The following is a 52,226-nucleotide window of genomic DNA, read 5'->3' as shown; positions in this document are numbered from 1 at the left end:
CCATCGCCGCGGCCGAGCGGGTGGTGCCCATGGCTTTGGCGAGATCGGGCACGCGGGGATCGCCCAGGGTGCAGAGGACGGGGTTGTTCGCGGGCAGCCGGCTGCGGGTGACGCCGTCGGCGACCATGCGCACGTCGCACAGGATCGGCGCGCCGGCCTTGAGGGCGGCCTCGCCGGCGGTGGCGAAATCGGCGGAGACCTCCACGTCGCGGGGCAGGTCGGTCATGCCGCAGGCATGGATCATCCGCACCACCACCCGCTCGGCCGCGCCCTCGAAGCGGGCGAGGTCGGCCTCGGCGCGGATCATCGCGAAGGAGCGGGCGTAGATCGCACCGCCATCGCGCAGGTAGTCGAGCCGCGCACTCATGTCCCATCGTCCTGAAACGCCTGCCGCAGCGCGGCCGAGGCGGTTGCCCCCGGGGCGGATACACCCCCTGTTTGCGCTCTCCTTACGCGGTCCAGCGCCGCCTCGAAAGTCAGACGTATGGCCGGCTCCGCATCGGGCCTTCCGCCGAGGACGATGTCGTAGGCGCCCTCCCGTCCGACGAGGGTGAGGTCGGCGGGGCCGGGATGGGCGCAGCCCTTGGCGCAGCCGGAGACATGGGCGGTGAGGCCGCCAGTCGCGAAATCTGCGAAAGCGCCGGCGAGCCGGGCGGCGTGGTCCGGCACCGGCGTCGTGCCGGAGGCGCAGGCCGGGGCGCCGGGGCAGGCGGCGACCGCGCGGCGGGGATCGTCGGCGCGGGTCACGAAGCCGGCTTCCGCGAGCGCGGCGAGGAGGCCGGCGGCCTGCGCCGCGGAGGTGACGAGGCAGACCCCGCGGCTCGGGCTCAGCCGTAGCTCGGTGGTCCCGGCGAGATCGGCGAGCCGCTCAAAGCCCGCCGCGTCGCAGCGGCCGAAGGGCGCCTCGACCACCACGGCGCTGCGGCTGCGGGACAGGAAGGCGCGGCCGGGCTGCGGCGGCGGCTCGGCCGCATCGTCCGGGGCCGGTCCCGCGCCGCCCGCCGCGGCGATCACCCGCGCGCGGGCGTCGTCGTCGAGGTCGCGCATCCGGCGGGCGCCGCTTTCCGCGAAGACGCAGAGGGCGAGGCCGAGCAGGCCGGGCATCTGGATCGCCGCCTGCTCCCGCGTCCAGGCAAGCCCCTCCGGAGCCGCGCAGCCCAGGGCCGCGAAGCCGGGCCGGGTCGCCCGAAGCGTAAAGTCAGCCTCCAGCCCGGCCAGCCCGAAGCGCCCGCCCCCCTCGATCGCCACCAAAGTTTTAGCCGGCAAACGACTTATGGTGAGGCCGATGGCTTCGACGGCGCGGGCGAGGGCCGGCACATCGATGCGCTCGCTGGCGTCGTGGCCGGCGAGCGGGCTCGTCAGGGTCAGCCGCTGCGGGCCGCCATCGTCGCGAACATCCCCGAGGCCCGCCCCGTCCAGCAGGCAGGCGAGGGCGGGGCCGCTCTCCGGCGTGACGCCGCGGATCTGCAGGTTGCCGCGGGCGGTGATGTCGATGTTCCCGTTGCCGTGGCGGCGCGCGCCTTCGGCCACGGCCCGGGCCTGGGCCGGGGTGAGGCGGCCGAGCGGCGGATGCACCCGGGCGAGCAGGCCGTCCCCGGTCGGCATGGGCCGGGCGAGGGAGGGGCACCAGCCCCGTCTGGCGCCCTCGGGCAGGATGCGGCGCCCGCTCATTCGGCCGCCGGCAGCAGGGCGTCGACGGGCAGGGCGTTGCGCCGGCTTTGCCAGAGGCCGCGGGCGCGCAACGCGTCGAAACGCTCCAGGATGGCCCGGGCCGCGGCGGGGTTGGCGGCGTGCAGGGCCTCGAAGACCTGCGCGTCGGCGATCCAGGCGCCGTAGAGCCGGTCGAGATCGGCATGGCTCACGGCGGGCGTCGCGGCGGCCAGCACGAAGACCGCATCCATGCCCTGCGCGAGTTCCTGCGCGCCGCGATAGCCGTGGCGCAGCTGCGCCGCGATCCAGCGAGGCGAGGCGAGCCGGCCGTTGATCAGGCGGGCGACGTCCTCCCGGGCGGTGCGGGCGCGAGGCGTCTCGGGGTTCGACACGTCCAGGCTGTAGAGGGCCGGCTTGGCGCCGGTGGTTGCGGCGGCGGCGGAAAAACCGCCCATGGCGTCGGCGGCGGCATCGCCGTCGAGGAGATCGCGCTCGGCCACGTCGAAGGCGTGGAGATAGGCGTCGGCCTGGGCGACCCGGGCGGCGAAGCCCGCATCCTCCCCCTCTGCGCGGCCGCCATAGGCATGGCTCGTCGCCGCGAGATAGGCGCGGCCGAGATCGTCGCGGCTCTCCCAGGCGCCGTCGAGGGCGAGCCCCGCCGTGCCGGCGCCGTAGCGGCCGGGCGCCGCGCCGTAGATGCGCGAGACCGACTCCCCCCGGCGCCGGGCGGCGGCCAGCGGGTTCTCGGCATCCTCCTCCCCCTCGCGGGCGGCGACCGCCCGAGCGGCGTGGTCGAGCAGGGCCAGGGTCTCGGGGAAGGTGTCGCGGAAGGCGCCGGAGATACGGCAGGTCACATCGATGCGCGGCCGGTCGAGCAGGGCCAGCGGCAGCACCTCGAAGCCCGTGACACGGGTCGAGGCATGGTCCCAGACCGGGCGCACGCCCATCAGCGCCAGGGCATGGGCCACGTCCTCGCCGCCGGTGCGCAGGGTCGGGGAGGCCCAGAGATCCATGACGATGCGGGCCGGGTACTCGCCCTCGTCCTGCAGGTAGCGCCGCACCACGGCCTCCGCCGCCTTGGCGCCGAGCAGGGTCGCGGCGCGGGTCGGCAGGCTGCGTGGGTCGAGGGTGGTGAGGTTGCGCCCCGTGGGCATCACGTCGGCCCGCCCGCGCGAGGGCGAGCCGGCGGGGCCGGGGGGCACGAAGCGACCGTCGAGCGCTGCGAGGAGGTTCTTTCGCTCCGCCTCGGCGCAGGCTTGACGCAGGGCGTCCGCGCCATCTCCGGCGCGGCCGAAGACGTGGAGCCCGTCGCGGAAGGGCGTCTCGCCGAGGTCGCAGAGATGCGCGTCGAGGGCCGTCAGCGCATCGGCCATCGGCGTACCGGCGGGGATGCCGGCGCTGTCCATCAGCCCGGCGGAGGCGGCCTCGTCGAGGATCGCCTCGGCGATGAGCGCCGCCCGGCGCGGGTCCAGCACGCTCGCGGCGGAATATTCCTCCACCAGCTCGCGCAGGGCCGCCGCCTGCGGCGTCAGGCCGGCGGCCTCGACCTCCGGGGTCAGGTGGCCGAGGGCCACCCCGCCGAGCCGGCGCTTCAGGGGCGCGGCCTCGCCGGGATCGTCGACGACGAAGGGATAAACGACCGGCAGCGAGCCGACGGCGCGGGAAGGCCAGCATTCCGGCGAGAGCGCCACGGCCTTGCCCGGCAGCCACTCGGTGGTGCCGTGGGTGCCGAGCTGGATCAGCGCGTCGAACTTCTCCCGCAGGCCGAGATGGAAGGCGAGATAGGCGTGCGTCGGCGGCGCGTCCGGATCGTGGTAGCCCGCCTTGCGGTCCGCCGCCCGCCCGCGATCGGGCTGGAGGAAGAGGCTGAGGTGTCCCTCTCCCGCGCGGGGGGACGCGGGATCCGCCCGCAGCATCCGGAACCGGAAGGCGCCGTCGCGGCAGAGGGGATCCTCCTGAGGGGGTCCCCATTGCGCGATGAGCGTGTCCCGCGAGGCCTCCGGCAGGCCGGCGAACCAGGCCTCGTAGGCGGCGAGCGAAACGGTGAAGGTCGGCGGAGCCTCGGTCAGCGCCGCCATCAGCGCGGGCGCCTCCGGCAGCGGCCCGGCGGCGTAGCCCGCTGCGGCGAGGTCCTGCGCGATGGCGCGGGCGCTCTCGGGCGTGTCGAGGCCGACGGCGTAGCCGGCCCGGCCTGCGCGGGCCGGATAGTCCGACAGCACGAGGGCGAGCCGTCGCGCGCTGCGCGGCAGACGGGCGAGGCGGATCCAGGCCGCCGCGCGGTCGGCGAGGGCGTCGATCCCGGCGGGATCGGGCACGGCCCGGCGTTCGGAAAAGCCCTCGACCGCGGGCGCTTCCTCCTTGAACGAGATCGGGAAGCCCGAGAGCCTTCCGTCGAATTCCGGCAGGGCGACCTGCATGGCGAGGTCGGCGGCGTTCATGCCGCGGGCGGAAGCCTGCCAGGCCGTGCGCGCGGCGCCGATCGTGTAGGCCTGCAGCACCGGACAATCGGCGGCATCGAGCACGAAACCCGCATCCTCCCGCGCCGAGAAGGCGGTCGCCGCCACGATCACGTCCGGCCGCCCGGCGGCGATCGCGGCGCGCACCGCGGTAACGGCCTCCGGATCCTTCAAGCTCGAGACGGCGAGCGCCACCGTGCCGATGCCCCGTTGGCGCAGGGCGGCGACCAGGGCAACAGCGGGGGCGGTGTCGCCGGCGAGCACCGCCGAGCGGTAGACGAGAAGGAGCGCGCGGGGCCCGGGCCCCGCGGCGGAAAGCGCGGTTTCCAGCTCCATCGCGCCGCAGGCGGGGCACCAGGCGAAGCCCCGCGGCAGCGCTTTGGGCGGCGCGGCCTCGATCGCCTGCCCGGCCTCGGCGGCCATGCGGCGCAGGAGCTGGCGCAGATTGTCGTGGCCGCCCGCGCGGAAATAGGTGTCGAAGGCGGCGAGGGTCTCGGGCGGCAGGGTGCAGAAGGCTGCGAGCCGCTCGTCCGGCCGCTCGTCGCCGGGCAGCACGGCGAGCTTCACTCCGTGGGCCCGGCAGGCCTGGGCGGCGCGCTCGATGCCGTAGCGCCAGTAGTCGAGGCCGCCGAGGCAGCGGATCAGCACCACTTTCGCCCGTGCGATCACCCCGTCGACATAGAGGTCCACCGACATCGGGTGGCGCAGTTGCGCGAGCTTGGCGAGCCGCAGGGCCGGCAGGCCAATCTCCGCGGCATGGGCGGCGGCGAGGCCGGACAGGTCGGTGTCGGTGAAGGACAGGACGACGAGATCGCCGGGCGTCTGCCCGAGATCGATGGCCGCCTCGCCCTCGTCGAGGGAGACCGTATCGACGCGGATCAGGTGCATGGCGCTCGCTCAGGCACCCTGGCCGGATGCGCCGCCCGCGCGTTCGAAGAGCTCCGCTGGACGTTCCTGCCCGGCGAAGAAGGCCTCGACGCTCATGGGTTGGGGGGCGCGGTTCAGCATGTCGGATCCGCTGCCATCATAGCGCGCGGCGGGCCGGCGAGGCGAGGGGCCGAACTAGCCCGCCAGGGCTGCCGCGACTGCCGCCCGGTCGAAGCCCTTGAGGCCGATCACCACGAGGCGCCCGTCCCGAGGCTCGCTGTTCTTCCAGGGACGGTCGTAATGGTGGGCGATGCGGCGGCCGACGCCCTGCACCACGAGGCGCATCGGCTTGCCGGTCACCTCCACGAAGCCCTTGATGCGCAGCACGCCCTCGGTCTCGGCGGCCTTGGCGACGCGGGCGGCGAGGTCGTCCGGGGTCGCGGTCGCGGAGACGGGGAGCGCCACCGATTCGAAATCGTCGTGGTCGTGGTCCTCGCCGTGATGGGAGGGGCGGGCCTCGAGATCATCCTCGGCCGCCGCGGCGAGGCCGAGCAGCACGCGGGGATCGATGCGGCCGTGCTCGGTCTCGACGAGCTTCACGGCGCGGGGCAGGTGTCCCTCGATCTCGGCGCGCACCTTGCCGCGAGCCTCCGCGTCGATCAGGTCGGCCTTGTTGACGACCACGAGGTCGGCGCAGAGGAGCTGGTCCTCGAAGACCTCCTCCAGCGGGTTGTCGTGGTCGACCGCCGTGTCGGCGGCGCGCTGATTGGCGAGCGCATCCGGATCTTCGGCGAACTGGCCGGAGGCCACCGCCGGCCCGTCCACCACGGCGACGACGCCGTCGACGGTGACGCGGGAGCGGATCGCCGGCCACTGGAAGGCCTGGACCAGGGGCTTGGGCAGGGCGAGGCCGGAGGTCTCGATCAGGATGTGCTGCGGGGGCTCCGGCCGGTCGAGGAGCTTGGTCAGGGCGGGCACGAAATCGTCGGCCACGGTGCAGCAGATGCAGCCGTTCGGCAGTTCGACCACCGAATTCTCGTCGCAGCCCTCGATGCCGCAGGAGGCGAGGAAGGAGCCGTCGAAGCCGATATCGCCGAACTCGTTGACGATGATGGCGAGCTTCGCGCCCTTCGCGTTCTCCACCACATGACGCACCAGGGTCGTCTTGCCGGCCCCGAGGAAGCCGGTGACGATGGTGCAGGGGATCTTCTCGACGATGCTCATGGCGCGCTCTCAGATGTCGTCCGTGCGGGCCGCGGGCAGCGGCGGGATGCGGGCGATCACGCCCCGGCGGAATTCGACCGGCCGCTCGCGCCAGGCCACGATCCCGTCCGGCGTGGCGGCATAGGCGGCGAGCCCGTCGAGGATGGTGCGGGCGGAAGCCTCGGCGTCGAGATCCCCGTAGACGTAGCTCCAGCGGCCCGCCGAGGCGACGGCGACGGTGCAGGGCCGCTTGCAGACCGAGAGACAGGGCACGCCCTCGACGGTCAGCCCCGGCATGGGCGCGCGGTCGAGCTCGGCCTGGAGCGCGTCCAGTAGGCGGCTGCCCGCCGGCTTGTCGCCGCCCTGTCCCGCCACCTTGCAGGTGGTGCAGACATGCAGCACCACCGCATTCGGATGGTCGGGATCAGGCACGGGCTGTTGCCTTCTCGCGTCCGAAGGCGTGCCAGGCCCAGCCGAAGCCGAGGCCGATCAGCGCCCAGAACACGAAGGCGATGGCCAGCGAGCGCGCCGCGAACTGCGCCGCATAGCCCGCCGGCAGATTCGAGGCCGCCTCCTCGACATGCGGCGCCCCGGCGAGGTGCGGGCCGACGATCAGGACGAGGCCGCCGAGGATGGTGATCGGCACCCGGCGCACCAGGATCAGGTAGAGGCCGAGGCCGGTCGCGATCACCGTCATCAGCCACCAGGCCTGCCGCAGCTCGAGGTCGGCCGCGCCCATGCCGGGCAGCTCCGGCGGCAGACCCACGGCGGGGGCCAGCGCCACTGCCGCGAAGCCGGCAAGGCCGAGCTTCAGCCCGGTCTCCGGACCCGGCGGCAGGCGCAGGGCAAGCATCACCGCGCCGAGCAGCAGGGCGTAGCCGACGCCGCCGATCAGAGTGGCGAGGCCGGTGAAGGCCATGCGCGGCAGACCCTCGCCGGGCTGCCACTCGCCCCCGCCGTGGTCGTGCCCGGCATGACCCGGATCGGAAGGGTCGTGGCCCTCCGCGCCGTTCCCGTGGGAATGGGCGAGCACGACGAGGCTCTTCGGCGCGGACAGGGCGGCGCTCTGGCCCTCATAGGCCTCCGCCGCCACGATGAGCGGCGAGGTGAGGGCGAGCTGCAGCCCCGTGGCAGCGACAGCCGCGAGGAAGCCGGCGACGAGCGCCGCCGACAGCAACCGGATAATCATGGAAAGGGCGCCTGGGGGATCAGGCGATCAGTGGCAGGGGAAGTTCTGCGCGTGCCGGAAGTCGTGCGCCGCGTTGTGCAGCGCCGAGGCCGGGGCGAAACCCGCCAGGAAGACGAGGCCGAGGCCGAGGAAGGCCGCGATCAGGACGGCGCGGGCGCCCTCGTTGACGGTGGTCGCAGTGGAAAGCGTCGTGGTCGTCATGGTCAGGCTCCGGCCGCCCCGCCGGCGGCGTTGAGAGATAGCGGGTGACGGCAGGTCTCCTGGCTCGCGGCGTCTGATATGCCCACCGCCTTCCCGGATCACTCCAGTGGCCGATGGCGGGCACGTGTGCCGCTCACAGTTGCGGGGGCAGCCGCGGCTTCGAGGCTGAGGCCCCGGCCCGCGTTCCCTTTTCACCTCGTCGCCGAGGCACCGTCGCTGCGGACCCTAGCGGCTCGGATCTGGACTTGCAATCGGAGCGGATGGCCGCCTTCGGGACAATCGCGGCCATGGTCCTGGCCTGCGCTCAGCAGGTGGCCGAAACCGGGAGGCGGGGGCGGCTCCGGCGGAGCGCCGCGAGCATGAGAAGGCCGGCACCCGCCATCGCGGCGCCCGCGAGGGGGACAGCGGGGTAGCCGAGCCCGGCGTCGATCACGGCGCCGCCCGCCGCCGCCCCGATCGCGTTGCCGAAGTTGAAGGCGCCGATATTCATCGCCGAGGCGAGGTTGGGGGCCTCCTGCGCCTCGTTCATCACGCGCATCTGGAGCGGCGGCACCAGCGCGAAGCTCGCCACGCCCCACAGAACGATCAGGATCGCGACGGCAGCCTCCCAGCGCAACGTCGCGGCGAGGAGCAGGAGGAGGACCACCAGTCCGGCCAGCGCGGCCGCGATGGTGCCGTCCACCGAGCGGTCGGCGAGGCGGCCTCCGAGCCAGTTTCCGGCCGCGAGCCCGGCGCCGTAGAGCACCAGCATCGCCGTGACGAAGCCGACGGAGGCTTCCGTCTCGACCCGCAGGATCGGCACGATGTAGGTGAAGACCGTGAACATCGCGCTGGCGCCGACGACCGTCAGCCCGAGGGCGGCGAGCACCGGGCCGCGGACGAGCACACGTAGCTCCGCCCGCATGTCGGCGCCGGCCTCGGCCCTCAGGTCCGGCAGGGCGGCGGCCAGCGCGAGCATGGCGAGGACGCCGACCCCCGCGATGCCCCAGAACGCCGTGCGCCAGCCGAGCACCTCGCCGATCCAGGCCGCGAGCGGCACGCCGCCGATGGTGGCGAGGGTGAGCCCCGAGAACATCGCCGCCACGGCCGCGGCTCTCCGCTCCGGCGGCACGAGCCGTGCTGCCACCACCGCGCCCACCCCGAAAAAGGCGCCGTGGTTGAGCGAGGTGACGAGCCGGGCGGCGACCAGCGTCGCATAGCTGTCCGCGAGCGCCGCCATGGCGTTGCCGAGGGTGAAGATCGCCATCAGACCGATCAGCAAGCGCCGGCGCGGCACGCGTGCGGCCGCGAGGGTCACGAGCGGCGCCCCGACCAACACGCCGAGGGCGTAGGCGCTGACCACGAGGCCTGCCGCCGGAATCGAGACGCCGAGATCGGTCGCCATCAGGGGCAGCATCCCCATCGGGGTGAACTCGGTCACGCCGATGCCGAAGGCGCCCATGGCCAGCGCGAGCAGGGCGGGATTGGTTTTCATCGTGGATATCCTCGTCGTTCCGTGACAGCACGTGGCGGATCGGCGACGAGGGCGGTAGCCGGGCTCGCGGACCGAGATCCGTGCGCAAGGATCACGAATGAGGCGGGACGGCATCGATCGAACCGGCGAGATGAGCGCTTTCCTGGCCGTGATCACGGCCGGCAGCCTGGCGGGCGCCGCGCGCCGGCTCGGCCTGACGCCGTCCGCCGTCAGCCGGATCGTCAGCCGCCTCGAATCCCGGCTCGGCGTGCGGCTGATCGTGCGCACCACGCGCAGTCTGCGCCTGACCGCCGAGGGCGAAGCCTATGGACGGGCAGCCCGGCGCATCCTCGCCGATCTCGACGAGACCGAGCGGGCGCTCGCCGATCAGGGCCGCCCGCGGGGGCGGGTCCGGGTGAGCACCGCGACCGCCCATGGCCGGCTCGTGGTGGTGCCGCTGCTCGCCGACTTCGCCGCCCTTCATCCCGAGATCGTGGTCGAGATCGACCTGTCCGACGAACTCGCCGATGTTCTGGGAGGCCGGGCGGACGTGGCGATCCGCTTCGGGCCCCTGGCCGACAGCCCGCTCACCGCGCGGCGCCTGGGCGATACCGGGCGCACGGTGGTCGCTTCGCCTGCCTATCTCGCCCGCGCCGGCACGCCGCAGGCGCCGGCGGACCTTGCCGCCCATAACTGCCTGGATTTCAGCTTCCGCCGTATCGAGCCCGGCTGGCCCTTCCGCGTGGGTGGCCAGGACCATCTCCTCGCCGTGCAGGGCAGCATGCGGGCGAACAACGGCGAGACGCTGGTGCAGCTCGCACTCGCGGGCGTCGGCATCACGCGGGTGGGCAACTTCCACATCACCGAGGAGCTGGCGGCGGGCCGGCTCGTGCCGCTCCTCGCCCCCTTCAACCCCGGGGACCGCGAGGCGATCCACGCCGTGTTCGTGGGCGGCGCGGCCATGCCCGCCCGCGTGCGCGTGCTCGTGGACTTCCTCGCCGAGCGCATGCGCGGGAACGCCGGCTGGTAGGCGATCGACGGCTTCGCTCGCGCGATCTCCGGCCCTGTGCCATAGGCCGGGGCGGAATGGATTCGTGGAGAGACCGGATGGCGGATGATCTGACGCCCCTTTCCGGAACGACCCTGGTGCTTGGCGGCGCGCGCTCGGGCAAAAGCGCCTATGCCGAGCGGCTGATCGAATCCTGCCCCCGTCCCTGGCTCTATCTCGCCACCGCGGAGGCCTGGGACGACGAGATGCGGGCCCGCATCGCCCTCCACCGGGAGCGGCGCTCCGGCGACTGGATCACCCGGGACGTGCCGATGGCGCTGCCCGAGGCGGTGGCCGCCGCGACGGGGCCGGTTCTGGTCGATTGCCTCACGCTCTGGCTCACCAATTTGATGCTGGCGGAGGCCGATCTCGCCGCCGCCTCGGCCGCCCTCGTGCAGGCCTGCGCCGCCGCGCCGGGGCCGCTGGTGCTGGTCGGCAACGAGGTCGGGCTCGGCATCGTGCCCGAGAATGCCCTGGCCCGGCGCTTCCGCGACGAGGCGGGGCGCCTGCACCAGCGCCTCGCCGCCTCCGCCGACCGCGTCGTGCTGATGGTCGCCGGGCTTCCCCTGACCGTGAAACCCTCCGCGGAGAACCCCGCATGAGCGACGATGACGACCGCCACCGCGAGAAGATGGCCAAGCGCAAGGCGGTCCAGGACGCCGAGGTCGCCTCGAAGACCATCGAGAAGGGGCTCCTCATCGTCCATACCGGCCCCGGCAAGGGCAAGACCACGGCGGCCCTCGGGCTGCTGCTGCGGGCGCTCGGGCGCGGCTGGCGCGTCGGCGTGGTGCAGTTCGTGAAGGGCGCCTGGGACACCGGCGAGAAGCACGCGCTCAAGACCTTCGGCGCCCAGGTCGAGTGGCACGCCCTGGGCGAGGGCTTCACCTGGGAGACGCAGGACAAGGCCCGCGACGCCGCGGCGGCGCGGCGGGCCTGGGCCGAGGCCGAGCGCCTGATGGCGGATCCCTCCCTGCGCCTGCTCGTCCTCGACGAGCTCAACATCGCGCTGCGCTACGAGCAGCTCGACCTCGATGCGGTGGTCGCGGCGCTGAAGGCCCGGCGGCCGGATCTCCACGTCGTGGTAACGGGCCGCAACGCCAAGCCGGCCCTGATCGAGGCCGCCGACCTCGTCACCGAGATGGGCAGTGTGAAGCACCACTTCTCCGCCGGGGTGAAGGCGCAGGAGGGAATTGAGTTCTGAGGCGGAGCGCCCTTGATGGCGGCGGCGCCCCGATGCACAACCGGGGCCGTGCAAGCGCGGCCGGAACGCGCCCGCGCCAAGGACAGGGTGGACGATGAGACGACTCGCCTGCGCCCTCGCCGGGGCCCTTTCCCTCGCTGCCGGCCTGGCCGGCTCTCCTCCAACGGCCCGCGCCGACGAGCCGGTGACGGAGTCCTACCGGGCAGCGCCCGCTGGCCGATACCGCTCCGCGCATCGCCCGCGCACGATCGTGCGCGAGGTCGTGGTGCGCAAGCCGGTCTACGTCTACCGGACGCGCCGGGTCGTGCGGGAGGTGGTGGTGGAGCGCCCGGTCTATCTGCGGCCCCGCCCGGTCTATCGCGAGGTGGTGTTCGGCGACCCCTACGGTCCGCCGCCCTTCGCCTATGGCCCGCCGCCGTTCCGCCTGCGCCCGGCCTTCTATGGCCCCGGCTACGGCCCGGGTCCGTTCTTGCCCTTCCGCCCCCGGCCCATCGGCTGGGGCTGGGGGCCCGGGCCGTTCTTCTAGCCGGACGAAGCTTGCGCAGGGGCGCCGTGCCATGACCCGCGCCCTGATGATCCAGGGGACCGGCTCCGATGTCGGCAAGTCGCTGATCGTCGCCGGTCTCGCCCGTGCTTTCACCCGGGCCGGCCTCGCCGTGCGGCCGTTCAAGCCGCAGAACATGTCGAACAACGCCGCCGTCACCGCCGATGGCGGCGAGATCGGCCGCGCCCAGGCCCTGCAGGCGCGGGCGGCGCGGGTCCCGCCCTCGGTCCACATGAACCCGGTCCTGCTCAAGCCGCAGAGCGATGTCGGCGCGCAGGTGGTGGTGCAGGGCCGCATGGTCGGCACGGCCCGGGCGCGGGACTACCAGGCCATGAAGCCGAAGCTCCTGGCCTCGGTGCTCGACAGCTACGCGCGCCTGCGGGTGCAGGCCGACCTCGTCCTCGTCGAGGGGGCGGGCTCGCCGGCGGAGGTGAATCTGCGCCGGGGCGACATCGCGAATATGGGCTTCGCGCGGGCGGCGGGCGTGCCCGTGGTGCTGGTCGGCGACATCGACCGGGGCGGCGTCATCGCCAGCCTCGTCGGCACCAAGGTGGTGATCGAGCCGGAGGACGCGGCGATGATCCGCGGCTTCCTCGTCAACCGCTTCCGCGGCGATCCGAGCCTGTTCGACGACGGGATGGCGATCATCGCGCAGCGCACCGGCTGGGCGCCGCTCGGCCTCGTGCCGCACTTCCCCGAGGCCGCGCGCCTGCCGCCGGAGGATGCCCTCGCCCTCGACCAGCCGGGGCCGCGGCGCCTGCCCGGCGCCCCGGTGGTGGCGGTGCCGGTCTTCCCGCACATCGCGAATTTCGACGATCTCGATCCGCTCCGCCAGGAGCCCGGCGTCGAGGTGGTGTTCGTGCGCCCGGGCCTGCCCCTGCCGGAGCGGGCGGCGCTGATCGTCCTGCCCGGCTCGAAGACCACGATCGACGATCTCGCCTTCGCCCGCGCGCAGGGCTGGGACGCGGATCTGCGCGCGCATCTCGCCCGCGGCCGGCCGGTGCTGGGGCTCTGCGGCGGCTACCAGATGATGGGGCGCAGCATCGACGACCCGCACGGCATCGAGGGGGCGCCGCGCCGCGTCGAAGGTCTCGGCCTGCTCGATCTCGAGACGGTGATGACGCCGGAGAAGCGGCTCGTCGCGGTGAGCGGCACCAGTGTCTCGGACGGAGTGCCCTTCGCCGGCTACGAGATGCATGTCGGCGACACGACCGGGCCGGATGCGGCGCGGCCGCTCCTGCGCTTCTCGGACGGTAGACCGGACGGGGCGGTCTCGGTGGACGGGCGCGTCTGCGGCACCTATGTCCACGGCCTCTTCGCCGACGACCGCCAGCGGGCCGCCTGGCTCGCCCGGATCGGCGCCGCCCCGAGCGGGGAATCCTACGAGGGGGGAATCGACGCGGTGCTCGACCGCTTCGCCGACCACCTCGAAGCGCATGTCGATTGCGAGCGCCTGCTGGCGCTGGCGGGGAGCCGCCTCAGCTGAGGAAGGCCAGGGCGGCAAGGCTCGCGGCGATCAGCCAGAGCAGCAGGCAGGCGCTGCGATAGAGAGTGAGCGCCCGCTCGATATCCGCCGGGGCGGCCTCCGCCCGGCCATGGCCCATCCAGGAATCCTCCACCCGCATCTCGCCGTAGATGCGCGGGCCGGCGAGCCGCAGGCCGAGCGCCCCGGCCATCGCCGCCTCCGGCCAGCCGGCATTGGGCGAGCGGTGGTGGCGCGCGTCGCGACGGAGCGCCACCCAGCCCTCGCGGGCGGAGGCGCCCGGCTGCAGGGCGGCAGCGGCGAGGATCAGCAGGGCGGTCAGCCGGGAGGCCGGCAGGTTCACGAAATCGTCGAGCCGGGCGGAGGCCCAGCCGAAGGCCTCATGGCGCGGGGTGCGGTGGCCGATCATGCTGTCGGCGGTGTTGATCGCTTTGTAGAGCGCGCCCCCCGGCAGGCCGAGGGCGCCGATCCAGAAGGCCGGCGCGACGATGCCGTCGGAAAAGTTCTCGGACAGGCTCTCGATGGCGGCGCGGCAGATCGCGGCCTCGTCCAGGCTCTCGGGATTGCGCCCGACGATCATCGAGACGGCCCTCCGCCCGCCGGTCAGGCCCTCTTCGCGCAGGTCCCTGGCGACGCGGGCGACATGGTCGTGGAGGCTGCGCTGGGCGGGCAGACTCGCGGCGAGCAGGGCGAGGATCGGGAGGGCCGCAGCCGGTCCCGTCAGGGCGGCAAGACGGGTGAGGGCGAGCGCCGCGCCTCCCGCGACCAGGAGGAGAATGGCCAGCGCCGCCACCCCGGCGATCCGCCGCCGCTGCGGGTCGCCGCGGTTGAGCCCGCGGTCGAGCCGGCCGATCAGGGCGCCGATCCAGGTGACAGGGTGGCCGAGCAGGCTGTAGAGCGCGGCCGGATAGCCCGACGCCGCTTCCACCGCCAGGGCCAGCGCCAGGATCGCGAGGCTGCCGGGCGGGCGGATCAGGTCGGTCCAGTCCATCGCGATCCGTCGTTCCAGAGAGACCATGCCAGCAGCCGGCCGAGGGGATGAGGAGGACGCGGGCCCCGCGCCGATCCTGCATGGCGGCGACCTCGCGGCCGCGCGCCGGCTGTTTCCGGAAGCGCCCGAGCCCTGGCTCGACCTCTCGACCGGGATCAACCCGGTCCCCTATCCGCTGCCGCCCTTCGAGGCCAGCGCCCTGACACGGCTGCCCTCGCAGGCCGATCTCGCCGCACTGAAGCGGGCCGCGGCCGCGGCCTACGGCGCGCGGGATCTCGACGAGATCGCCTGCGCCCCGGGCACGCAGATCCTGATCGAGACGCTGCCGCGGCTCATGCCGGCGACGCGGGTCGCGGTGGTCGGGCCGACCTATGCCGAGCACGCGGCCGCGTGGGGCCGGGCGGGCCATGCCGTCGAGACGGTGCCGGAGCTCGCCGCGACGGCGGCCGCGGCGGTTGTCGTCCTCGTCAGCCCCAACAATCCCGATGGCCGCCGGGTCGCCCCGGCGGAGATCGAGGCCTTGCGCGCCCGGCTCGCCCGCGCCGGTGGCCTGCTGGTGCTCGACCGCGCCTTCGCGGATCTGGAGCCGGGGGAGGGGGCTTGGCCGGGCGAGCGCGACGGCTTGGTCGAACTGCGCTCCTTCGGCAAGAGCTACGGGCTCGCCGGCCTGCGCCTCGGCTTCGCCCTGGCGAGTCCGGAGTACGTCGCCCGCCTCGAGACGGCGCTCGGCCCCTGGGCGGTGTCGGGCCCGGCGATCGCCGCGGGCCGGATCGCGCTCTCCGACCTCGAATGGCGCCGGCAGATGGCGCAGACCTGCGCGGCGGAGGCGGACCGGCTCGACCGCATGCTGCTGCGGGCCGGGGGGCGGCTGGTCGGCGGCACCACCCTGTTCCGCACGGCCGATTTTCCCGACGGGCCGGGGCTGTTCCGGCGGCTCGGCGCAGCCGGGATCTATGTCCGGCGCTTCGCCGAGCACCCGGCCCGGCTGCGCTTCGGCCTGCCGGGGGGCAAGGCGGCCTGGTGCCGCCTGTCCCGGGTGCTCAAGCCGTCCTGACGCGGCCGCCGGCCGCCACCGCGAGGGCCGCCAGGGCGAAGCCGAGGCCGACGACGCAGACCCCCGGCCAGCCGGCGAACAGGAAGGCCTGGGTGCCGCAGAAGGCCCCGACCGCGCCGCCGCTGAAGATGGCTGTGAACAGCACGGTGTTGATGCGGCCGCGGGCGCCGGGCGCCAGGGCATAGGCCCGGGTCTGGTTGGCGATGAGCGCGCCGTTGATGCCGACATCGATCAGCAGCACGCCGAGGACGATGGCCGTGAGCGACCAGGTGCCCGCCGCCCAGAGCATGGTGAAGGCCGCCACCACGCACAGGCCCCCGGCGATCACCACGGGCTTGGCGCCCTCCCGGTCGCTGAAGCGTCCTGCGATCGGCGCGAACAGGGCGCCGGCGAGGCCGATCACCCCGAACAGCCCCGCGCCCGCCGGGGTGAAGGAGAAGGGCTCCGCCTCGACGAGGAGGGCGAGCGTCACCCAGAAGGCGTTGAAGCTCGCGAAGAGCAGGGCCTGGGACAAGCTGGCGTTCCGCAGGACCGGCTGCGTGCGCACGAGGCCCAGCACCGAGTACATCAGCGCCCGGTAGCGCAGCGGCTTGCCGCCTCCGCCCGCCGGCAGCGTCGCCGTGGCGAGCCCGGCCATGGCCAGCGCCAGCGCCGCCGCCCCGAGGAAGACGGCGCGCCAGCCGAGATGCGCGCCGACGAAACCGCTCAAGGTCCGTGCGAGCAGGATGCCGCCGAGCAGCCCTGTCATCACCTGGCCGACGATGCGGCCCCGCGTGGCATCGGGGGCGAGCTCCGCCGCGAAGGGCACGGCCTGCTGTGCCGCCGAGGCGAGCACCCCGACGGCGAGGCTCGCGAGCGTGAGGGCGAGGAGATTCGGGCTGAGACCCGCGGCAACCAGGGCCACGGCGAGGGCGAGGAGCTGCCACACGATCAGCCTGCGACGGGGCAGGCTGTCCCCCAGCGGCACCAGCAGGAGGATGCCCAGGCCGTAGCCGACCAGCGTCGCGGTCGGCACGAGAAGGGCTGCCCGCTCGCCGAGATCCTGGACCAGGACGGCAAGCAAGGGCTGGTTGTAGTAGATATTGGCGACCGCCCCGCCCGCGATCAGGGTGAGGCCGAGGCGCGTGCGGGCCGTGAAGCCGGAATGCGGGACGTTCATCGGCCTGTTTCCCGCGGCGCCTCGAGAGAGGCGGGAGGGAGCGGCAGGGTCAAGTAGGACATAGGCCGGCCTATGTTGTGGAACACGCGCCGGCAAGCCGATCCGGCCGGGGGCGGCCTTGCGTCTCAGGGATGCGGGGTTTGCACCTGAGGGTTGTCGTCCCCATATCCAATTCCTTGGGGATGTTGAGGGTTTTGGCGGTGGACTCGCCTGCGGCCCCCGTCTCGGCCTATCCTTGGGCCCAAGCCCCGCGCGAATCGCGCAGCCCCCCATTCCAACGGGAAGATCGCAACACAGGAACGACAGGGACAGCGGATGTCGCACTACCGCATCGATTTCGCCAAGCAGATCCTCGGGGTGCCCTTCAAGGTGGGCTCGGTGGAGATCGCGCGGGCGCGCGATCCGGAGCGGGCCCTGCGCGCGGCGGAGCTGCGTTTCGCCCGCCTGCACGGGGTGCTCGACTGGCGCGAGCGTGCGGATACGGCCGCGCTCGCTGCGGCGTGATCGAGTGGCTGCCCATGCCTTGAGGTGGCTGGCCCCGGCGGCCTGATCGCCTTACATCCCTGAGCGGTGCTGCCGCCGGCTGGCGGCGCCGATGACAAGCGGGCGGGGAGGTCCAGGCGGCGTTTCATGGCGGCGATCTCGTTCCTCGGCGACCTCCTTCAGACCATCAGCGACCGCGGCCGCGACCTGATCAGCTTCGGGCGCGGCGATCCGGCGCGCAATGCCGATGCCGGCGAGCTCCTGAAGCTCTGCGAAGACCTGATCTCCCGGCGCGGCGAGGCCTCCGGCGTCGCCCTGGCCCGCCTGATTCTCGACCGCTACGCGGTGCTGCCGGCGCCCGAGCGCCTCGCCTTTCTCCGGCTGATCGCAGCCGAGTTCGATGCCGACCACGAGGCGGTGGACGAGGCCATCGCCGCCTACCGCGCCGACCCGACCCGGGCCCGGCTCGGGCGCCTGCACGCGGCGGCCGAGCCCCGCGCCCAGGAGCTGATCCGCCGGCTCAACCTCGCCCGAGGCGGCACGCTCGCCCTGGTGCGCATGCGCGAGGACCTGTTCGGCCTACGCAAGACCCTGCGCCAAGAGGGGGCCGATCCGGACCTGATCGACGCCGCCGACAGCCTCGACAGCGATTTCGAGCACCTCTTCGCCTCGTGGTTCAACCGGGGCTTCCTGGTGCTGCGTCACATCGACTGGACGACGCCGGCCCATATCCTGGAAAAGATCATCCGCTACGAGGCGGTGCACGCGATCCAGGACTGGAACGATCTGCGCCGGCGCATCGAGCCGGCGGACCGGCGCTGCTTCGCCTTCTTCCATCCCGCCCTGCTCGACGAGCCGCTGATCTTCGTCGAGGTGGCGCTGACCGGCGGCATCCCCGGGGCGATCGGGCCGATCCTCGCCGACGAGCGCGAGACCCTGCCGATCAAGGCCGCCAACACGGCCGTGTTCTACTCGATCTCGAACTGCCAGAAGGGCTTGGCCGGCGTCACCTTCGGCAACTTCCTCATCAAGCAGGTGGTCGAGGACATCGTCCGCGAGGTCCCGAGCCTGAAGACCTTCGTCACCCTGTCGCCGGTGCCGGGCTTCCGCAGCTGGCTCGACCGGGAGCGCCGGGCGGATGCGCCGCAGGGCCTGACCCGGGAGGACGTGGAGACCCTGCGCCTGCTCGACCGCCCGGACTGGGCCGCCGACAAGGCGGCCTGCGAGGCCGTCCGAAAGGCGATGATTCCCGCCGCGGCGGCCTATTTCCTGCGCGCCAAGAACGAGAAGGGCCGCCCGCTCGACCCCGTCGCCCGCTTCCATCTCGGCAACGGCGCCCGGCTGGAGCGGGTGAACTTCCTCGGGGACACCTCGGCCAACGGGATGAAGCAATCCTACGGGCTGATGGTGAACTACCTCTACGATCTTTCCGCCATCGAGAAGAACCACGAGACCTATGCCGATCTCGGTACGGTCGCGACCTCCTCCGCCGTCAGCCGCGAGTTGCGCGCCAACCTGCCGCCGATCCGCGCCGTGGCGCTCGCGGAAGCGGGATGAACGTGGCCTCTTGACCGCGCAAGCGTAGCGGTTTCAATGCGGGCCGATGCGTGTCCGGGTTGAGAGGGCGACGACAATGCGGCGGCTGGCGCTTGCGCTCGCCCTCGGTTCGAGCCTCGCGGTCTCGGGCTGCACGGGCTTCGCCTATATCTCGAAGACCTACGTGGCGCAGACGCCGCAGGTCGTGACCATCGGCTGCAACGAGCCCTACGAGATCTACGACAACCGGCAGCGCCGCCGGGTGCTGGTGGTTTCGAACGCCCTGCGCGAAGTCACCGGCTGCGATGTCGGCGACCTGCAGGCCGGGCGCCCGCCGGCCGAGACCCGGACGACCCGCTTCCGCACCGCTGCCCGCACCTATCTCGACGAGACCGTGCGCGAGGATTGCAAGATCACCGGCGAGACGGTGTTCAGCGACCTCCAGAGCGAGTTCACCTATTCCTGTGCCGAGCCTGTCGAGCCGCGGGGCGCCAAGGTGCCGCGCCTGCCGGGCCGCCGCCCGGTCACCGGCACGCGCTGAGCCCCGAAGCCGGGCGTTACGCGTCGCGGGAGGGAGAGAAGGTCCGCTCGGTGGCGTCGCCCGCCGCCCGCAGCAAGGCGCGGGCGAAGGCGCGGGCTTCTGCCCGTTCCAGGCGTAGGAGCGCGGTGACCGGCTTGCCGTCGAGATCCGGCAGGGCGATCTCCAGGCGCACGCCCTCGCCCTCCGCCGTTGCCGAGAGGCTCCAGCCGCGCTCCCTCGGCATCTGACCGCCCGTTCCGCCCATCGCCGGCACTCCCGCCCTCGCCGCCTGCCGTCCCGCGGCGGGCACGCTGCCCGTCAATGGCCGATCGACGCCCGGGACGCCAGGGGCATGCGCGCGCCGTGATTGACGGGGGAGGCCCGGGATGATGTCTGCGCGGCCGATGCCGCTCGCTGCGGCCCATCCGTCAACGAGGGTGTTTCCATGTCCGAGATCTGGTTCCGCACCGGCGAGGCGACCGTGCTCGCCGCCGAGGGGCAGTACACCGATGCCATGCCCGAGGTGCTGATCGGCTCCACCCGCGGCCCCGTCGGCCAAGCCTTCGCCTCGATGATGGGGCAGGTGCAGGGCCATACCCGCATGTTCGTGGTGCGCGACCTCAACCAGCTCGTGCGTCCGGCCACGATGATGACCACCAAGGTCACCATCCACACGGCCGAGTATGCCGAGTTGCTCGGCGGCGTGGTCCAGGCCGCCACGGGCGACGCGATCATCGATTGCGTGATCGAGGGCGTGCTGCCGAAGGACGGGCTCGACGAGCTCTGCATGATCATCATGATCTGGCTCGACGAGCGTTGCGCCGCCGACCCGAACGTCGACCGCAAGGACCTCTACCGCACCAACTACGAGGCGACGAAGCTCGCCATCGCCCGCGCCATGAAGGGCGAACCGACGATCGACGAGCTGATCGCCAACCGCAAGACGGTGAAGCACTACGCCCTGGAAGACGTCATCGACTACTGAGCGCGTCGCCGAGGGAGCGGCCCATGCCGCTCCCTCCGTCTCGCGAAGTCTCCGCTTCTCCTGGGCCGGGATGAATTTCATCCCGGTTGCTGCGTGCGCATAAGCACGTCACGCCGGCCGGTGACACCCCATCTCAAGATCACGCAAGATGAAGTGGCTCCGGATCGACCGGCCACATTGCGAAGGAGCTTGAGAAGACGATGAAAACCCGTGTCGCCGCTGCCGTCACCGCCCTCGTTCTCGGCGTTGCCGCCCCGGCCTCGTCCGCCCTGGCGTTCTCGGAGAGCTGGGACCCGCGCTACGACGTGACGACGACGGGCTCTCTCAACCCTTCCGACCACCCGCGCTATGACCGCTGCCCGATGAGCTCGGCCAGCGAGGGCAACGCCCAGCAGCAGAACTTCCCGACCAAGCAGTACGGCCAGACCTCCGGTGGCTACCGCTGCTGATCGGATCGCCGGCCTCGGGCCGGCGCCTCCTGAAGCGTGACGAGGCAGGCGGCGGGACTCCGGTCCCGCCGTTTCCATGTCGGGCCGGCGCTAAACCGACATCAACCGCAGCACGTCCGCCTCGACCATCTCCGCGCGTGTCCCCGACAGCACCACCTGCCCGCGATCCATCACCGCGTAGCTGTCGCAGAGGTCGCGGGCCCACTCGAAATACTGCTCGACCAGCACGATCGCCATCTCGCCCTTGTCGCGCAGGTAGCTGATCGCCCGGCCGATATCCTTGATGATCGAGGGTTGGATGCCCTCCGTCGGCTCGTCGAGCACGAGCAGCTTCGGGCGGGTGACGAGGGCGCGGCCGATGGCGAGCTGCTGCTGCTGGCCTCCGGAGAGGTCGCCGCCGCGCCGGTGCAGCATGTCCTTCAGCACCGGGAACAGGTCGTAGATCTCGGCCGGCACGTAGCGGTCCTTGCGCGCGCAGGGGGCGAAGCCCGTCTCGAGATTCTCCTTCACGGTCAGCAGCGGGAAGATCTCGCGGCCCTGGGGCACGAAGGCGACCCCGGCCCGCGCCCTATCGTAGGGCGCCAGCCCCGAGAGCACCGTGTCGCCCAGCCGGATCGAGCCCTTGGCGATGGGCTGCTGCCCGACGATGGCGCGCAGCAGCGAGGTCTTGCCGACGCCGTTGCGCCCGAGCACGGTGGTGACCTTGCCGGTCTCGGCGGTGAGCGAGACCCCGCGCAGGGCCTTGGCCGCCCCGTAATAGAGATCGATTCCGTCGACCGTCAGCATCGCCTCAGCGCCCCAGATAGACTTCGACCACCTTCGGGTCGGCGGACACGGCGTCGATCGAGCCTTCGGCCAATACCGCGCCCTCGTGCAGGCAGGTGACGCGGCATTCGAGGGCGCGCACGAAATGCATGTCGTGCTCCACCACGATCACCGCGTGGTCGCGGGCGATCTCCCGCAGGAGCCGTGCCGTCTCGGCGGTCTCGGCGTCGGTCATGCCGGCCACCGGCTCGTCCACGAGCAGGAGCTTCGGGTCCTGTGCGAGCAGCATGCCGATCTCCAGCCACTGCTTCTGGCCGTGGGAGAGATCGGCCGCCGGCCGTTCGCGATGGGCGATCAGCCCAACCTTGGTGAGCAGCGCGTCGATGCGCTCGGCCGCGACGCGATTGCGCCAGCCGAACAGGGAGGCGACGCCCGAGCGCGGACCTTTCAGCGCCAGCAGGATGTTGTCGGCCACCGTGTGGCTCTCGAATACGGTGGGCTTCTGGAATTTCCGGCCGATGCCGAGGTCGGCGATGGCCGGCTCGTCGAGCTTGGTCAGGTCGAAGGTGCCGTCGAAGAGCGCGATGCCGGTATCGGGCCGCGTCTTGCCGGTGATGCAGTCCATCATCGTGGTCTTGCCGGCCCCGTTCGGGCCGATGATCGCGCGCATCTCCCCCCGGTCGAGGGTCAGCGAGAGGCCGCGCAGGGCCCGGTAGCCGTCGAAGGTGACCTTGAGATCGTCGAGATAGAGGAGGGCCTCCGTGACCTTGCGGGCCGGTGTGGCGCCTGCCTCGGCGGAGGCCGGCGGGGCGAGGAGATCGGCGCTGCTCATCAGCCCTGGCCTTCTTCCGCGAGCTTCGGGGGAATCGCGGGCTCGGGCGGAAGCTTGGCCGCCGCCCTCCGGCTGCCGAAGCGCTCCACCAGCGTGCCGACGATGCCCTTGGGCAGGAACAGTGTCACCACCACGAACAAGGCGCCTAGCGCGAAGAGCCAGGCATCCGGCAGGGCGCCGGTGAGCACCGTCTTGGCGTAGTTGACGATCACGGCACCGAGCGCTGCGCCGACCAGCGTGCCGCGTCCGCCGACCGCGACCCAGATCACCGCCTCGATGGAGTTGGTGGGGGCGAACTCACCTGGATTGATGATGCCGACCTGCGGCACGTAGAGCGCGCCGGCCACGCCCGCCATCATGGCCGAGACCGTGAAGGCGAGCGTCTTGTAGTGCTCCGGCCGGTAGCCGAGAAAGCGCGTGCGCGATTCCGCGTCGCGCACGGCGATCAGGATCTTGCCGTAGGCCGAGACCGTCATGAAGCGGGCGACGAGGTAGCCGAGCGCCAGGGCGATCCCGGTCGCCACGAACAGCGCCACGCGCGTGCCCTGCGCCTGGACGGGGAAGCCGAGGATGTCCTTGAAGTCGGTCAGCCCGTTATTGCCGCCGAGACCCATGTCGTTGCGGAAGAAGGCCAGCATCAGCGCGAAGGTCATCGCCTGGGTGATGATCGACAGGTAGACGCCCGTTACCCGCGAGCGGAAGGCGAGCCAGCCGAACACGAAGGCGAGCAGCCCCGGCACCGCCAGCACCATCAGCGCCGCGAAGGCGAAGTGGTCGAAGCCGAGCCAGTACCAGGGCAATTCCTTGTAGTTCAGGAACACCATGAAGTCGGGCAGGACCGGGTTGCCGTAGACGCCGCGCGGCCCGATCTGCCGCATCAGGTACATGCCCATCGCGTAGCCGCCGAGCCCGAAGAAGGCGCCGTGGCCGAGGGAGAGGATGCCGCAATAGCCCCAGACCAGATCGAGGCTGAGCGCGAGCAGGGCGAAGGCGAGGTACTTGCCGAACAGTGAGACGAGGTAGGTCGGCAGGTGCAGGCCCGAGCCCTCGGGGATGACGAGGTTCAGGAGCGGGACGATTGCGCAGAAGGCGGCGAGCGCCGCCAGGAAGATCCAGCCCTTCGGGTCGATGAGGCGGGTGCGGGGCATGCTCACGATTCCACCGCCCGGCCCTTGAGGGCGAACAGGCCGCGCGGGCGCTTCTGGATGAAGAGGATGATGAAGATCAGAAGGGCGATCTTGGCGAGCACGGCGCCGAGATACGGCTCGAACAGCTTGTTGGCGACGCCCAGCGTCAGCGCCGCCACCAGCGTGCCCCAGAGATTGCCCACGCCCCCGAACACCACGACCAGGAAGGAATCGATGATATAGCCCTGGCCGAGATTGGGCGAGACGTTGTCGATCTGCGAGAGCGCGACGCCGGCAATGCCCGCGATGCCGGAGCCAAGGCCGAAGGTCATGGCGTCGACCCAGGGCGTGCGGATGCCCATGGCGGCGGCCATGCGCCGGTTCTGCGTCACCGCCCGCGTCTTCAGGCCGAAAGACGTCCTCCGCAGCACGAAGAGCAGCCCGAGGAAGACCGCGAAGGAGAAAGCCACGATCCAGAGTCGGCCCCAGGTGATCGACAGGCCGAACAGGTCGAAGGCGCCGGTCATGAAGGCGGGCGAGCCGACCTCCCGGTTGGTCGGCCCGAAGATCGAGCGCACGGTCTGCTGCAGGATCAGGCTGACGCCGAAGGTGGCGAGCAGGGTCTCGAGCGGGCGCCCGTAGAGATAGCGGATGATGCCGCGCTCGATCGCGACGCCTACCGCGCCGGCCACGAGGAAGGCGCAGGGGATGCTGATGACCAGCGACCAGTCGAACAGGCCGGGGGCGTGGGCGCGGATCGTGTCCTGCACGAGGAAGGTCGTGTAGGCCCCGAGCATCACCATCTCGCCATGGGCCATGTTGATGATGCCCATCACCCCGAAGGTGATGGCGAGCCCGATGGCGGCGAGCAGCAGCACCGAGCCGAGCGACAGGCCGTACCAGACGTTCTGGGCCGCGCCGACGAGGGCGAGCCGCCGCTCGATCGAGGCGATGCCGCGCTCGGCGGCGGCCCTCACGGCCTCGCTCGGGTCGCTGGCGCTAAGTCCGCGCAGGATCGCGATGGCATCGCCGTCGCCGCGGGCCTGGATCGCCGAGAGCGCGGACAGCCGATCCGCCTCGGACGTGCCGGGCTGACCCAGCAGCAGGGCGGCGCGAGCCTCCCCGAGACTCTTGCGCAAGCGCGGATCGCTCTCCTTGGCGAGGGCGGCCTCGAGCGCCGGCAGGGCGGCCGCGTCGCGGGCCTTGAACACGGCATCCGCCGCCTCCCGGCGCTTGCCCGCATCCGGGCTCGCGAGGTTGAGGAGACCCTGCGCCGCCTCGATCGCCCGGCGGACCTTGTTGTTGGCGCGGACCGGCTTCAGGCCCTCGGCCGTCGCCGGGACACCGGTGCGGGCATCGACGAGGCCGTTGGCCTCCTTGACGAACAGCGCCTTGTCCGAGGGCCGGTGGAGCAGCCGCCCGTCCGACAGGGCGGTGAGGACCGCACTCGCACGCGGATCGCCGCTCGCCGCGAGCCCGGTGATGCCGGCCTCGATGTCGGAATAGCTGTCGGCGGCGAGCCTGCCGTAGGCCGTGTCCGCGGGCGTCTGCGCCAGGGCGATGCCCGGCAGGACGAGGATCAGCAGCAGGGCCAGCAGGTGGCCCGTGACGCCGCTCGCCCGCGCTTCGAACCAACGCACATCCCGCTCCTCTCGACGCCTTCGGCATCCTGCCCGCGTCGCGCGCGGGCAGGTCAGTCCGACGTGACGGCGCTCAGGCGCCGCCGCATTTCTTGGTCTTGGTGTTGTAGTTGCCGCACTTGAGCGTGACCCAGTCGGCCTCGAGGTCCTTCGAGCCCTCGAGCTGCTTGGACCAAGCCTCGCCGGGGATCAGCTCGTCGGTCTTGTTGACCACGTCGAACTGGCCGTCATCCTTGATCTCGCCGATGAAGACCGGCTTCGTGATGTGGTGGTTGGGCAGCATCTTCGAGGTGCCGCCGGTGAGGTTCTTCTGCTCGATGCCGGGCAGGGCGTCGATCACCTTGTCGGGATCGGTGGTGCCGGCCTTCTCCACCGCCTTCACCCACATGTTGAAGCCGATGTAATGCGCCTCCATCGGATCGTTGGTGACGCGCTTCGGGTTCTTGGTGAAGGCCTTCCACTGTTCGATGAAGGATTTGTTCTCCGGCGTGTCGATCGACATGAAGTAGTTCCACGCCGCGAGGTGGCCGACGAGCGGCTTGGTGTCGATGCCGGCGAGCTCCTCCTCGCCGACCGAGAAGGCGACGACCGGGATGTCGGTGGCCTTCACGCCCTGGTTGGCGAGCTCCTTGTAGAAGGGCACGTTGGCATCGCCGTTGATCGTCGAGACCACGGCGGTCTTCTTGCCCGCCGAACCGAAGCTCTTGATCGCGGCGACGCGCGTCTGCCAGTCCGACTGGCCGAACGGGGTGTAGTTGATCGAGATGTCCTCCGGCTTCACGCCCTTGGCCTTGAGGTAGGCTTCGAGGATCTTGTTGGTGGTGCGCGGATAGACGTAGTCCGTGCCCTCCAGCACCCAGCGCTCGACCTTCTCCTCCTTCATCAGGTAGTCGACGGCCGGGATCGCCTGCTGGTTCGGGGCGGCGCCGGTGTAGAACACGTTGCGCTCGCTCTCCTCGCCCTCGTACTGGACGGGGTAGAACAGGATCGAATCCAGCTCCTTGAACACCGGCAGGACGGATTTGCGGGACACGCTGGTCCAGCAGCCGAACACCGCCGCGACCTTGTCCTTCGCGATCAGCTCGCGCGCCTTCTCGGCGAAGAGCGGCCAGTTGGAGGCCGGATCGACCACCACCGGCTCCAGCTTCTTGCCGAGCAGGCCGCCCTTCTTGTTCTGCTCCGCGATGAGCATCAGCATCGCGTCCTTGAGCGTCGTCTCGGAGATCGCCATCGTCCCCGAGAGCGAGTGCAGGATGCCGACCTTGATGGTCTCCTGTGCCTGCGCCACGCCCGAACCGAGCGCACCCATCACGAGCCCAGCTGCCAGAGCGGCGGCCGAGCCCCAGGTCTTCCAAGCTTTCACGATCTACCTCTTGGCGTCGTCCCGAGACGGTCAAGCTCTATGCAAGCGACACGCCAGGGTGACCGGAACTTGGGCGACCTCCTCCCGGGACTCCGGCCAGCGCCTCGGTTATGCCTATTATCTCGGCATATCACGCTGATCCGAGGCAGAATTCGGTCCGGGACTGCGTCAGGGTCGGTCCGCTGCGAAGCGCGGTGCCGAAAAGATCGGCTTCGGTCGGCGTTCCGCCCGCTCGAACGAAAGGAGCGCCCCGCCTCCGAAGAGCCCGCCTCGCAGGAGGACGTCTTTCGATCGGAGCAAAACGGGCTGGCGACCCCGGTAGGGCTCGAACCTACGACCTGCCGCTTAGAAGGCGGCTGCTCTATCCAGCTGAGCTACGGGGCCTGACAGGGCCGTGGCTCAGAAGCCATGGTGCCCCGGCCCGGTCAAGGGCTTGCCGAGCGGTCCGGCCTTCGCTGCGGCGCGGGTTCGCGCCCCGGGTTCCGGGACGGCTTCGCGATCGCGTGGCGGTTCCCGCGCAAAACGGGATGGACAAGCCGGAGCAGAGGCACTACATGGCGCGGGTCGTCGGCGGCCGGTCCGGACATGTGATCCGGATCCATCGTGAGCCACGGCGCCAATTTCTAAGCGCGCTCAAGCGCTTAATGTTGGGGGATAGTTTAACGGTAGAACAGCGGACTCTGACTCCGTTAGTCGTGGTTCGAATCCACGTCCCCCAGCCACCTTTGAAATCAAGTACTTAGGCCCTGAACAAACGTTCCCGGAAAGGCCGGTTAGACAAAACCGTCCGTCTGGTTAGACAGCCTTTGTGCGCTTCCTGTTCTCCCGATCCAGTCGCCGCACCACGCCCTTGAGCTTGGGTTCGAGGTCGGCCTCGCGCGAGTAGTGCGCTGCCATGCCCTCGGTTTCCTGGCCGAGCATGTCGGCGATCGTGCGCGTGTCGAAGCCCAGGCGGCGCATCCGAGTGGCCGCCGTGTGGCGCAGACCGTGGAAGGTCAGGCCGTCCGCCACCTTGCCCTCCGCCTCGAGCGTGCGGATGAGCCGGAAGAACGAGCCGCGGAACCCGTCCTGCTGCCAGGGTCGGCCGAGGCTGTTGACCAGCAGGGTGACCGCATCGTGCTTCGGCAGGGCGCGAAGGGCGGCGTCTACCTCCGCGGGGGCCGGCACCTTCACGGGTTTGCCGCTCTTGGCAGAGATCCGGGACAGCGTGCCGGTGCGGCTGTTCCAGCTGTCACGCCGCACGGACAGGGCCTCGCCCTGGCGGTAGCCGAGGATGCCGCCGAGCAGGATAGCGGCGCGCAGCTCGGGAGAGGCGGCGGTCAGGACCGCATCCCATTCCTCTTCCGTCCAGGGACGATTCGCGCGCTGCTGGCTCTTGGGCCGGCGCAGCTTCTTCACGTCCCGGACCGGGTTGGCGTCGGCGAGCTGCTTCTCCACAGCGTGGGCGAAGACGACGCTGATCACCGACAGCACGTAGTTCGCGAAGCGGCGGTTGCGCTCCTTATGCGCGCGATCCCGTAACCCCGCCACGAATCCGCGGCCCCACTTGGACACCTCGACATCGTGCCACGTCGACAGCCAGTCGATCACGCCGAGGTAGTCCTGGCGGGTGCGGGGCGCGAGATCGGTCTTGAAGTGCTCGGTTTCCCGGTACGCCTTGACCAGCCCGCCCCAGGTGCCAGCCTTCTCCTTCGCGCCGGGCTTGGCCTTGTCGCGGATCGCCTGCAGAGCGGTCCACCATTCCGGGGAGCCGTAGACGTGCGGCGGCGTCAGGCGGATCCCGCTGGCGCGATCGTAGGCGTAGAGGATGCCCTTCGAGGTGTAGACCTTAACGCCGGGGACGCGCACCTTTGCCATGGCCGGGCCTGTTGAGGAGGTCTTCGATGCTCTCAACATGCTCGCCGGTCTCAAGACTGTCTATCCAACGGTCCAGGTCGCGCACGTCGTAGCGCAAGCCCTGCTTGCCTGGCCGAACCCGCTTCGGCTGGACGGGAATTGCCGCCGTCGCTCCGAGACCGAGATAGCTCGCGGCCTCGGAGCGGTTCAGCATGCGTCGCGCGGGAGCATCTAGGCGGTTCACTCTTCCGCTTCCGCAATAGAGCTGCTGCCGGAGCGACCGGCGGGAGTGGGGGAAAGGAGCGCGATCAGCCTATCGGCGTGCGTCCGGGTCAGACCGTGTTCGAAGCTGGTCTGGACGAAGCGAGGCATCTGCTCGGGGAGCATGTCGCTGTCGTCGTCCACGATCGCATAGGGCGGCGATCCGTTGCGGCTGAGCCAATCGGCAATCTCGGTGCCGCGCACGGGCGCTGTGGGGTCATCCGTACTGAACTCGGGTGTCCGCCAGTCCCGGCGGAACCGGGCCTTCAGGCCGTAATCGCGTAGGATATGTCGGCAGCCGCCCTGGCCCTGACCGATTCCCTTGCGCCAGGTGGACGAGATGACAAGCCGGCAGCCGGTGATGCGGACGACCTCGTTTAGCAGGCCGACCTTCTCACGGTCGATCTTGTGCCGCTGGTCGCGCAGGCGGACCCAGCACTCGCGCGAGTTCAGCACGCCCTCGATGTCGAGGAAGAGCACGCCGCTCACCGTCCGCCTCCCTGTTCTGTCCGGTCAGGGACGGGGGTGGCGCCGCCGCCTCCCGCGAAGCTGTCGATGACGAGCGGGCGCATCAGGCGGCGCTCCGCTTGCCCGGCTTCCGGCGGTCGCCGAACTTCGCCCAGTCGCGGATCTGCGGGTACGTCACGCCCTGGAGCGCGCCCCATGCCTCCCGGCACTGCTCGAGCGTGAACATGCCGACGTGGCACTGTTCCTCGGTCAGCCCCATCCGTGCGGCGAGGAAGCGGTAGACCCGCACCCGGGCGGCCCGCTGCACGGCTTTCACATCGGCCGCGTCGAGGTCCCCGTAGGCCTCGAGCTTGTGCGCGTCCTTCCAGAGCGGATCGACGCGGCGGCGATGGAGCAGCATCCGCGCCTCACGCAGGCTCGCATCGGCCGGCGTGCCGAGCGGCTCCTCCGTGCCCGGATGGCAGCCGCAATAGGTGTCCTCGCAGGTCGGGCAGGCCCAGATCGGCGTGTCGGCGAGGTCGGGGCGGTTCGGATAGATCTCCGCGCCGCTGGTGAGCCGGGCGGTCGCCCCACACGAGCAGGTCGGCGCCGGCATCAGGCGGCCTCCTGCTGCGGACGGCAGGCATCGGCGATGCGCTCGATCCGCGCGTCCACCTCGGCCAGGAAGATCCGCGCCTCGTCCTCGAGCTTGGCGATCGCCTCGGCCCGGTCGCTGCGCAGCACACGTCGGACGAACAGGCGCATGTCGTCGGGGAGACGCGGATCGTAGGAGACGAAGTCCACCCACTGGCAGCCCGGGCAGCAGGCAAGCTGCGCGTCGAGCTGCGGGAAGTGGTCCGGCGGGATCACGCCGCTCAGGACCGTCTCCAGATGGGTGCGCGTCGTCGGGCACTTGAACTCGACGAGCCCCTCCTCGCCGACAAGCCGGTCCGGACTGGCGCCGAACATCGCGATCGTCGGGTGTGGGACGAAACCGATCTTCGCCGTGTCGAGGTCGGTGAAGAACTCGTAGGCGAAGCAGGCCGCGGGCTCCTGCTCGGAGCCCCAGAGCATCTCGGCCGACACGTAATGCGGCGCGGTCAGCCCGGTGAGCCGCTCGGCGACGAGCTCCATCAGGTAGCGCTCGCGCTCGGCCTTGGGCGTGCCCTTGAGGGTCTTCGCCACGACGTCGGCGGCGCGGGAGGCGGTGAGCCGCCCGATCCGGGCGGCCAGCCACTCGGCGGAACCTTGGACCATCTCCGACATCAGCGGCGCTCCTTCCGCTTGAGGTCGCGCACGGCCGCGTCGAAGCGGTTCGCCGGCAGGTCCGCGAGGCTCTCGACGCCGAGATGGCGGACGAACTTCGAGAGGTCGGCGCCGACGGCCTCGACCAGATCACGAAGCTCGATGAGCTGATCCTCCGTGATGGTCGGACCGGCATCGCGGCCGGCGTTGCCGTCGTCGTCCTCGTTCGTGAGGGCGACGTTGAAGATCATCAGGGTGAGGTAGCGGCGGCCGTAGCTGACGGTCGAGCCGAAGCCCTGCACCGGGGTCTTGTTCCGGTTGCCCTGGGCCCCGGCGGTGTCGGACGGAAGGTCGACCTGGTGCGTCCGGGTGTGACCGTCCTTGTGGGCGACGGAGCAGACGATGCGGATCTCGCCCGGGCGCGCGGGCTCGCCGGTGTCGAACGATAGCGAGAAGCCGTGCCGTGTGATGATCGGCGTGATCTTCTTCGCGATCGTCTCGAGTCGGGCATAGCGCGACTGGGTGTGGCTATTCGCGGCGTCGCGCAGCACGCGCGGCATCTCGGCCTGGGCCGCCGCCATGGCCGCGTTGAAGGCGGTCTCCCGCTCCCGCGCGACCATCTTCTCGCGCATCTCGAAGAGGCGCTCCATGCGGTCGAGATCGATCGAAGGATCGCGGGCGGCACGCTCGATCATGCTGAGGATCGCGACGGTCTCGCTCTGCGCAGACACGGGTGCCGGCCGCTCCTCGGCCGTCACAATTTCCTGACGTTGAGCACTCATGCAGCAACCTGCTGATCAGGGTGGAAGGACAGGTCGGGCCGCAGGCGCTCGATCAGCAGGCGGCCGATCGCGTCGCGCTGGGCGGGGGTGAGGTCGAGCGGCGCCCGGACCGCATGCAGGGCCTCGATGAGGAGAGTCCCGATCTCCGCGGCCGAGAAGGGTGAGAGCGGCGGCGGCTCGGCCACGCCGAGGAAGGCGCAGGCCACCGCCAGCGTCTCGAAGGTGTGCGTGAACCGGCGGAACGGGCGCGGGAGCTGCGGCTCGGTCCGGAACCACTCCACGTTCGCGGTGAGCGCCCATTCGGGGCCGTCGGCCGCGGCGGCGTCGAAGTAGAGGGTCGCGGCCTCCACGCCGTTGAGGCGGACGGAGAAGCTGGCGCGCCCGGTGGGTTCGAGCTGGTAGACCATCAGCGGCGGCCCTCCGCGAGCTTCTGGCGGCCAGCCTCGGTGAGCGACGGCTTCGAACCGGGGCCGTGCCCGCGGACCCTGATGAAGCCGAGGCGCTGGAGCGCCGCATATTTCTGGGCGGGGACAAAGCGGCCCGCTGCGAGCCGCCCCAGCGCTTCGACAGTATCGAGGTGCGGTGCCATCACCGCCGCCCCGTCGCGTAGCCCGGCTCCAAACAGTCGGCCGGGCCGAGGCGATGCTCGTTGTCCGCGGGCATGGCTCGCGCCGGCGTGCCGGTCCCGAGGAAGCGGTAGCCGGTCAGACCGTGCGTCTTCACGTGCCAGCCCGGGTTGTTGCCGAGGAACTTCCGTGCCTCCTGATCGCAGAAGGTCTCGGCATGCCCGCGGTCGAAGACGGACCGGAGCGTGAACCAGGGACCGTCGAAGATCCGCTGCTGGATCAGCCAGCGGGAGCCATCCGGCACGAACCGGAACTCGGATACCGCCGTGACGGGAAGCGCCTCGGGCGCCAGGGCGAGGGCGGCGGCCATCAGCGACCCCGCACCGCCAGCCGGACGATCCGGGCAAGCTCGACGGTCGTCCACACAGCCACGAACGGCCCGAGGACGTAGAGCATCAGGACAGCGGCAAGAGCCTGCCCCGGCGGAAGCGTGTGGAGGATTGGGGGCACTGAAGCGGCTCCATCGGCTCGTCGAGCTGCGATGGATGACCTATGTCACCATAATGGTGACGTGTCAAGCATATGTCCCCAAAATGGAGACAAGTGTGATCGGAGTTGGCTTAGTGGTGACGCGCTGGGCTGTGGACAGCTCAGACAACAAAAAAGCCCCGCACGAAGCGAGGCTAAGAGGCCCTGCGTAAAGTTCTGCCTACACAGCGAAGGATGGCAGCTCCGTAAGCGTCACTGTCACGCGAGAGCTCCAACCGACGATTCGGCTAATAGTGCCGACCATCTCGAACTTCGATCCCTCTGATTTGCCAGAAATTTCTACGTTTGCGTCGCGCAACATATTGATATTTTTGTCAACACATGCAGGATCGTGAATATCCAGTCGGGCATGTAAAGAGAGCGCCCCATCGTTTACCTGATAGTTTCCGGTAAAATGGATCGCCTCTCCTCCGCCGTAGACCTTTCCTCCGACAAAGACAGCGATGCCGGCCAGCTTCGTGCCGCCAACAGCAGTTTCAATTTTGTAGATGCCTTCTTTCATAATTTCTCCTGGATACTGTGCGAGCTGTCATTTAGCTTATCCGAGCTCCCGGCCGCCTTCGTCATAGACATGGCGTCTCGGCCCGAGGATCAGGGCGGCCCCAAAGGCGTCCATGGCTTTCTGCGGATCGGCATCCATCATCGCCTGGGCGATCTCGCGGAAGCTGTCGATCGTTATCTCAACCATTACAGCTCCGCCGGACCAATCCGCGCCAGTTCGCGCTGTTAGCAGCACGGATTGGTCGACCCCTTCGAACAAGGCACCTCGCCCGTCCATCGCAGCTTGGATGCCGTTCAGTAGCCGCCAGTCTCTTTCGCCCGCGGATCGCGCCGAGAAGTATACGGGCATCTCAGCACCGCGTGACGCGACAAACGACACGGCCTATCACATGAAGATCGACCGCCAATATTTCATCTGTGCTGTGATTGGGATTATCTGACTTGATCCTGATGCGGATCGGATTGCTGCCCTTAACGATCTCCAGGCGCTTCACCGAAATGCCGATGCCGTCGAAGATCGCATAAAGACCGTCAGGCGAAGGCGCGGTCTGCGAGCGGTTGATCATTACTCTGTCGCCCGGCAGCAGAGTTGGGATCATTGAGTCGCCATCTACAGCGATGAAATCGACATCACCTTCACGAGAGCGCAGCTCGGTGCGCAGGAAATCGGGCGGGAGGCGCCACACAGCGCGAACGCCGTCGAGCACCTGACCATTCACAACGACCCCTTCGGCCGTACCGCCCTGTCCTAAGCCAGCAACAACATTGCGCTCTGGCACTTCGCCCGGCTTAAGCGTCCTGGCGTGCGAACGACCCGCTACGGCGGCATTCTCGTCGTGTTCAAAATCTGGGTCAGGTTCGAACTCTTGTCCGATCGGTACTCTGCGCACCTCTTCAAGCATTGGCCTTGGCACCATTAAAGCTTCCGCCGTAGTCCCAAGCACGGGCGCTATTTTTTGAGCCATCGGGAGTGGAAGCTTCTGCTCCTGATCTTTCCAGCGCTTGATGTTTTGTCGAGACGTGTCGATCCGGCGAGCAAGATCGGACTGGCCAATGCCAGAGGCCGCTAGCGCAGCAGCTAGCCCGTTGGGAAACTTGCCCTTCGTCGAGGTCGGCTCAGACATAGAGCCACCGTGTCGCCGTTCTGGCGACGAGGATAGAGACCAATCCGGTGACAATCCGCTTGCGCGGTCACCAATATGGTGACATGCTTGGGGCATGAAGCTCGCCGATTACCTCTCTCAGGCCGAGATCAAGCCATCCGCCTTCGCGGAGCGCCTCGGCGTCTCGCGCCAGACCCTCTGGCGGTACATGTCCGGCGACCGTCGGCCAGAGTGGGATGTTCTTGAGCGCATTCGCGCCGAAACCGAGGGGCAGGTCACCCCGAACGACTTCCTGAATGATTGGACCGAGCCCGAGGTCGCTGCGTGATGCGCCCTCCTCGCTTCACCCTGCGAAACGGGGCCCGCCCCCTGATCGAGATTGTGCGCGCGGTGCCCCGCCCCGGCGCATTCAGCCGAGCGCCTGCGTTCGCTGCCCTCACGAGCGGGGCCACTGACATGGGCGCGCTCGCCTTCACCCTCGCCACCGTCGCGGCCCTCAGCTTCGGCTCGGCCGCATTGACGGGCTCGCCCGCGTCCCTGGCGCTCGGCGTGGTCGAGGCGTGCGCCTCCGGTCTCTGCTGGATCGCGGAGCGGCTGGCATGACGATGCGCTGCGCCCACGCCCTCGGCCTCGCCGCCGGAGCCCTGCTTGCCGTTAGCCTGTGCTTCGGCGCCCTGTCGGCCTGGCTCTACCTTGGCGCCCTGATCTCGACCGCATGCGGTGTCGGCGCGGGGCCGGGCTTCGCCGTGGTGTGGCTGGTGATGGCGATCGGGCTGGCCCGGCTCCTGAGCGCGAAGTTCGCGCGGGCAGGCCTGCTGTGACGGGCGCCGCATCATATCCCCATCGCCTCGGTCGAGCGCTGGTCGCTCCCGTGTGCGAGCGCGACGGCCGCGATCCCCGACCCGGACCCGCGGCCATCGCGTCCCTCGCCTTCATCCCATCGGCGGCAATGACGTCGCCGATCGGCCGCGCGGCTGTCTCCCCCGCAGCCCTCGTTTTCGACGACGAGAGCGGCCGTTCCCTTTCGCGCGGCTCCCGCGCATCCGTGGCCCCGCGGGGCATGTCCCTTCGGGGCGTTTCCTCCCTGCACTGCCGGAGCCGCCTGGCTCCGGCCCTTTCCTTCCCGCGCGTCCGCCCGTGCCGGCAAGCTCCCGGCGGTCGCGCTGTGTCTTCGTACTCCTTCACCCCAGATGCGAGGCGCTGACATGTCTTTCGCCCCATCCATTCAGCCTGACATTTTCTCCCAATCAACGTCTCCGATGCGCAAAACTTCGGAGATTGCAGTGAGAAAGTCTGGGGGAGAATTCCGAAAATTTGGGGTGATCGATACCCAAGTTTTCGGCGAGCGGATCGCGGCGTTCCTTCGCGCGGAACATCCGAGCAAGACCGCATTGAGCGTCGAGGGCCACACCGGCATTTCGGCAAAGACGGTCGAGAAGTGGCTCCAGGGTGCGTCGGCACCTTCCGGAGCCGCCTATCACCAGCTGATCAAGGTCTACGGGCCGGAACTCTTCGTCTACGTGAGCCCAGATGCCTCATCGGAGGTGCTGAAGAACGCCGCGCGGATCAGCCGGCAACATCGGCTTGAGCAGCGCGCTGCCACGATCCGGCAGCAGCTCGCGGACGTGATGGGAGGACGCTGAGCATGCTCACGCTCCTTCGCATTGCCGCCTCGGCGCTTCGCTGCATCGCCATGCCGCTCCTCTGGATCGGCTGGCTCGCCACCCCCGTCCTCTGGGGCTCTTCATGGTGCGAGGACAAAGCGCGCGAATGGGATCCGCGCATCTGGGACCGCACCGGCGGACGTACGCCGACCGAAGCGCGGGATTAGCCATGGGCGCGCGCATCTACTTCGTCGCGGACGGCTGCGGCTCCATCAAGATCGGAATCTCCACCGACGTGGCCCAGCGCTTGGCCGGACTCGGCGTAGCGAATCCGGCCTGCCTTCACCTGCTCGGCGATATCGAGGGCGACCGCTCGCAGGAGCGGCAGGTCCACAACGCCCTCGCCGATTACCGGGTGTCTGGAGAGTGGTTCCGCGACTGCGAGGTCGTTCGGTTCCTCATTGCTGAGGTTCTTGCGCACGGCCTTGAGACTTGCGGTTTCGCGCCCAAGGCACGCGAGGCGGACGGCCACTTCACGGTCGATGAGGCCCGGCAACTCGCGGACATCATCATTCGCGCCTCTGGCGTCCGGGTGACGGACCCAGGCGAGACCTTCGGCGTCCCAAACACCCTCCTTTGGCGCATGCGGTACCGGCCTGGCCGCAGGATCTTCGCCGACGAGTGGCACCTGCTCGCGGAGGGCGCCTCGCGCGCCGCCGCCCACGCCGCAGAAGCCGCCCAGCGCGATCTCGACCTGACGCAATCGATGGTCCGCCGTCGGGCGGAAGCCTTCGTGCGCGCGGCGCTTCCGCTGGAAACCCATCGCGACCTGCCGCTTTGGCGGGCCGCTGAACCGCGGCCGTGAGCCGCCGAACTGCAGGAGCGCACGATGTCCCGAGACCAATCCGCGCTCGTGCACGAGCGCCTGTCAGCTCAGGAGGCCGCCTGACCATGGCGAATGCCGAGCCCCTTCCCCTGCGCGGCCCGTTCAGCCCGGACGAGCAGCGCGTCGTCGACTGGCTCGCGACCACGCTTCCCGGCATCGGGCCGAGCGAGGATCCGATCGGGCTGGTGCTCGCGCTGCTGACCACCTCCCGCCAGGACCTGGCGCAGATGCGGGCTGGCTCTCCTTGGCCCGCCACCCATCACGGCCCGCTGCTGCCCCCGATCCCTGGCGCCGACCCACGCCTGCCGGCTGGCCGATCACTCCCCTGAAACGCGAACCGCCCGGCTCCCACCGGCGAAGCGGGAACCGGGCGGTCAATGAGGTCGGGCGCTGTGCCCGCTATGGAGAAGGCAATGGAAGCCACAGAAGGCACTGAGTTTCAAGCGGAAACCCTCCGCGGCGACGTGCAGAACAAGATCCTCGACGACATTGTGCGCTGCATGCCGTGCTGGACCAAGATGAGCGAGCGCGAGCAGCGCGACGTCATCAATAATGCGGCGCGCATCTCCTCGGAGCTGGTGCGCGAGGCAGTGAAGCTCGTCGCCCATCGCGACTTCCCGCACATGATCGTCAGCCTCGGCAAGTGGACCGTGAAGGAGGGCATCAAGCTCGAGGTCTCAGGTTCCGATTCCGTCGAGGAGATCACGAAGCTCGCGAGCAATGGCGGCAAGCAGGCGATCCTCGTCTTCGCCAGCGTGCAGGGCTTCATGGGCTCCCGCGGGGAGCCCCAGGCCGACAAGGATCAGCCCGACCTTCCGATCGACGGCGCGCCCGCGCACGATCCGGAGACAGGCGAGATCCTGGGCGACGCCGGCGACAACCTGCTGCCCGAGACCGGCGACCTTCCGGAGCCTCCGGAGGACGAGGCCAACGAGGAGAGCGAAGGCGAGAACGAGCAGGCGGCCCCGAAGAGCCGTCGCCGCCGCGCCGCCGCCAGCGCCTGAGGGAGGCGCGCGGTGCCCGTCTCCGTCACGATCCGCCTGCCGGGCGCGCCTCGCGGCAAGGGGCGGCACCGCGCGCAGCTCGTTCAGCGTCCGGGGCAGCAGCCCCGGATCCACGCGCACCCTGACCAGAAGACCGAGGCGTACGAAGGCGCGCTGCGGCTCGCCGCCGGCGCCGCCATGCGCGGGCGCCCGCTGCTGACCGGGCAGCTCGACGTGAAGATCTTCGCCTTCCTGCCGATCCCGGCGAGCTGGTCGAAGCGCAAGCGCCTGGACGCGCTGGAGCGCCGGATCCGCCCGGTCGGCAAGCCCGACTGGGACAACATCGCCAAGGTGACGGACGCCCTGAACCACGTCGTCTGGGCTGACGATGCGGCCGTCGTCGATGGCGTGGTGCGCAAATTCTACGCGGAGAAGCCCGAGCTCGTCGTCGTGGTGACCGCGCTGGAGCCGCAGCAGGCGGTGATTTTTCAGTCGCCGATAGCGTCCGCCCCAATGGCCGCGGAGTAGCGCCATGAGCTCTGACCGTCTCCCATGGTTTCGCTGTGGACCCAGCGCCCTGCTCGGCGCCCTGTCCGGGCTTCAGCCCGACGAGGGGCTGATCTACGTGACCGTGCTGCTCCGGATCTACGAGACCGGCGGCCCGATCGCGGACACCGCCCGCACCCTGGCCCGGCGCACGGGGCTTACCGAGCGGCGTGCCGGCGCGGCGATCGAAAGCCTCGCCCAGGCCGGGAAGATCGCCCTGCTCAGCGGCGATCGGATCGACAGCGCGTCGACGCACGAGGAGCTGGAATGGCAGCGCGCCCGTAGCCTGGACGCCGCTGCAGCGGGCCGCATCAGCGGCACCGAGCGACAGAAAAGAAAAACGCGCGCGAAATTAGCCGCGGCTAAATCTTTCGAAAAACCTCAACGAAATCAACAAAACGAGCGAACGGCCGTTGAACGCGCGTTGGCAGATAGAGAAGAAGAATTAGAAGAGGATTCTCCCTCTCAGGCGCGCGCGACCCCGCTCCCTCGAGACTGGTATCCCGACGCCGAGGACGAGGCGATCGCGGCGGCTGCCGGCGTGCCGCCGGAAGCGGTGCCCCGCGAGGCCGAGCAGTTCCGCGACTGGAACCTTGAGCGGAACTTCCTCTCCCACGATTGGCGCATCTCCTGGCGGAAATGGTGTCGCCGGTACCGGCCGCACCGCTCGCCCCCGCTCGGGCCCGGCGGCCCGCGCGCAGCTCCCAGCGGCTTCATCGGCCGTCTGATCCGCCTTCACGAGCAATCCCTGAGGGGAGCCTACGATGTCGAACCGCCTGCCGTCGACGCGAACGATCCCGGCGCCGAGCCAAGTCGAGGCGAAGATCTCGGCATTGCGTGGAGCTCTGGCTCCGGTGGACGGCCATCCGACGCGCTTCTGCGTGCCGCGGGCTTTGGCGGCCACGACAGCCGAGCGTCAAGCGCTCTGCGACGTCGCAAAGCGGTGTGAGCTCATGCTCGCGCCCTGCACGGATCGGCGCATGATCGACACGGTGGTGTCGCGCATCCTCGCCGGCTTCGAGCAGGGGCGCGGGCGGAGCGACGAGGAGAACGAGATCCTCGTCGGCGAGTACATCGAGGCCCTGCAGGGGCTCCCGATCGCGGCCATCCACAAGGCGGCCGGGCGCTTCCGGAGCGGCGAGACGCTGCTGCCCTGGTCCCGGCGCTGGCGGCCTTCGCCGGCTGAATTCGCGGCCGAGGCCCGCGAGGCGCTGATCCCCCTGCGGCGTCGGCTCCTCCACGTCCGCCAGATCCTCGAGGCCGAGGTCTACGAGCCGCCGAGCGAGGCGGACCGGGCGAAGGTCGAGGCGGAGGCGAGGCGCTATCTGGAGCAGCGCCACGCCGTCACCGTCGAGCGGGACCAAGCCGAGCCGACGGCGGCCGAGGTCGAGCTCGCCCGCCGGGGCGAGACCGCGAAGGCCGCGGCGGCGCTGCGGGAGGCCGCCGACCCGCAGACGATCGGGCGGCTGATGGCGAACCTCGACGCCAGAACACCCCGGCGCGTGGAGAGGGCAGGGGGATGAGCGTCGCCTTCGCCCTCACCGAGCCGCAGGCGCTCGTCGCCTCCTGGTATGCCGGCGTGCGCTCGCTCGACCCGGAGCGCGTACCGGCGCCGGGCCTCCTCTGGCGCGAGCCCGGGCAGGCCGGTCGGTTCGGCGTCTGGGCCGGCGTCCACGCCATGATGGTGCGCTTCCTCGATCAGTGGGGCGAGGACGCCGCTCGTCTCGGCTGGTCGACGGAATCGCTCTTCGGCGTGCACCGGCTCGCCGGCGCCCTCCGTCCGGACAGCACAGGCGCACTGGTCACCCTCTACCCGCGCCGCTGCATCGCGATCTGCGAGCGCGAGATCCACCTCGAACGCCGCGGCTCTGTCCTCGTCGACCGCGGCCTCACCAATCCCGCCGAGAGCGTGCCGCTGTGGCTGTTCGGGCGGTCCAACCCTCCAACCTGAGGAGCACACCATGTCCAACGACAACACGACCCTCGACGAGATCTCGCTGAGTCTCACGGCCGACATCGTGACTGCCTTCGTCACGAACAACGTCCTGCCGGCCAAGGAACTGCCCGGGCTCATCACGAGCGTCTACGCGGCCTTGTCCAGCCTCGGCGGCTCGCCGGCGGTCCCGGCCGAGGAAGCCGCGGTCGAGCAGGCCACGCCCAAGCAAATTCATAAGTCGATCACGCCCCAGGCGCTGATCAGCTTCATCGACGGCAAGCCGTACAAGACCCTCAAGCGGCACCTCGGCACCCATGGGCTCGACCCCGTCGCCTACCGTCGGCGCTACGGCTTGCCGGACGATTACCCGATGGTTGCGCCCAACTATTCGGCGGCGCGCTCCGCTCTCGCCAAGGAGATCGGTCTCGGCCGGCCCGGCGGACGGGCGTCTCAGGCTGCGTAGGCGCCAAGCAGGACTCGGCTCGGAGCGTGATGGCGTCGCGTATCGCAAAACCTGACGTTCCGGTTTACCCGCCGCGCTACAGCCACCGGCAGGCCGTGGCGTGGATCATCTCAGCCCTGACCGATAAGCCCCCAGACCCCGATCTCGGTCCCTACCCGCTCGACCTGCGCATCCGTCGCCTGGTCGAGCGGGAGATCCCGGACCGGGAGCATCGCGAGCAGCTCAAGGCGTGGTGCCGCGCCCAAGTGGACGAAGGCACCTTCCGCGAGACCTGCCGGCTGCGTGGCTGGAGCCGGACGACGGCGCAGCGCCACGTCGATCTCGCGCTGACTCACCTCTTGCTGGTGATGGTCCAACCGGCTGGAGGGGTCGAATGAGGCGGGCGACCAATGAAATCTGACGCGTGGCAACGTCCGCGATGGGCGGATTTCTAGGGGGGCTGCATTTGAGCATCAAATTCAACATGAATATGCTCGAAGTAAATCAGATATTGTTCATTTGCTTTGATGATAGGATAGTAGATTGGCGGGCGCTCAGCGAGAATTTAATGTGGATTCACAGTGAAGCAAGCTGTATTTCAGCAGTTTTGCTTATAGGCAGTCAATAATGGTCTAATCTCGTCGTCGAACAATCATGATCCCTCAACGGTGCTGGCGGCACATGGAAAATGCTCACGCCAAGTCCGCGCTACGCGCTGTGCGCGTGCAATTCATTTTCTTCACTGAGAATTGGCACATGTATCTCATTCCCGAAGCGAGGGATAGTATCGCTACAATCTGATTTATTCGACATTGGCGAAGATGCTTCGAATCCAGTCTCGGCACGATCGCGAAAATTTCCGCCCCAACAGGGAACAAAGAGTTTCGAGCACTCTTTGTACTGGGGCCCTTAGGCCTATTCGTATGCTACAGGATCAGATTTATGGCAAAGAAACCGACCAATTCGGGCAAGGAGTGGTCGCCCAGTGAAGTGCGCCAGTTGAAGGAGCTCGCCAAGGGCAACACGCCAACGCGCGTAATTGGGCTCAAGATGGGCCGCTCTCCGGGGGCCATACAATCAAAAGCCAGCGAGGAAGGCATTTCGCTTAAGCCGACCAATCAATCCCCTTACAACCGGCAGAAGCCGTGAGTTCGTAGTCGTTTGATGACTAGGGTCAGATCAGGGGAACCGAAAAACAGGAATGATATCTTACTCAACCAAAGGCCTCCCGATAACAGAGACAATACACATAAACTGCATCGTTTGGATACACTCGCTTCCAGAAGCAGAGATGGGGCCAACGCGGCGAATACTTGAAGATCTGGAAGGCCTCGCTGCCGCCGGAGGATTTCAGGTATTCGAGTACGCGGTTAAAAATCGGGCTGAGCTGGTGAGGCAGCTGGGCGAGCTCAAGGACCGTGCCGCACAGGGACTTCGACCGGTACTTCATGTTGATGCACACGGAACGGCCGCCGAAGGCCTTCTTCTCGCGCCCAGCGGCGACCGCGTGGGCTGGGCGGAAGTTATCGAGCTTCTCCGTGAGCTAAATACAGCAACTTCTAACAATCTCGTTTCTATCTTCGCGCTATGTTTCGGCCTGCACCTCTACAGAGAGGTCAGCCTGATGAAACCTGCTCCGGCGTATTTCTTCGGCGCACCCCCATCAGAAATCAGCATTGGCTTCCTTGAGGCTCAGACCCTGGCATTTTATCGCGAAGTGAGCTCGAGCTCGAACGTGACTGGTGCGTTTGCAAAGACACTTAGCCATGAGATGCAGTCCTTTCACTGCCAAGGACTATTCTTTCAGGCTCTCCTGACATACATTCGGAGACATTGCAGGGCAAAAGATCGTGGACCCCGTCTGGAGCGGATGGTCACTGCCATCATGAAGCGGGATGGGATCACGAACCCTTCAGGTGCCCAGCTGAAGGCTGCGCGACAGCATGTTCGCGGCTTTCTGGACCCAGGGCAGCATCTGATCGACAAATTCGCGCCATCCTTCCTGATTGGGCGCCCCGCCGCCTTCGTGTTCGATGACCTTCGGAAGGTGCTTGAGACGACGGGTAGAAAGCGCTGAGTCCGTCAGGGCTCAAAGATCGGAGCCCGCTGGCCAACCTCATGAGAGGAAGCTTCAGACTCGACAATGAAGGCTGCGCACTCACCCAGCACCTCTTCGAGGGGCCGACGTCCTTGACCACGTAGAGCACATTCCCAGACGGTAAGGACGCGCCAGCCGGTCCCCAGGAGCGCCTGTCGGACTCTCTGGTCGCGTGCCCTGTTTGCCGTCAGCTTCGCCTCCCAGAACTCTGGCCGTGTCTTCGGCCTCTTGCACAGTGAGCATCCATGGTCATGCCAGAAACAGCCATGGACGAAGATGCCAGTCCGGTAGCGGGGCAACACTAGGTCGGGCTTGCCCGGAAGGTCGCGCTGCTGGAGGCGGAAGCGAAAGCCGAGGCGATGGAGACCACGCCGGATGAGCATTTCCGGCTTAGTATCCCGGCCGCGTATCCGGCTCATATTGAGCCGGCGTTGCTCTTCGGTGAGGACATCGGTCATGAACGGCGGCGTCGGCCCGTACTCTTTGGGCTCGTTTTCGGTTTAGCTGCCGGTTTGGGCGCCGGCTTCCGATTGGCTTTGACGCGTGTCATACGCGCCTCGCTCGCTGCACGACGCTCTGAATTCGCGTCGGGCGCCCAACGCTCTGCCTGATCAAAAAAGTCCTCATCTCCGATCTCTGACGCCAGCAGCTCCTTGTCCATATGGATTCGTACCGGCAGCGGGAACCGCACGACCTGCCCGCTGACAATGCCTTGCCCAGGGCCGAATCCGGGGATCAGCCTGGCATCGGATTCGGACAGGTTCTCCATCACAGAGCGCACAAAGGTCTGATCGCGGGGGTTCACCAAGCGGAGGATGAGGAATGAATTGCATTGAGAGATGATAGTCTCGTCGAGCCGGCTCGGGCGCTGCGAGATCAGCATCAAACCCGTGCCGAACTTACGGCCCTCGGTGATGATGCGTCGGACGACAGGTAGAGAGACAGCATCCTGCGTCCCCTCGCGTGCAGACGGTATAAAGGTGTGCGCCTCCTCCACCACAGCAAAGAACGGCGCAATCTTGTTGCTCAGCGTGGCGCGGAATTCGAACAGGGTCTCAAGAGTGATGGCAGCTAGAGAGCATTGCGTGATGTGATCGTAGCCGCCAAGATATAGAATTGAGACCTGACCCGGCTGGATGATTTTCTCTGGTTGGCTGAACGGATTAGGCAGAGGCTCAAACTCCAGGTCCTTCAGCCTGTCGCGCATCTGTTTACTGCTGCGCTCCATTCGATCTAGGCGATCCTGAACGATCCGTAGACCGCGGCAGATCGCGCCGATTGTTCCCTTCCAGTTGCCCCCGGTCAGACCAGTAGGCGCCGTGGCATTGTTCTTTTCCTGGTTGGCGCGGGACAACAGCCGGCCGATATATTTCAGAGCCTGCTCACCGTGCTTCGTTTTCTCCCGATCATACAGACCATGGAGATAGTCGCGCTGCGGATCAGTCAGACCGCTGGTCATCTGCAGAATCAGCTTCGTCACCAGCTCTTCCCCGTCCTCCTGGACGAGCAGCTCGGGATAGAAGAGCCTGATCTTTGCGCCCGGCGTCTCCGCTTCTAGGAGCGCCCGCGTCTTATACAGGCCGATGTAGTCGCCGTGAGGATCGAGGATCAGCAGCGGATATCGCTGCTGGATCAGTTCGCGGATGATGCGGCGTGCAGCGACGGTCTTGCCGCCGCCGGTCATGGCGAGGATGGCTAGGTGACGGGAAACCAGACGCGACGCTGAGAGTGTAACGTCGACATCAGAGCGGGCGATCAGGCAGCCTACCTTGATGGCCCGCTCCTGCTCGCGTCCTCCGATCAGCAGTTTCCGGACTGCACCGGCAGGCGGATGGAAGACCGTGGAGGCCGGCTTCACCGGATAGGTGAGCGGCGCAAGGTTGGCGAGATCATCAGGGGCAGAAGCGCCGAGGATCAGCGCCGCAGCTTCGAGCTGGTCCTTTGTGCCCGAAAGGATAGTTTCTTCGAGCGAGATTCCCTCACCGGCGATTTCCTGAGCGGCCTCAAACGGGAAGAAGGGATTGAACCGTCTGATGTCAGTGATCCGTGCCCACACATAGATCCGGGATTTCTCATTGTAGGCAGCGTCGGGCACTTCCATGCTGAGGGCAACAATGTCGCCCACGCGCGCCTGATACTGACGAAGGATGAAAGTAAATTCGGAGGTGCCTGCATTGCCCACGACGGTGCCGACCGGCCGCCAGGATTTGAGCGAGCTTACTTCCTCAGCATTGATGGCGTTCATCCAGGGCCCCGCTCCCTTTGCCTGTTATGTTTAACCGAGCATCCCTGGACGCAGAAAAAAGTCCCGGCTCGAACCGCAGAGCATCCTGCGGAGACCATCGAACAGGCGCGTATCGCCCGAGTCGAGAGCCCGCTTCAGCGCGACTACAGCTGTATGTGTATTGACCGGCCGGCTCATCCAGTTCGGCACTTTGGCGAACTTGTCGACGATATCGAGCCCGACCGGGAATGCGTAGCGGGGAAGCAGCAGCGCGCAGTGAAAGACCAGCTTCGCAGTCTCTTCAAAGCGCGGTACATCCTTCTCGAACATCTCGACCCGGACGGGGGAGCTCCATTCAGTGACCTGCATGTAGGAAACCCAGGGCTTCGGGTACCGGACGATAACGTCCTGCCACGCCTTAGGCGCCCGCCTGAGCTCGTTGCGATCCAGCGGGACGGGAATGAGGGCTTCTCCGGGCTCAAGTACGCAGCGGAACAGCAGAGAGTCGGTGATCCGCTGCCCTTCACTTTCCTCGTCGTGTAGAGGGTCGACAGCTTCCCGGAAGTCCCTCTTCCACTCTTCCGGCGGCTGAGCGATAACATCGGCAATATCGGCGTTTTTCAAGCTGTTAAGAATGGCACGACAGACGATGGATGTCGTGCTTTCCCGCTCAACGACACCGCACACCACAGCCTCAGCTTCCTGCAGCAGCTCAAGCTGTCGCAGATAAACGCTGATGAAATTCCGGTCCCGGCCTTTGCGCCTGCAGTCCGGCTCAGGAAGCAGGTCTTTCAGGTGAGCGGCAGAGAAATCCGGGAACCTGTTCCGCACTTGGCCGTCCCGCATCACATCCGTGTAGCGAGAGACCGGGTTCACCAGGGAGCCATGCAGCATCAGCCAGGAGAGATCAGGCCGGTCCGTTACGAGCTGGACCGCACCGCCGGCTTCAACGGAGATGCGGGCTGCATCCCGGAGTGCGCCCACATCGGGGAAGCTGTCTGAGAATACGCCATTCTCTTCGTTGTAGCTATAAAGCTCGTCGATCAAGAATTTAAGGTGCGTGAAATGCTCGCGGGTTTCGCCTGCAACTCCTGGCGTGACCGTGTAACCTCCGACCCGGGCTGCGATCGGCGCAGATCCCAGCATTGACAGGTTGGCGAGCCCTCCGTCGATGAAGCCGACCGGCCGGCCGGCGATGGAGCTCCAGAGGCTCTTGTGGTCTTTTTCCAGCTTTATGATCTGCCCGGTATGAAGCAGCACCGCCCGCAGGTCCTGAGCCAGCAGCTCCACCGTTTCCATGAAGCGGTGCTGGGCCGGCGCTGACAGGTCGCCGGCGACCTGCAGCATCCTCTCGAGCATGTGCGGCGACCGGACCTTCTCATGGATCGTCCGGGGCCGCTTTGGTTTTGCCGCGGTCACGTCCAGGGGCATTGGCGGAATCGGAGGTTCCGCGACGACCGGTGCCGGCTTCTTTGCTGCCGAAGCAGGAACCGGCGCTGCCAGCCGGGGCTTTTCCCCCGCGCAGAACTTCGCAATATCGCTGTAGAGAGGCGACGTCTGGTCGAGGATTGCGGTGCTGCTTTCCAGATGCCGTTCGATGACCGCAGCGACGCCCGCGTGAAGGACCCGGTCGGTCTTCTTTGAAACGAACGTCAGAATGACAGGGTGACTACCATCATTGTGCTCAGGCGAGCGGATCAGGACAAAATCCTTTGAATCCAGAAGAGCGTAATCGGTCATGGTAATCTTTTTGCCGCCAAGTCGCCAATTCTTTTCGGTGCGATAGAGAGTTCTTTCAGCTGTTTCGCGCTGCTTTCCGAACACGCACGTGACGGTCAGCTTCGCTTTCCGCGCTTCGAACAGCTCCTTACAGATCAAGCGCTTCGCCGCGGGTGCGTTGATGTTGATTGCGCGCTGCTTACTTGTCGCGGCCGCGCGGTGCGCAGCGAAGAGGCCGAGGTCGGAGTCGGCCAGAGACCGGACGATGATGATCTCGTTCGTGGCCCTGCTCACCTGCTGCGCCCTCCCGCAACCCGTTTCAGCGGGAGGACGGCACCCTTTGCTATCTGCTCTGCGATGCAGTCAGCAATGGCTTTGCTGAGAAGAGGCGGCACCGCGTTTCCGATCTGGCGGAAAGCCGGATTCATGGTACCGCTGAATTTGAATCCGTCCGGGAAGGACTGAAGGCGTGCCGCCTCGCGCACCGAGATGGTGCGCGCCTGATCGCTGTCGTAGTGGATATGACTGTAGCTGTCCTTGCCTAAGTGAGCCATCAGCGTGCGGGCGGGAAGATTGGCTTCCATCTTCCGCCACTTGTTGGGAAATTTGCTGGCGTCGTACGGCGGCACAGTGGCTGTGCGAAGTTCATCCCAGCGACGGCTTCCCTTCCGGGGCCTGACGCCGGTCAACAATGCCTCGCGTCCCAGAGCCTCATCGAACATCCTTTGCGCCAGAGCGTAGGCCTGGGGATACTGGTCCCCAGGCTTCAGGCGCGCAAAGATCTCGTAATCCCGCGGGAGATAGCGAATGACGTGATCGTACAGAGCGTTACCAGCACTGAAACCCGGCCATTGCCGCATGTTGCGCGCAAAGGGAGTCAGCTCGTCCGCAGTACCGTAAGGGACCGGCAGATCGAACCGGCGTGCGCCTCTTTTCAGGACACCGGAGGCAAGGTCATTCCGAGCGTGTATCGGCGGCAGATCGCGAAGCGCCTCCGACGCTGTCACCGCGGGCGGCAGGTCTGGTGACGGCTCTGGCGCCGGTCTGTAGTACTTGCGCTCTTCGAGGTTATCAGTTGAGGCCAGGAGCTTGAGTGCCACGGCGCGCGAGCCTTCATAGCCCGAAGGCAGATCAATCCAGTGCGTCGGCGTCGGGAACCGGACCGCCATGTCCAGCTGCTCATGGATCGCGATCAGAAACATCCGCTCCCGCATCTGGGGAACGCCGAAGAATGCGGCGTTCAGCAGTGTGTAGGCGCACTCATAACCGCGGGCCGTAAGAACGTCACAGACCTCCCCCGCGATGTTGTGCCCGCCATGGTTCAGCATGTCGGGCACATTTTCCATTACCACGATGAGCGGCTTGCACTCATCAACGTAATCCAGATACTTGATATACAGACGTGAGCGCGGATCATGCCGGAACGCCTCCGGATGATCGGCGACCTCACGCAGCTTCGATCTTCCAACCCGCGCGAACGCTTGGCACGGGGGGCCGCCGATGATCACATCGAATGCGGAAGCGACCGGGCCCAGATCGAGATCAGCGACCAGCCTTGACGGCGTCACTTCCGTAATGTCACGAGGCTGATGATGCCTTGCATCCCGCGGGTGAAAATTAAGGCCATGCGATTTTGCAGCATCTGGATCAAACTCGACGGCCGCGGTAATTTCGAATCCGGCAGCATCGAAACCAAGCGAGAGTCCGCCGCAACCTGAGAATAGGTCGAGAATTCTCAGTTTTTTGCCTGCGCGGAGCCGCGCAATCTTCTGTTGTACTTCAGAATTCGAAGCCATGACCCGAACCGCCTTGCCGCCGCCGAGCTTATTCGATTTCGGGCTGCGCAACCAGAAAGTTGTAGTGGGCGTGAACAGGAAACCGGTTCTCCCGCCGGGTAGGCCCTAACGGGCTTCAGCGTTTCGAGTTGTGATCGGCATTCAAAAGCCCCCCTGCTCCTTGTCATTTCAGCTACTTAGCTCGCCAGTCAGCGCCCAAATCACGCCCTGGATCACAGTCTGAAATCACAAACTTCTCCACTGCCGTCCGCATCGATGCCGGCAACCGGATACCTTCCTACTCGATGCAAGGGGGTAGGCCCAAGAGTGTTGGCGTTCCTGCTGCCGGCGAGCCGACCCTGGTTCCCAGCGGCCAAGCCAGCGACGTCCTGCATCTAGCAACCATGGATGCTACTTTAAATAGAAATTATGAAATTGCGCAACCAAGATCTGCGCGCCGAGCTATTGTGGCAGCCGCTTCGGAGAGGCCAAGAGGATCGGCTTAGCAAGCGAATTGCGCGCAATGCCGCTGAGGAAATGGGAGAGGTAAATCTGATTTTAAGAGAGATTCAATTGCACGCTTACGACATAGGCTAGTGGTTGAGCAGCGGTCTGCTTGCAAGAAGCCAAGTATCAAAGCAGCCGTTTCCTCTCCGCCAACTCATGACCTGTCGCCGACTTGATGTATCCTGGGCACTGCAATCGCTCGGCGCCTTCTATCGCTTCAGCTTGACAGCGATGCCAGAAGCGCCCGATCCGAAAGATGTTGCCCGTTTGTTTCGAAACGGCGCCAGCTTCGTGAGGATGACCGTGTCGGCGTGCGTTTCGACGTCAGCCAGTCCCGAGCCCGTTCGCAAGCGCAAGCTCGACATCGAACAGGCCCTGCAATGGGCCTTCCGTGAGGAGGCGCCGAAGATGCGCCCCGACCAGGCCTTGAGGGGCCCTGTCTTGCCAGCGGTTCATCCGATGTGGCGGGCCGGCGCGTTCGGCGGCCGGATCGACAACTGGGCCAACCACGATCCCGGGTTTCCGCTGGCCATGGGCGAGCCGCATCCGGACGCGGTGCTGATCATCAACGCGGTGAAGGGCTGTGATGTCGAGAAGCTCGACCTCTGGGGCTTCCTGATCCCCTATCGGATCGGTGAGAACTTCGACCAGGTCGGCATCATGGAGAAGGCGCGGCGGGAGACGGTCGCCGTCCTCATCGCCTGCGCCACCTCCCGCACTCGCCCCGACACGAACGACCGGGTGGCGGTCGAGCCGGTCCGCTCCATCACCGGCCAGACCACGGTGTGGGTCCGCGAGGCCCGAGAATACGAGGACGCCCAGGGTCAGCCCATCGTCGTGACCCACGATCTGCCGACGAAGCCGATCCGCAAAGGCGTCTATCCGGCCGGCGCCTTCACGAAGATCCGCTTCTGCCCGAGCGCGGCGACTGTCGCCCTCGACCGGGCGAAGTACGCGGCCTGGTGGGCGGCGCTGGAGCACATCACCGAGCTGCTGCAGGTGATGGGCCTCCAGACCATCGAGCTCTCCGGTCCGACCGCGCCACGGATGCCCTGGACCGAAGAGGGCGAGACAGAGCCAGCTCCGATCGAACTTGTGCCTAGCCTGCTCCCGCACCGGGACGTGATCCCGAAGGACCAGCGCGTCGCCGGCCGGCGCCAGCAGCCGCGCCGCCACTCCGAGGTCCGGCACATCTACCATCGAGGCGATCCGGAACCGGCCGAGACGGCCTGATCGCTCAGGGGGCCGCGGAGATATCCACTTGCGTGCCAAGCTTCCCTTGTGGCATATTCCACTCTGCAAGTTTTTCTTCGGCCCCGGCGGACACCCGCTCGGGGCCGTTGTCGTTTCGGGCCCTCGCCCGACCGAGAAGATCCTGAAGCTCGCGGGCATCACCTCGTGCCCCGCGAAGCGCTCCTATGACACCGGCCCGTAGCGCTCCGGCAGGATCTGCATCCGAACCGCCCTCAACTCCGGACTTTCGCCGGCAGATGCCGGCCCCGATCTGTGGCATGCTCATCGACATGACGATCCTGGTCCTGGGCCCTCAATGAGCGCCCATGCCATCGCCGCCGAATTGCGCGCGAAGATCCGCGCGGAGCGGCGCCGGCGTCGCTGCAGCGACCAAGCCGCCGAGCTCGAAGCCCACGACAGCTTCTGCACCCAGCTCGAGCAGGGCCTCAACGACCTGGTCCGCGCGATCGGTACGTCGGACGGCCTCTCGCTTCGTCTCGGCGAGCGGGTGTTCGGGCGCAGGGTCGTGTCGGTGGTGGCCCGTGATCGGGTGCGTCCGCATCGTGCCACGCGGGGCTGATCGCCGATCAAAACCCGATGAAAAGGATCGCTCCGAGCAGCGATTTCCAAGGTCTTCTCAAGGACATGAGCGAGGCGCGCCCACCGCCACCGGCTCCGAGGGGCAGCACATCCGCGCCACCCGAGAGCGGTAAGCGCGGCCTCAAGACTTCGTTGACCAGTACCCTTCAATCGAGTTGACCTTTGATCAAGACTGCCCTATCATCCAGTGCGTTACAGGAGGTGGGCATGGGGGCGAAGCCCAAAGAGGCACTGGAGATCGAGACCGTTTGGCTGCGCGATTACGCTCGGACTTACATGCCTTGCGAGGCGGCGTTCTCCTTCTCCGCCGACGCATTGAGGCGTGCGCGCGTCAGCTTGATCGATATCCGACACGCGTTCCGGGTTGGCCGGGTGATCCACGCTGATAAGCTCGACGAGCCTGGCGCTATATGGACCGTCGTCGGAGACGACTGCGACGGCCAAGCTCTTATGATCATCATCCTAGTTGTGACGGAGATGCTTAGCGTTGAAGTGCGAGACGTGAGGCGGCTGGATAAGAAGGAAATGAAAAATGACGCAGCATGAACAGACGCCTGGCGTTCGTGTTGTGCCCCAGTACAACGTGGACACCCTCGGCGCCCCTTTTAAGGTGACGCTTGCTAATAGCGCGACTGTTAAGATCGACCGTGAGACTGGCGAGGAAATCGTTACAATCCCCGACGTGGTTGGCCTGATCAGCGCTGTAGTGCGGTGCCGTGCCCTACACCCGCGAAAGCTTGGCGGCGAAGAGATCAAATTTATCAGAAAGTCTCTTGGCGTAAAAGCAAAATCGATCGCCGACTTTCTGGATATGACTCCTGAGCATCTATCTCGGTGTGAGGCTGGAGCTCGGGTTATGTCTGCGCTCAGCGAAAAGCACTTGCGGCTTTTCGCCTTCTTCGCAACCTTCATTGATGATCCAGAAGAGGTTCTATCCAAGTTCGACGACATCAGTGATCTAGAAATGAAGGAAGCAAAGCCAGAGCCCGTAATGGAGAGGTTTGTAAGGCTGTTTTTTTCTATGAAGATACAAACTGTCTTTGATCCAACCGATGAGCTTCACTTCAATCTGACTCGTCGTGCGAAGGATCATAAGATTTATCTTCCTAGCAGTGCTATCTCTGATGACTGTGAATGGAGCCCTGACACTCCGCTTGCAGCCTAAGGCTTATCTTCCGCTGGTGTTCTTGACACCCCGGGGGCAATCCTGCAGAGATCTCTAAGTTGAGCGACCTTCGCCCGCTGCCAGTAATGGACGCGGGCGTTGTCGTTTCCGAACCCTTTCCCCCAGGTCACCGCTCCTGCCTTGCCGGCAGGCGCAGGACGAGCGCAGCGACCGATCCCCCAGCAGCCGTTCCGATGCTGTGCTGGCGAGGCGATCGGATCGCTAACCGTTTGCGCCCGCGGGTCCAGATCCCCGCTCGAACCCGCTTCCCAGCGCTGGCGTTTCGCCCCTGACGCGGCCAGGCCATTCTGCCATGATCGCCCCAATAAGCGCTCACGCCACCGTCACAGCGATCAAGCAGGAGGCCGAGGCCTTCTGCTGCCGGCGCTATTGGAACCAAGCCGAATATCTCGAAGCCAAGGACGCACACTGCAAGCGCATCAGCGCCTTGGTCTGGCAGCTCCGCCGGCAGATCGGGATGCCCGAGATGCTGAGCCTCGGCACCGGGCGTCAGAGCTACGGCGGCCGCTCCTTCTCGGTCGAGTTGCGCATGGGGCGCGGCACCCGGAAGCGGACCTGACTGTCGATCAAAACCCGATCAAGAAGAGCCTTCTGGGAAGCGATTTCCACCGTCTTAAGAGAAGGTGGAATTCATAGGCAAATTGCCGTTTGCCTAGAGAAATAACATAGTAAGTTCAAAGGCTTGATGGTGGTTCAGGGCTCGCGTCGCGTGGGCCGCCTCAAGGCCCGGAATAAAATCCAATCGGAGGCCAAGGCCGCCATTGCCACCCGGGCGGTCGCCTACCTGCGCGTCTCCACCGACGAGCAGGCCGCTTCCGGCCACGGCCTCGAGACGCAGGAGCAGGCGGTCCGCGCCTTCGCGCTGAGCCAAGCCTACGACCTGGTCGAGCTGGTCACGGATCCTGGCATCTCGGGCGCGACCCGCCCAGCCGACCGGCCTGGATTCGCCCGCGTCCTTGATCTGGCGGCTGCTGGCGGCTTCGACGTCCTGCTCGTTG

At 67.9% G+C, this 52,226-nt stretch carries 65 protein-coding genes, 2 tRNA genes and 1 riboswitch (1 of these 68 running past the window's edge); of the genes, 34 read left to right on the top strand and 33 right to left on the bottom strand.

What is annotated here, in order from left to right; all coding sequences use genetic code 11:
• From MFF21_RS05750 to MFF21_RS05715, 8 genes are all read right to left on the bottom strand, one after another.
• Positions 1 to 367, bottom strand: the 5' portion of a protein-coding gene (locus MFF21_RS05750; RefSeq protein WP_238310265.1) for a precorrin-8X methylmutase. The gene continues 266 nt to the left of window position 1, outside the view; 367 of the gene's 633 nt are visible here — the first part of the coding sequence; its start codon is at positions 365 to 367; its stop codon lies beyond the left edge, outside the window.
• Positions 364 to 1,671 (bottom strand): ferredoxin-like domain-containing protein, encoded by a 1,308-nt coding sequence (locus MFF21_RS05745; RefSeq protein ID WP_238310264.1) that lies wholly within the window; start codon positions 1,669 to 1,671, stop codon positions 364 to 366. Before MFF21_RS05745 ends, MFF21_RS05750 begins: the two co-directional genes overlap by 4 nt.
• Complete coding sequence (gene cobN / locus MFF21_RS05740) at positions 1,668 to 4,994, bottom strand: cobaltochelatase subunit CobN (RefSeq protein ID WP_238310263.1); 3,327 nt, start codon at positions 4,992 to 4,994, stop codon at positions 1,668 to 1,670. Before cobN ends, MFF21_RS05745 begins: the two co-directional genes overlap by 4 nt.
• A 174-nt stretch (positions 4,995 to 5,168) precedes the next feature.
• Positions 5,169 to 6,197, bottom strand: coding sequence for a cobalamin biosynthesis protein CobW (cobW, locus tag MFF21_RS05735; protein ID WP_238310262.1), 1,029 nt, complete (start codon positions 6,195 to 6,197; stop codon positions 5,169 to 5,171).
• 9 nt (positions 6,198 to 6,206) lie between these two features.
• Positions 6,207 to 6,608 (bottom strand): DUF1636 family protein, encoded by a 402-nt coding sequence (locus tag MFF21_RS05730; protein ID WP_238310261.1) that lies wholly within the window; start codon positions 6,606 to 6,608, stop codon positions 6,207 to 6,209.
• Positions 6,601 to 7,365: a CbtA family protein gene (locus MFF21_RS05725; protein WP_238310260.1), complete on the bottom strand. Its 765-nt coding sequence runs from the start codon at positions 7,363 to 7,365 to the stop codon at positions 6,601 to 6,603. Before MFF21_RS05725 ends, MFF21_RS05730 begins: the two co-directional genes overlap by 8 nt.
• 27 nt (positions 7,366 to 7,392) lie before the next feature.
• Positions 7,393 to 7,566, bottom strand: a complete 174-nt coding sequence (locus MFF21_RS05720; protein WP_238310259.1) for a CbtB domain-containing protein — start codon at positions 7,564 to 7,566, stop codon at positions 7,393 to 7,395.
• A gap of 32 nt (positions 7,567 to 7,598) precedes the next feature.
• A riboswitch (cobalamin riboswitch) is annotated at positions 7,599 to 7,796 on the bottom strand.
• 74 nt (positions 7,797 to 7,870) lie between these two features.
• Positions 7,871 to 9,040: an MFS transporter gene (locus MFF21_RS05715; protein ID WP_238310258.1), complete on the bottom strand. Its 1,170-nt coding sequence runs from the start codon at positions 9,038 to 9,040 to the stop codon at positions 7,871 to 7,873.
• A 97-nt stretch (positions 9,041 to 9,137) separates the two neighbouring features.
• On the opposite strand from MFF21_RS05715, the gene MFF21_RS05710 reads away from it, so the two are divergent.
• From MFF21_RS05710 to MFF21_RS05690, 5 genes are all read left to right on the top strand, one after another.
• Positions 9,138 to 10,049 (top strand): LysR family transcriptional regulator, encoded by a 912-nt coding sequence (locus tag MFF21_RS05710; RefSeq protein WP_238310257.1) that lies wholly within the window; start codon positions 9,138 to 9,140, stop codon positions 10,047 to 10,049.
• A gap of 77 nt (positions 10,050 to 10,126) precedes the next feature.
• Positions 10,127 to 10,669 (top strand): bifunctional adenosylcobinamide kinase/adenosylcobinamide-phosphate guanylyltransferase, encoded by a 543-nt coding sequence (cobU, locus tag MFF21_RS05705; RefSeq protein ID WP_238310256.1) that lies wholly within the window; start codon positions 10,127 to 10,129, stop codon positions 10,667 to 10,669.
• Positions 10,666 to 11,268, top strand: a complete 603-nt coding sequence (gene cobO, locus MFF21_RS05700) for a cob(I)yrinic acid a,c-diamide adenosyltransferase (protein ID WP_238310255.1) — start codon at positions 10,666 to 10,668, stop codon at positions 11,266 to 11,268. The genes cobU and cobO overlap by 4 nt, the downstream gene beginning before the upstream one ends.
• A 94-nt stretch (positions 11,269 to 11,362) precedes the next feature.
• On the top strand, positions 11,363 to 11,794 hold the full coding sequence (locus MFF21_RS05695; RefSeq protein ID WP_238310254.1) for a hypothetical protein: 432 nt from the start codon (positions 11,363 to 11,365) through the stop codon (positions 11,792 to 11,794).
• Positions 11,795 to 11,825: 31 nt separating this feature from the next.
• Positions 11,826 to 13,298 carry a cobyric acid synthase gene (locus tag MFF21_RS05690; protein WP_238310253.1) on the top strand — a complete coding sequence of 491 codons (1,473 nt, stop codon included), beginning with the start codon at positions 11,826 to 11,828 and terminating at the stop codon, positions 13,296 to 13,298.
• Here MFF21_RS05690 and cbiB read toward each other — a convergent pair.
• On the bottom strand, positions 13,291 to 14,286 hold the full coding sequence (cbiB, locus tag MFF21_RS05685; protein ID WP_238310252.1) for an adenosylcobinamide-phosphate synthase CbiB: 996 nt from the start codon (positions 14,284 to 14,286) through the stop codon (positions 13,291 to 13,293). The genes MFF21_RS05690 and cbiB overlap by 8 nt on opposite strands.
• A gap of 25 nt (positions 14,287 to 14,311) precedes the next feature.
• Between cbiB and cobD the strand changes: the two genes are divergently transcribed.
• Entirely contained in the window at positions 14,312 to 15,340 is a 1,029-nt protein-coding gene (gene cobD / locus MFF21_RS05680; RefSeq protein WP_238310251.1) for a threonine-phosphate decarboxylase CobD, read from the top strand.
• Here the strand turns inward: cobD and MFF21_RS05675 are convergent.
• The gene (locus tag MFF21_RS05675) at positions 15,327 to 16,499 is read right to left on the bottom strand and encodes an MFS transporter (protein WP_238310250.1); all 1,173 of its coding nucleotides are present in this window, start codon (positions 16,497 to 16,499) and stop codon (positions 15,327 to 15,329) included. The genes cobD and MFF21_RS05675 overlap by 14 nt on opposite strands.
• A gap of 315 nt (positions 16,500 to 16,814) precedes the next feature.
• Between MFF21_RS05675 and MFF21_RS05670 the strand changes: the two genes are divergently transcribed.
• The 3 genes from MFF21_RS05670 to MFF21_RS05660 all read left to right on the top strand — a co-directional run bounded on the left by MFF21_RS05670 (position 16,815) and on the right by MFF21_RS05660 (position 19,059).
• Complete coding sequence (locus tag MFF21_RS05670; RefSeq protein ID WP_238310249.1) at positions 16,815 to 17,003, top strand: hypothetical protein; 189 nt, start codon at positions 16,815 to 16,817, stop codon at positions 17,001 to 17,003.
• Positions 17,004 to 17,129: 126 nt separating this feature from the next.
• Complete coding sequence (locus tag MFF21_RS05665; RefSeq protein ID WP_238310248.1) at positions 17,130 to 18,539, top strand: malonyl-CoA decarboxylase; 1,410 nt, start codon at positions 17,130 to 17,132, stop codon at positions 18,537 to 18,539.
• A 76-nt stretch (positions 18,540 to 18,615) separates the two neighbouring features.
• Positions 18,616 to 19,059, top strand: a complete 444-nt coding sequence (locus MFF21_RS05660) for a hypothetical protein (RefSeq protein ID WP_238310247.1) — start codon at positions 18,616 to 18,618, stop codon at positions 19,057 to 19,059.
• A gap of 16 nt (positions 19,060 to 19,075) precedes the next feature.
• Here the strand turns inward: MFF21_RS05660 and MFF21_RS05655 are convergent, their stop codons facing one another.
• Positions 19,076 to 19,303, bottom strand: a complete 228-nt coding sequence (locus MFF21_RS05655) for a hypothetical protein (protein ID WP_373324934.1) — start codon at positions 19,301 to 19,303, stop codon at positions 19,076 to 19,078.
• Between the two features lie 180 nt (positions 19,304 to 19,483).
• Here MFF21_RS05655 and fae point away from each other — a divergent pair, with 180 nt between their 5' ends.
• Both fae and MFF21_RS05645 read left to right on the top strand, forming a co-directional pair.
• Entirely contained in the window at positions 19,484 to 20,023 is a 540-nt protein-coding gene (fae, locus tag MFF21_RS05650; protein ID WP_238310245.1) for a formaldehyde-activating enzyme, read from the top strand.
• 200 nt (positions 20,024 to 20,223) lie between these two features.
• Positions 20,224 to 20,472 (top strand): hypothetical protein, encoded by a 249-nt coding sequence (locus tag MFF21_RS05645; protein WP_238310244.1) that lies wholly within the window; start codon positions 20,224 to 20,226, stop codon positions 20,470 to 20,472.
• Between the two features lie 90 nt (positions 20,473 to 20,562).
• Here the strand turns inward: MFF21_RS05645 and urtE are convergent, their stop codons facing one another.
• From urtE to MFF21_RS05615, 6 genes are all read right to left on the bottom strand, one after another.
• Positions 20,563 to 21,258 carry an urea ABC transporter ATP-binding subunit UrtE gene (gene urtE / locus MFF21_RS05640; RefSeq protein WP_238310243.1) on the bottom strand — a complete coding sequence of 232 codons (696 nt, stop codon included), beginning with the start codon at positions 21,256 to 21,258 and terminating at the stop codon, positions 20,563 to 20,565.
• Between the two features lie 4 nt (positions 21,259 to 21,262).
• Positions 21,263 to 22,069 (bottom strand): urea ABC transporter ATP-binding protein UrtD, encoded by an 807-nt coding sequence (gene urtD, locus MFF21_RS05635; protein WP_238310242.1) that lies wholly within the window; start codon positions 22,067 to 22,069, stop codon positions 21,263 to 21,265.
• Positions 22,069 to 23,217: an urea ABC transporter permease subunit UrtC gene (gene urtC, locus MFF21_RS05630; protein ID WP_238310241.1), complete on the bottom strand. Its 1,149-nt coding sequence runs from the start codon at positions 23,215 to 23,217 to the stop codon at positions 22,069 to 22,071. The genes urtD and urtC overlap by 1 nt, the downstream gene beginning before the upstream one ends.
• Before the next feature lie 2 nt (positions 23,218 to 23,219).
• Positions 23,220 to 24,836 (bottom strand): urea ABC transporter permease subunit UrtB, encoded by a 1,617-nt coding sequence (gene urtB / locus MFF21_RS05625; protein WP_373324933.1) that lies wholly within the window; start codon positions 24,834 to 24,836, stop codon positions 23,220 to 23,222.
• 73 nt (positions 24,837 to 24,909) lie between these two features.
• On the bottom strand, positions 24,910 to 26,145 hold the full coding sequence (gene urtA / locus MFF21_RS05620) for an urea ABC transporter substrate-binding protein (protein ID WP_238310510.1): 1,236 nt from the start codon (positions 26,143 to 26,145) through the stop codon (positions 24,910 to 24,912).
• A 361-nt stretch (positions 26,146 to 26,506) separates the two neighbouring features.
• Positions 26,507 to 26,583 (bottom strand) — tRNA-Arg (locus MFF21_RS05615).
• A 264-nt stretch (positions 26,584 to 26,847) separates the two neighbouring features.
• Between MFF21_RS05615 and MFF21_RS05610 the strand changes: the two genes are divergently transcribed.
• Positions 26,848 to 26,921 (top strand) — tRNA-Gln (locus MFF21_RS05610).
• 73 nt (positions 26,922 to 26,994) lie between these two features.
• On the opposite strand, the gene MFF21_RS05605 is transcribed toward MFF21_RS05610, so the two are convergent.
• From MFF21_RS05605 to MFF21_RS05550, 12 genes are all read right to left on the bottom strand, one after another.
• The gene (locus MFF21_RS05605; protein WP_238310240.1) at positions 26,995 to 28,056 is read right to left on the bottom strand and encodes a tyrosine-type recombinase/integrase; all 1,062 of its coding nucleotides are present in this window, start codon (positions 28,054 to 28,056) and stop codon (positions 26,995 to 26,997) included.
• Positions 28,028 to 28,249, bottom strand: coding sequence for a hypothetical protein (locus tag MFF21_RS05600; RefSeq protein WP_238310239.1), 222 nt, complete (start codon positions 28,247 to 28,249; stop codon positions 28,028 to 28,030). Before MFF21_RS05600 ends, MFF21_RS05605 begins: the two co-directional genes overlap by 29 nt.
• A gap of 26 nt (positions 28,250 to 28,275) precedes the next feature.
• Positions 28,276 to 28,785, bottom strand: a complete 510-nt coding sequence (locus tag MFF21_RS05595; protein WP_238310238.1) for an HAD domain-containing protein — start codon at positions 28,783 to 28,785, stop codon at positions 28,276 to 28,278.
• Positions 28,786 to 28,867: 82 nt separating this feature from the next.
• On the bottom strand, positions 28,868 to 29,359 hold the full coding sequence (locus tag MFF21_RS05590; protein WP_238310237.1) for a zinc-finger-containing protein: 492 nt from the start codon (positions 29,357 to 29,359) through the stop codon (positions 28,868 to 28,870).
• Positions 29,359 to 30,009, bottom strand: a complete 651-nt coding sequence (locus MFF21_RS05585; RefSeq protein ID WP_238310236.1) for a lambda exonuclease family protein — start codon at positions 30,007 to 30,009, stop codon at positions 29,359 to 29,361. The genes MFF21_RS05590 and MFF21_RS05585 overlap by 1 nt, the downstream gene beginning before the upstream one ends.
• The gene (locus MFF21_RS05580; RefSeq protein ID WP_238310235.1) at positions 30,009 to 30,719 is read right to left on the bottom strand and encodes an ERF family protein; all 711 of its coding nucleotides are present in this window, start codon (positions 30,717 to 30,719) and stop codon (positions 30,009 to 30,011) included. The genes MFF21_RS05585 and MFF21_RS05580 overlap by 1 nt, the downstream gene beginning before the upstream one ends.
• 47 nt (positions 30,720 to 30,766) lie before the next feature.
• A complete protein-coding gene (locus MFF21_RS05575) occupies positions 30,767 to 31,177 on the bottom strand; it encodes a hypothetical protein (RefSeq protein ID WP_238310234.1) in 411 nt (136 codons plus the stop codon).
• Positions 31,177 to 31,359, bottom strand: coding sequence for a hypothetical protein (locus tag MFF21_RS05570; protein ID WP_238310233.1), 183 nt, complete (start codon positions 31,357 to 31,359; stop codon positions 31,177 to 31,179). The genes MFF21_RS05575 and MFF21_RS05570 overlap by 1 nt, the downstream gene beginning before the upstream one ends.
• Positions 31,359 to 31,706: a hypothetical protein gene (locus MFF21_RS05565; protein ID WP_238310232.1), complete on the bottom strand. Its 348-nt coding sequence runs from the start codon at positions 31,704 to 31,706 to the stop codon at positions 31,359 to 31,361. Before MFF21_RS05565 ends, MFF21_RS05570 begins: the two co-directional genes overlap by 1 nt.
• Before the next feature lie 339 nt (positions 31,707 to 32,045).
• A complete protein-coding gene (locus MFF21_RS05560; protein WP_238310231.1) occupies positions 32,046 to 32,387 on the bottom strand; it encodes a GrlR family regulatory protein in 342 nt (113 codons plus the stop codon).
• Positions 32,388 to 32,423: 36 nt separating this feature from the next.
• Positions 32,424 to 32,573 carry a hypothetical protein gene (locus tag MFF21_RS05555; RefSeq protein ID WP_238310230.1) on the bottom strand — a complete coding sequence of 50 codons (150 nt, stop codon included), beginning with the start codon at positions 32,571 to 32,573 and terminating at the stop codon, positions 32,424 to 32,426.
• A gap of 163 nt (positions 32,574 to 32,736) precedes the next feature.
• Positions 32,737 to 33,510 carry a S24 family peptidase gene (locus tag MFF21_RS05550; protein WP_238310229.1) on the bottom strand — a complete coding sequence of 258 codons (774 nt, stop codon included), beginning with the start codon at positions 33,508 to 33,510 and terminating at the stop codon, positions 32,737 to 32,739.
• A 94-nt stretch (positions 33,511 to 33,604) separates the two neighbouring features.
• Here MFF21_RS05550 and MFF21_RS05545 point away from each other — a divergent pair, with 94 nt between their 5' ends.
• The 16 genes from MFF21_RS05545 (at position 33,605) to MFF21_RS05470 (ending at position 41,963) form a co-directional block, all read left to right on the top strand.
• Entirely contained in the window at positions 33,605 to 33,817 is a 213-nt protein-coding gene (locus MFF21_RS05545) for a helix-turn-helix domain-containing protein (protein WP_238310228.1), read from the top strand.
• Between the two features lie 128 nt (positions 33,818 to 33,945).
• The gene (locus MFF21_RS05540) at positions 33,946 to 34,092 is read left to right on the top strand and encodes a hypothetical protein (RefSeq protein ID WP_238310227.1); all 147 of its coding nucleotides are present in this window, start codon (positions 33,946 to 33,948) and stop codon (positions 34,090 to 34,092) included.
• Positions 34,089 to 34,310, top strand: coding sequence for a hypothetical protein (locus MFF21_RS05535; protein WP_238310226.1), 222 nt, complete (start codon positions 34,089 to 34,091; stop codon positions 34,308 to 34,310). Before MFF21_RS05540 ends, MFF21_RS05535 begins: the two co-directional genes overlap by 4 nt.
• Before the next feature lie 498 nt (positions 34,311 to 34,808).
• Positions 34,809 to 35,132, top strand: coding sequence for a hypothetical protein (locus MFF21_RS05530; protein ID WP_238310225.1), 324 nt, complete (start codon positions 34,809 to 34,811; stop codon positions 35,130 to 35,132).
• A gap of 2 nt (positions 35,133 to 35,134) precedes the next feature.
• Positions 35,135 to 35,320 (top strand): hypothetical protein, encoded by a 186-nt coding sequence (locus MFF21_RS05525; RefSeq protein WP_238310224.1) that lies wholly within the window; start codon positions 35,135 to 35,137, stop codon positions 35,318 to 35,320.
• Positions 35,321 to 35,322: 2 nt separating this feature from the next.
• On the top strand, positions 35,323 to 35,958 hold the full coding sequence (locus MFF21_RS05520; protein WP_238310223.1) for a GIY-YIG nuclease family protein: 636 nt from the start codon (positions 35,323 to 35,325) through the stop codon (positions 35,956 to 35,958).
• A gap of 86 nt (positions 35,959 to 36,044) precedes the next feature.
• Positions 36,045 to 36,308 carry a hypothetical protein gene (locus MFF21_RS05515; RefSeq protein ID WP_238310222.1) on the top strand — a complete coding sequence of 88 codons (264 nt, stop codon included), beginning with the start codon at positions 36,045 to 36,047 and terminating at the stop codon, positions 36,306 to 36,308.
• Between the two features lie 84 nt (positions 36,309 to 36,392).
• The gene (locus tag MFF21_RS05510; protein WP_238310221.1) at positions 36,393 to 36,983 is read left to right on the top strand and encodes a hypothetical protein; all 591 of its coding nucleotides are present in this window, start codon (positions 36,393 to 36,395) and stop codon (positions 36,981 to 36,983) included.
• Positions 36,984 to 36,995: 12 nt separating this feature from the next.
• Entirely contained in the window at positions 36,996 to 37,490 is a 495-nt protein-coding gene (locus tag MFF21_RS05505) for a RusA family crossover junction endodeoxyribonuclease (protein ID WP_238310220.1), read from the top strand.
• Between the two features lie 4 nt (positions 37,491 to 37,494).
• Complete coding sequence (locus MFF21_RS05500) at positions 37,495 to 38,457, top strand: YdaU family protein (protein ID WP_238310219.1); 963 nt, start codon at positions 37,495 to 37,497, stop codon at positions 38,455 to 38,457.
• Between the two features lie 31 nt (positions 38,458 to 38,488).
• Positions 38,489 to 39,031: a hypothetical protein gene (locus MFF21_RS05495; protein ID WP_238310218.1), complete on the top strand. Its 543-nt coding sequence runs from the start codon at positions 38,489 to 38,491 to the stop codon at positions 39,029 to 39,031.
• Entirely contained in the window at positions 39,028 to 39,459 is a 432-nt protein-coding gene (locus MFF21_RS05490) for a hypothetical protein (RefSeq protein ID WP_238310217.1), read from the top strand. The genes MFF21_RS05495 and MFF21_RS05490 overlap by 4 nt, the downstream gene beginning before the upstream one ends.
• A gap of 10 nt (positions 39,460 to 39,469) precedes the next feature.
• Entirely contained in the window at positions 39,470 to 39,907 is a 438-nt protein-coding gene (locus MFF21_RS05485) for a Ros/MucR family transcriptional regulator (protein WP_238310216.1), read from the top strand.
• 29 nt (positions 39,908 to 39,936) lie between these two features.
• Positions 39,937 to 40,284, top strand: coding sequence for a hypothetical protein (locus MFF21_RS05480; protein WP_238310215.1), 348 nt, complete (start codon positions 39,937 to 39,939; stop codon positions 40,282 to 40,284).
• A 544-nt stretch (positions 40,285 to 40,828) separates the two neighbouring features.
• Positions 40,829 to 41,035 (top strand): hypothetical protein, encoded by a 207-nt coding sequence (locus MFF21_RS05475; protein ID WP_238310214.1) that lies wholly within the window; start codon positions 40,829 to 40,831, stop codon positions 41,033 to 41,035.
• Positions 41,036 to 41,177: 142 nt separating this feature from the next.
• On the top strand, positions 41,178 to 41,963 hold the full coding sequence (locus tag MFF21_RS05470) for a hypothetical protein (RefSeq protein ID WP_238310213.1): 786 nt from the start codon (positions 41,178 to 41,180) through the stop codon (positions 41,961 to 41,963).
• Between the two features lie 5 nt (positions 41,964 to 41,968).
• On the opposite strand, the gene MFF21_RS05465 is transcribed toward MFF21_RS05470, so the two are convergent.
• Genes MFF21_RS05465 through MFF21_RS05450 form a run of 4 tightly spaced genes read right to left on the bottom strand, consistent with a single transcriptional unit; the run spans position 41,969 to position 47,774 of the window.
• The gene (locus tag MFF21_RS05465; RefSeq protein WP_283206506.1) at positions 41,969 to 42,442 is read right to left on the bottom strand and encodes a very short patch repair endonuclease; all 474 of its coding nucleotides are present in this window, start codon (positions 42,440 to 42,442) and stop codon (positions 41,969 to 41,971) included.
• The gene (locus tag MFF21_RS05460; RefSeq protein ID WP_238310212.1) at positions 42,439 to 44,229 is read right to left on the bottom strand and encodes an ATP-binding protein; all 1,791 of its coding nucleotides are present in this window, start codon (positions 44,227 to 44,229) and stop codon (positions 42,439 to 42,441) included. The genes MFF21_RS05465 and MFF21_RS05460 overlap by 4 nt, the downstream gene beginning before the upstream one ends.
• Positions 44,230 to 44,259: 30 nt before the next feature.
• Entirely contained in the window at positions 44,260 to 46,221 is a 1,962-nt protein-coding gene (locus tag MFF21_RS05455) for a DNA double-strand break repair nuclease NurA (protein ID WP_238310211.1), read from the bottom strand.
• Entirely contained in the window at positions 46,218 to 47,774 is a 1,557-nt protein-coding gene (locus MFF21_RS05450) for a DNA cytosine methyltransferase (RefSeq protein ID WP_238310210.1), read from the bottom strand. The genes MFF21_RS05455 and MFF21_RS05450 overlap by 4 nt, the downstream gene beginning before the upstream one ends.
• A gap of 528 nt (positions 47,775 to 48,302) precedes the next feature.
• Between MFF21_RS05450 and MFF21_RS05445 the strand changes: the two genes are divergently transcribed.
• The 6 genes from MFF21_RS05445 to MFF21_RS05420 all read left to right on the top strand — a co-directional run.
• Positions 48,303 to 49,442 carry a hypothetical protein gene (locus tag MFF21_RS05445; protein WP_238310209.1) on the top strand — a complete coding sequence of 380 codons (1,140 nt, stop codon included), beginning with the start codon at positions 48,303 to 48,305 and terminating at the stop codon, positions 49,440 to 49,442.
• 316 nt (positions 49,443 to 49,758) lie between these two features.
• The gene (locus MFF21_RS05440; RefSeq protein ID WP_238310208.1) at positions 49,759 to 50,022 is read left to right on the top strand and encodes a hypothetical protein; all 264 of its coding nucleotides are present in this window, start codon (positions 49,759 to 49,761) and stop codon (positions 50,020 to 50,022) included.
• 227 nt (positions 50,023 to 50,249) lie between these two features.
• Positions 50,250 to 50,588 (top strand): hypothetical protein, encoded by a 339-nt coding sequence (locus MFF21_RS05435; RefSeq protein WP_238310207.1) that lies wholly within the window; start codon positions 50,250 to 50,252, stop codon positions 50,586 to 50,588.
• Positions 50,575 to 51,207, top strand: a complete 633-nt coding sequence (locus MFF21_RS05430; protein ID WP_238310206.1) for a hypothetical protein — start codon at positions 50,575 to 50,577, stop codon at positions 51,205 to 51,207. The genes MFF21_RS05435 and MFF21_RS05430 overlap by 14 nt, the downstream gene beginning before the upstream one ends.
• A 313-nt stretch (positions 51,208 to 51,520) precedes the next feature.
• Positions 51,521 to 51,787 (top strand): hypothetical protein, encoded by a 267-nt coding sequence (locus MFF21_RS05425; RefSeq protein WP_238310205.1) that lies wholly within the window; start codon positions 51,521 to 51,523, stop codon positions 51,785 to 51,787.
• Between the two features lie 150 nt (positions 51,788 to 51,937).
• Positions 51,938 to 52,226, top strand: a 289-nt coding sequence (locus MFF21_RS05420) for a recombinase family protein (RefSeq protein WP_238310204.1), incomplete at its 3' end; no start/stop codon positions are given.

The sequence above is a fragment of the Methylobacterium organophilum genome (genome assembly GCF_022179465.1).
Classification (GTDB): Bacteria; Pseudomonadota; Alphaproteobacteria; order Rhizobiales; family Beijerinckiaceae; genus Methylobacterium; species Methylobacterium organophilum.
This window is presented reverse-complemented; position numbering and strand designations above follow the sequence as displayed.

What these genes read in the sequence shown, in the direction of transcription:
- MFF21_RS05745 (WP_238310264.1), bottom strand. Translation starts at nt 1,671, where the DNA reads ATGAGCGGGCGCCGCATCCTGCCCGAGGGCGCCAGACGGGGCTGGTGC.
- cobN (WP_238310263.1), bottom strand. Translation starts at nt 4,994, where the DNA reads ATGCACCTGATCCGCGTCGATACGGTCTCCCTCGACGAGGGCGAGGCG.
- cobW (WP_238310262.1), bottom strand. Translation starts at nt 6,197, where the DNA reads ATGAGCATCGTCGAGAAGATCCCCTGCACCATCGTCACCGGCTTCCTC.
- MFF21_RS05725 (WP_238310260.1), bottom strand. Translation starts at nt 7,365, where the DNA reads ATGATTATCCGGTTGCTGTCGGCGGCGCTCGTCGCCGGCTTCCTCGCG.
- MFF21_RS05720 (WP_238310259.1), bottom strand. Translation starts at nt 7,566, where the DNA reads ATGACGACCACGACGCTTTCCACTGCGACCACCGTCAACGAGGGCGCC.
- MFF21_RS05715 (WP_238310258.1), bottom strand. Translation starts at nt 9,040, where the DNA reads ATGAAAACCAATCCCGCCCTGCTCGCGCTGGCCATGGGCGCCTTCGGC.
- MFF21_RS05710 (WP_238310257.1), top strand. Translation starts at nt 9,138, where the DNA reads ATGAGGCGGGACGGCATCGATCGAACCGGCGAGATGAGCGCTTTCCTG.
- cobU (WP_238310256.1), top strand. Translation starts at nt 10,127, where the DNA reads ATGGCGGATGATCTGACGCCCCTTTCCGGAACGACCCTGGTGCTTGGC.
- cobO (WP_238310255.1), top strand. Translation starts at nt 10,666, where the DNA reads ATGAGCGACGATGACGACCGCCACCGCGAGAAGATGGCCAAGCGCAAG.
- MFF21_RS05695 (WP_238310254.1), top strand. Translation starts at nt 11,363, where the DNA reads ATGAGACGACTCGCCTGCGCCCTCGCCGGGGCCCTTTCCCTCGCTGCC.
- MFF21_RS05690 (WP_238310253.1), top strand. Translation starts at nt 11,826, where the DNA reads ATGACCCGCGCCCTGATGATCCAGGGGACCGGCTCCGATGTCGGCAAG.
- cbiB (WP_238310252.1), bottom strand. Translation starts at nt 14,286, where the DNA reads ATGGACTGGACCGACCTGATCCGCCCGCCCGGCAGCCTCGCGATCCTG.
- cobD (WP_238310251.1), top strand. Translation starts at nt 14,312, where the DNA reads ATGCCAGCAGCCGGCCGAGGGGATGAGGAGGACGCGGGCCCCGCGCCG.
- MFF21_RS05675 (WP_238310250.1), bottom strand. Translation starts at nt 16,499, where the DNA reads ATGAACGTCCCGCATTCCGGCTTCACGGCCCGCACGCGCCTCGGCCTC.
- MFF21_RS05670 (WP_238310249.1), top strand. Translation starts at nt 16,815, where the DNA reads ATGTCGCACTACCGCATCGATTTCGCCAAGCAGATCCTCGGGGTGCCC.
- MFF21_RS05665 (WP_238310248.1), top strand. Translation starts at nt 17,130, where the DNA reads ATGGCGGCGATCTCGTTCCTCGGCGACCTCCTTCAGACCATCAGCGAC.
- MFF21_RS05660 (WP_238310247.1), top strand. Translation starts at nt 18,616, where the DNA reads ATGCGGCGGCTGGCGCTTGCGCTCGCCCTCGGTTCGAGCCTCGCGGTC.
- MFF21_RS05655 (WP_373324934.1), bottom strand. Translation starts at nt 19,303, where the DNA reads ATGGGCGGAACGGGCGGTCAGATGCCGAGGGAGCGCGGCTGGAGCCTC.
- fae (WP_238310245.1), top strand. Translation starts at nt 19,484, where the DNA reads ATGTCCGAGATCTGGTTCCGCACCGGCGAGGCGACCGTGCTCGCCGCC.
- MFF21_RS05645 (WP_238310244.1), top strand. Translation starts at nt 20,224, where the DNA reads ATGAAAACCCGTGTCGCCGCTGCCGTCACCGCCCTCGTTCTCGGCGTT.
- urtE (WP_238310243.1), bottom strand. Translation starts at nt 21,258, where the DNA reads ATGCTGACGGTCGACGGAATCGATCTCTATTACGGGGCGGCCAAGGCC.
- urtD (WP_238310242.1), bottom strand. Translation starts at nt 22,069, where the DNA reads ATGAGCAGCGCCGATCTCCTCGCCCCGCCGGCCTCCGCCGAGGCAGGC.
- urtC (WP_238310241.1), bottom strand. Translation starts at nt 23,217, where the DNA reads ATGCCCCGCACCCGCCTCATCGACCCGAAGGGCTGGATCTTCCTGGCG.
- urtA (WP_238310510.1), bottom strand. Translation starts at nt 26,145, where the DNA reads ATGGGTGCGCTCGGTTCGGGCGTGGCGCAGGCACAGGAGACCATCAAG.
- MFF21_RS05605 (WP_238310240.1), bottom strand. Translation starts at nt 28,056, where the DNA reads ATGGCAAAGGTGCGCGTCCCCGGCGTTAAGGTCTACACCTCGAAGGGC.
- MFF21_RS05600 (WP_238310239.1), bottom strand. Translation starts at nt 28,249, where the DNA reads ATGCTGAACCGCTCCGAGGCCGCGAGCTATCTCGGTCTCGGAGCGACG.
- MFF21_RS05590 (WP_238310237.1), bottom strand. Translation starts at nt 29,359, where the DNA reads ATGCCGGCGCCGACCTGCTCGTGTGGGGCGACCGCCCGGCTCACCAGC.
- MFF21_RS05585 (WP_238310236.1), bottom strand. Translation starts at nt 30,009, where the DNA reads ATGTCGGAGATGGTCCAAGGTTCCGCCGAGTGGCTGGCCGCCCGGATC.
- MFF21_RS05575 (WP_238310234.1), bottom strand. Translation starts at nt 31,177, where the DNA reads ATGGTCTACCAGCTCGAACCCACCGGGCGCGCCAGCTTCTCCGTCCGC.
- MFF21_RS05570 (WP_238310233.1), bottom strand. Translation starts at nt 31,359, where the DNA reads ATGGCACCGCACCTCGATACTGTCGAAGCGCTGGGGCGGCTCGCAGCG.
- MFF21_RS05565 (WP_238310232.1), bottom strand. Translation starts at nt 31,706, where the DNA reads ATGGCCGCCGCCCTCGCCCTGGCGCCCGAGGCGCTTCCCGTCACGGCG.
- MFF21_RS05560 (WP_238310231.1), bottom strand. Translation starts at nt 32,387, where the DNA reads ATGAAAGAAGGCATCTACAAAATTGAAACTGCTGTTGGCGGCACGAAG.
- MFF21_RS05555 (WP_238310230.1), bottom strand. Translation starts at nt 32,573, where the DNA reads ATGGTTGAGATAACGATCGACAGCTTCCGCGAGATCGCCCAGGCGATG.
- MFF21_RS05550 (WP_238310229.1), bottom strand. Translation starts at nt 33,510, where the DNA reads ATGTCTGAGCCGACCTCGACGAAGGGCAAGTTTCCCAACGGGCTAGCT.
- MFF21_RS05545 (WP_238310228.1), top strand. Translation starts at nt 33,605, where the DNA reads ATGAAGCTCGCCGATTACCTCTCTCAGGCCGAGATCAAGCCATCCGCC.
- MFF21_RS05540 (WP_238310227.1), top strand. Translation starts at nt 33,946, where the DNA reads ATGGGCGCGCTCGCCTTCACCCTCGCCACCGTCGCGGCCCTCAGCTTC.
- MFF21_RS05535 (WP_238310226.1), top strand. Translation starts at nt 34,089, where the DNA reads ATGACGATGCGCTGCGCCCACGCCCTCGGCCTCGCCGCCGGAGCCCTG.
- MFF21_RS05525 (WP_238310224.1), top strand. Translation starts at nt 35,135, where the DNA reads ATGCTCACGCTCCTTCGCATTGCCGCCTCGGCGCTTCGCTGCATCGCC.
- MFF21_RS05520 (WP_238310223.1), top strand. Translation starts at nt 35,323, where the DNA reads ATGGGCGCGCGCATCTACTTCGTCGCGGACGGCTGCGGCTCCATCAAG.
- MFF21_RS05515 (WP_238310222.1), top strand. Translation starts at nt 36,045, where the DNA reads ATGGCGAATGCCGAGCCCCTTCCCCTGCGCGGCCCGTTCAGCCCGGAC.
- MFF21_RS05510 (WP_238310221.1), top strand. Translation starts at nt 36,393, where the DNA reads ATGGAAGCCACAGAAGGCACTGAGTTTCAAGCGGAAACCCTCCGCGGC.
- MFF21_RS05500 (WP_238310219.1), top strand. Translation starts at nt 37,495, where the DNA reads ATGAGCTCTGACCGTCTCCCATGGTTTCGCTGTGGACCCAGCGCCCTG.
- MFF21_RS05495 (WP_238310218.1), top strand. Translation starts at nt 38,489, where the DNA reads ATGATCGACACGGTGGTGTCGCGCATCCTCGCCGGCTTCGAGCAGGGG.
- MFF21_RS05490 (WP_238310217.1), top strand. Translation starts at nt 39,028, where the DNA reads ATGAGCGTCGCCTTCGCCCTCACCGAGCCGCAGGCGCTCGTCGCCTCC.
- MFF21_RS05485 (WP_238310216.1), top strand. Translation starts at nt 39,470, where the DNA reads ATGTCCAACGACAACACGACCCTCGACGAGATCTCGCTGAGTCTCACG.
- MFF21_RS05480 (WP_238310215.1), top strand. Translation starts at nt 39,937, where the DNA reads ATGGCGTCGCGTATCGCAAAACCTGACGTTCCGGTTTACCCGCCGCGC.
- MFF21_RS05475 (WP_238310214.1), top strand. Translation starts at nt 40,829, where the DNA reads ATGGCAAAGAAACCGACCAATTCGGGCAAGGAGTGGTCGCCCAGTGAA.
- MFF21_RS05470 (WP_238310213.1), top strand. Translation starts at nt 41,178, where the DNA reads ATGGGGCCAACGCGGCGAATACTTGAAGATCTGGAAGGCCTCGCTGCC.
- MFF21_RS05465 (WP_283206506.1), bottom strand. Translation starts at nt 42,442, where the DNA reads ATGACCGATGTCCTCACCGAAGAGCAACGCCGGCTCAATATGAGCCGG.
- MFF21_RS05460 (WP_238310212.1), bottom strand. Translation starts at nt 44,229, where the DNA reads ATGAACGCCATCAATGCTGAGGAAGTAAGCTCGCTCAAATCCTGGCGG.
- MFF21_RS05440 (WP_238310208.1), top strand. Translation starts at nt 49,759, where the DNA reads ATGAGCGCCCATGCCATCGCCGCCGAATTGCGCGCGAAGATCCGCGCG.
- MFF21_RS05435 (WP_238310207.1), top strand. Translation starts at nt 50,250, where the DNA reads ATGGGGGCGAAGCCCAAAGAGGCACTGGAGATCGAGACCGTTTGGCTG.
- MFF21_RS05430 (WP_238310206.1), top strand. Translation starts at nt 50,575, where the DNA reads ATGACGCAGCATGAACAGACGCCTGGCGTTCGTGTTGTGCCCCAGTAC.
- MFF21_RS05425 (WP_238310205.1), top strand. Translation starts at nt 51,521, where the DNA reads ATGATCGCCCCAATAAGCGCTCACGCCACCGTCACAGCGATCAAGCAG.